Origin of the sequence: Georgenia sp. SYP-B2076 (genome assembly GCF_003991205.1) — a bacterium.
Classification (GTDB): domain Bacteria; phylum Actinomycetota; class Actinomycetes; order Actinomycetales; family Actinomycetaceae; genus Georgenia.
Genome location: NZ_RXOZ01000008.1, coordinates 1 through 56824 on the forward strand (window position 1 = coordinate 1; position 56824 = coordinate 56824).

Annotated in this window: 53 protein-coding genes and 1 riboswitch (1 of these 54 cut by a window edge); of the genes, 38 read left to right on the forward strand and 15 right to left on the reverse strand. The window is 74.0% G+C overall.

What is annotated here, in order from left to right; all coding sequences use genetic code 11:
- Positions 1-133 precede the first annotated feature (133 nt).
- The 3 genes from tsaB to EJK16_RS03945 are packed head-to-tail and all read left to right on the forward strand — an operon-like array spanning position 134 to position 2346.
- On the forward strand, positions 134-877 hold the full coding sequence (gene tsaB, locus EJK16_RS03935) for a tRNA (adenosine(37)-N6)-threonylcarbamoyltransferase complex dimerization subunit type 1 TsaB (RefSeq protein WP_127126572.1): 744 nt from the start codon (positions 134-136) through the stop codon (positions 875-877).
- A gap of 3 nt (positions 878-880) precedes the next feature.
- Positions 881-1459, forward strand: a complete 579-nt coding sequence (gene rimI, locus EJK16_RS03940) for a ribosomal protein S18-alanine N-acetyltransferase (protein WP_127126574.1) — start codon at positions 881-883, stop codon at positions 1457-1459.
- A gap of 8 nt (positions 1460-1467) precedes the next feature.
- Positions 1468-2346, forward strand: a complete 879-nt coding sequence (locus tag EJK16_RS03945; RefSeq protein WP_127126576.1) for a sulfurtransferase — start codon at positions 1468-1470, stop codon at positions 2344-2346.
- A 29-nt stretch (positions 2347-2375) separates the two neighbouring features.
- Here the strand turns inward: EJK16_RS03945 and EJK16_RS03950 are convergent, their stop codons facing one another.
- Positions 2376-3002 carry a malonic semialdehyde reductase gene (locus tag EJK16_RS03950; protein ID WP_127126578.1) on the reverse strand — a complete coding sequence of 209 codons (627 nt, stop codon included), beginning with the start codon at positions 3000-3002 and terminating at the stop codon, positions 2376-2378.
- Between the two features lie 145 nt (positions 3003-3147).
- Here EJK16_RS03950 and EJK16_RS03955 point away from each other — a divergent pair, with 145 nt between their 5' ends.
- From EJK16_RS03955 to tsaD, 4 genes are all read left to right on the forward strand, one after another.
- Complete coding sequence (locus tag EJK16_RS03955) at positions 3148-3849, forward strand: succinate dehydrogenase cytochrome b subunit (protein WP_127126580.1); 702 nt, start codon at positions 3148-3150, stop codon at positions 3847-3849.
- Between the two features lie 14 nt (positions 3850-3863).
- Positions 3864-5834, forward strand: coding sequence for a fumarate reductase/succinate dehydrogenase flavoprotein subunit (locus EJK16_RS03960; RefSeq protein WP_127126582.1), 1971 nt, complete (start codon positions 3864-3866; stop codon positions 5832-5834).
- Between the two features lie 17 nt (positions 5835-5851).
- Positions 5852-6574, forward strand: coding sequence for a succinate dehydrogenase/fumarate reductase iron-sulfur subunit (locus EJK16_RS03965; protein ID WP_370275929.1), 723 nt, complete (start codon positions 5852-5854; stop codon positions 6572-6574).
- 79 nt (positions 6575-6653) lie between these two features.
- Positions 6654-7697 carry a tRNA (adenosine(37)-N6)-threonylcarbamoyltransferase complex transferase subunit TsaD gene (gene tsaD / locus EJK16_RS03970; protein WP_127126586.1) on the forward strand — a complete coding sequence of 348 codons (1044 nt, stop codon included), beginning with the start codon at positions 6654-6656 and terminating at the stop codon, positions 7695-7697.
- Between the two features lie 91 nt (positions 7698-7788).
- On the opposite strand, the gene EJK16_RS03975 is transcribed toward tsaD, so the two are convergent.
- The 3 genes from EJK16_RS03975 to EJK16_RS03985 all read right to left on the reverse strand — a co-directional run bounded on the left by EJK16_RS03975 (position 7789) and on the right by EJK16_RS03985 (position 9979).
- Complete coding sequence (locus EJK16_RS03975) at positions 7789-8337, reverse strand: hypothetical protein (protein ID WP_127126588.1); 549 nt, start codon at positions 8335-8337, stop codon at positions 7789-7791.
- Positions 8334-8708, reverse strand: a complete 375-nt coding sequence (locus EJK16_RS03980; protein ID WP_127126590.1) for a PadR family transcriptional regulator — start codon at positions 8706-8708, stop codon at positions 8334-8336. Before EJK16_RS03980 ends, EJK16_RS03975 begins: the two co-directional genes overlap by 4 nt.
- A 140-nt stretch (positions 8709-8848) precedes the next feature.
- Positions 8849-9979, reverse strand: coding sequence for a glutamate--cysteine ligase (locus EJK16_RS03985; RefSeq protein ID WP_240645759.1), 1131 nt, complete (start codon positions 9977-9979; stop codon positions 8849-8851).
- A 187-nt stretch (positions 9980-10166) separates the two neighbouring features.
- Here EJK16_RS03985 and EJK16_RS03990 point away from each other — a divergent pair, with 187 nt between their 5' ends.
- Entirely contained in the window at positions 10167-11222 is a 1056-nt protein-coding gene (locus EJK16_RS03990) for a zinc-dependent alcohol dehydrogenase family protein (protein ID WP_127126594.1), read from the forward strand.
- On the opposite strand, the gene EJK16_RS03995 is transcribed toward EJK16_RS03990, so the two are convergent.
- Positions 11212-12438 (reverse strand): methyltransferase domain-containing protein, encoded by a 1227-nt coding sequence (locus EJK16_RS03995; RefSeq protein ID WP_127126596.1) that lies wholly within the window; start codon positions 12436-12438, stop codon positions 11212-11214. The two genes, EJK16_RS03990 and EJK16_RS03995, sit on opposite strands and share 11 nt — an antisense overlap.
- 66 nt (positions 12439-12504) lie before the next feature.
- Positions 12505-13260, reverse strand: a complete 756-nt coding sequence (locus EJK16_RS04000) for an ABC transporter permease (RefSeq protein ID WP_164737190.1) — start codon at positions 13258-13260, stop codon at positions 12505-12507.
- Between the two features lie 216 nt (positions 13261-13476).
- Here EJK16_RS04000 and groES point away from each other — a divergent pair, with 216 nt between their 5' ends.
- A complete protein-coding gene (groES, locus tag EJK16_RS04005) occupies positions 13477-13773 on the forward strand; it encodes a co-chaperone GroES (protein ID WP_123917213.1) in 297 nt (98 codons plus the stop codon).
- 162 nt (positions 13774-13935) lie between these two features.
- On the opposite strand, the gene EJK16_RS04010 is transcribed toward groES, so the two are convergent.
- A complete protein-coding gene (locus EJK16_RS04010; protein ID WP_127126600.1) occupies positions 13936-14226 on the reverse strand; it encodes a WhiB family transcriptional regulator in 291 nt (96 codons plus the stop codon).
- A 241-nt stretch (positions 14227-14467) separates the two neighbouring features.
- Here EJK16_RS04010 and EJK16_RS04015 point away from each other — a divergent pair, with 241 nt between their 5' ends.
- Together EJK16_RS04015 and guaB are read left to right on the forward strand one after the other, a co-directional pair.
- On the forward strand, positions 14468-15523 hold the full coding sequence (locus EJK16_RS04015) for a MerR family transcriptional regulator (protein ID WP_240645760.1): 1056 nt from the start codon (positions 14468-14470) through the stop codon (positions 15521-15523).
- Between the two features lie 143 nt (positions 15524-15666).
- The gene (gene guaB, locus EJK16_RS04020; RefSeq protein ID WP_127126602.1) at positions 15667-17181 is read left to right on the forward strand and encodes an IMP dehydrogenase; all 1515 of its coding nucleotides are present in this window, start codon (positions 15667-15669) and stop codon (positions 17179-17181) included.
- Between the two features lie 96 nt (positions 17182-17277).
- Here the strand turns inward: guaB and EJK16_RS04025 are convergent, their stop codons facing one another.
- Positions 17278-18057, reverse strand: a complete 780-nt coding sequence (locus EJK16_RS04025) for an exonuclease domain-containing protein (RefSeq protein WP_127126604.1) — start codon at positions 18055-18057, stop codon at positions 17278-17280.
- 204 nt (positions 18058-18261) lie between these two features.
- On the opposite strand from EJK16_RS04025, the gene EJK16_RS04030 reads away from it, so the two are divergent.
- The 5 genes from EJK16_RS04030 to EJK16_RS04050 all read left to right on the forward strand — a co-directional run bounded on the left by EJK16_RS04030 (position 18262) and on the right by EJK16_RS04050 (position 22513).
- Complete coding sequence (locus EJK16_RS04030) at positions 18262-18987, forward strand: CoA pyrophosphatase (RefSeq protein ID WP_127126606.1); 726 nt, start codon at positions 18262-18264, stop codon at positions 18985-18987.
- Between the two features lie 85 nt (positions 18988-19072).
- Positions 19073-19363: a hypothetical protein gene (locus EJK16_RS04035; RefSeq protein ID WP_127126608.1), complete on the forward strand. Its 291-nt coding sequence runs from the start codon at positions 19073-19075 to the stop codon at positions 19361-19363.
- A gap of 9 nt (positions 19364-19372) precedes the next feature.
- The gene (locus tag EJK16_RS04040) at positions 19373-20500 is read left to right on the forward strand and encodes a GuaB3 family IMP dehydrogenase-related protein (protein WP_127126610.1); all 1128 of its coding nucleotides are present in this window, start codon (positions 19373-19375) and stop codon (positions 20498-20500) included.
- Between the two features lie 192 nt (positions 20501-20692).
- Positions 20693-20959 carry an HPr family phosphocarrier protein gene (locus tag EJK16_RS04045; protein WP_127126612.1) on the forward strand — a complete coding sequence of 89 codons (267 nt, stop codon included), beginning with the start codon at positions 20693-20695 and terminating at the stop codon, positions 20957-20959.
- Between the two features lie 135 nt (positions 20960-21094).
- A complete protein-coding gene (locus EJK16_RS04050; protein WP_255411466.1) occupies positions 21095-22513 on the forward strand; it encodes an aspartate ammonia-lyase in 1419 nt (472 codons plus the stop codon).
- A 76-nt stretch (positions 22514-22589) separates the two neighbouring features.
- Here EJK16_RS04050 and EJK16_RS04055 read toward each other — a convergent pair whose 3' ends face one another.
- From EJK16_RS04055 to EJK16_RS04065, 3 genes are all read right to left on the reverse strand, one after another.
- Positions 22590-23771, reverse strand: a complete 1182-nt coding sequence (locus tag EJK16_RS04055; protein WP_127126616.1) for an acetate/propionate family kinase — start codon at positions 23769-23771, stop codon at positions 22590-22592.
- Entirely contained in the window at positions 23768-25876 is a 2109-nt protein-coding gene (gene pta / locus EJK16_RS04060; protein ID WP_127126618.1) for a phosphate acetyltransferase, read from the reverse strand. Before pta ends, EJK16_RS04055 begins: the two co-directional genes overlap by 4 nt.
- Positions 25877-26001: 125 nt before the next feature.
- Positions 26002-28506, reverse strand: a complete 2505-nt coding sequence (locus tag EJK16_RS04065) for a phosphoketolase (RefSeq protein WP_127126620.1) — start codon at positions 28504-28506, stop codon at positions 26002-26004.
- 227 nt (positions 28507-28733) lie between these two features.
- On the opposite strand from EJK16_RS04065, the gene EJK16_RS04070 reads away from it, so the two are divergent.
- From EJK16_RS04070 to EJK16_RS04110, 9 genes are all read left to right on the forward strand, one after another.
- Entirely contained in the window at positions 28734-29843 is a 1110-nt protein-coding gene (locus EJK16_RS04070; protein ID WP_240645761.1) for an SURF1 family protein, read from the forward strand.
- Between the two features lie 67 nt (positions 29844-29910).
- Positions 29911-30312 (forward strand): DUF3817 domain-containing protein, encoded by a 402-nt coding sequence (locus tag EJK16_RS04075; RefSeq protein ID WP_240645762.1) that lies wholly within the window; start codon positions 29911-29913, stop codon positions 30310-30312.
- Between the two features lie 255 nt (positions 30313-30567).
- Complete coding sequence (locus tag EJK16_RS04080; RefSeq protein WP_127126622.1) at positions 30568-31644, forward strand: OmpA family protein; 1077 nt, start codon at positions 30568-30570, stop codon at positions 31642-31644.
- Positions 31641-32255, forward strand: coding sequence for a hypothetical protein (locus tag EJK16_RS04085; RefSeq protein ID WP_127126624.1), 615 nt, complete (start codon positions 31641-31643; stop codon positions 32253-32255). The genes EJK16_RS04080 and EJK16_RS04085 overlap by 4 nt, the downstream gene beginning before the upstream one ends.
- 59 nt (positions 32256-32314) lie before the next feature.
- A complete protein-coding gene (locus tag EJK16_RS04090) occupies positions 32315-32839 on the forward strand; it encodes a hypothetical protein (RefSeq protein WP_127126626.1) in 525 nt (174 codons plus the stop codon).
- Between the two features lie 66 nt (positions 32840-32905).
- Positions 32906-34522 carry a glutamine-hydrolyzing GMP synthase gene (gene guaA / locus EJK16_RS04095; protein ID WP_127126628.1) on the forward strand — a complete coding sequence of 539 codons (1617 nt, stop codon included), beginning with the start codon at positions 32906-32908 and terminating at the stop codon, positions 34520-34522.
- 3 nt (positions 34523-34525) lie between these two features.
- Positions 34526-35794 (forward strand): glycosyltransferase family 4 protein, encoded by a 1269-nt coding sequence (locus EJK16_RS04100; protein WP_127126630.1) that lies wholly within the window; start codon positions 34526-34528, stop codon positions 35792-35794.
- A 155-nt stretch (positions 35795-35949) separates the two neighbouring features.
- Complete coding sequence (locus EJK16_RS04105) at positions 35950-36450, forward strand: aromatic ring-opening dioxygenase LigA (protein WP_127126632.1); 501 nt, start codon at positions 35950-35952, stop codon at positions 36448-36450.
- Between the two features lie 264 nt (positions 36451-36714).
- Positions 36715-37215 (forward strand): aromatic ring-opening dioxygenase LigA, encoded by a 501-nt coding sequence (locus EJK16_RS04110; RefSeq protein ID WP_127126634.1) that lies wholly within the window; start codon positions 36715-36717, stop codon positions 37213-37215.
- Between the two features lie 96 nt (positions 37216-37311).
- Here the strand turns inward: EJK16_RS04110 and EJK16_RS04115 are convergent, their stop codons facing one another.
- On the reverse strand, positions 37312-37749 hold the full coding sequence (locus tag EJK16_RS04115) for a hypothetical protein (protein ID WP_127126636.1): 438 nt from the start codon (positions 37747-37749) through the stop codon (positions 37312-37314).
- Entirely contained in the window at positions 37746-39584 is a 1839-nt protein-coding gene (locus EJK16_RS04120) for a PspC domain-containing protein (protein WP_127126638.1), read from the reverse strand. The genes EJK16_RS04115 and EJK16_RS04120 overlap by 4 nt, the downstream gene beginning before the upstream one ends.
- 136 nt (positions 39585-39720) lie before the next feature.
- Here EJK16_RS04120 and EJK16_RS04125 point away from each other — a divergent pair, with 136 nt between their 5' ends.
- The 9 genes from EJK16_RS04125 to EJK16_RS04165 all read left to right on the forward strand — a co-directional run bounded on the left by EJK16_RS04125 (position 39721) and on the right by EJK16_RS04165 (position 51505).
- Positions 39721-40947, forward strand: coding sequence for an ATP-binding protein (locus EJK16_RS04125; protein WP_240645763.1), 1227 nt, complete (start codon positions 39721-39723; stop codon positions 40945-40947).
- A complete protein-coding gene (locus EJK16_RS04130) occupies positions 40944-41642 on the forward strand; it encodes a response regulator transcription factor (protein WP_127126642.1) in 699 nt (232 codons plus the stop codon). Before EJK16_RS04125 ends, EJK16_RS04130 begins: the two co-directional genes overlap by 4 nt.
- Positions 41643-41730: 88 nt before the next feature.
- The gene (locus EJK16_RS04135; RefSeq protein ID WP_127126644.1) at positions 41731-42072 is read left to right on the forward strand and encodes a hypothetical protein; all 342 of its coding nucleotides are present in this window, start codon (positions 41731-41733) and stop codon (positions 42070-42072) included.
- 22 nt (positions 42073-42094) lie between these two features.
- Positions 42095-42577 (forward strand): DUF456 domain-containing protein, encoded by a 483-nt coding sequence (locus tag EJK16_RS04140; RefSeq protein WP_127126646.1) that lies wholly within the window; start codon positions 42095-42097, stop codon positions 42575-42577.
- A 77-nt stretch (positions 42578-42654) separates the two neighbouring features.
- On the forward strand, positions 42655-45366 hold the full coding sequence (gene pcrA / locus EJK16_RS04145) for a DNA helicase PcrA (protein ID WP_127126648.1): 2712 nt from the start codon (positions 42655-42657) through the stop codon (positions 45364-45366).
- Positions 45367-45524: 158 nt separating this feature from the next.
- Entirely contained in the window at positions 45525-47681 is a 2157-nt protein-coding gene (locus EJK16_RS04150) for an acyltransferase family protein (protein WP_127126650.1), read from the forward strand.
- Between the two features lie 63 nt (positions 47682-47744).
- Complete coding sequence (gene sucC / locus EJK16_RS04155; protein WP_127126695.1) at positions 47745-48911, forward strand: ADP-forming succinate--CoA ligase subunit beta; 1167 nt, start codon at positions 47745-47747, stop codon at positions 48909-48911.
- A gap of 16 nt (positions 48912-48927) precedes the next feature.
- The gene (gene sucD / locus EJK16_RS04160) at positions 48928-49848 is read left to right on the forward strand and encodes a succinate--CoA ligase subunit alpha (protein WP_127126652.1); all 921 of its coding nucleotides are present in this window, start codon (positions 48928-48930) and stop codon (positions 49846-49848) included.
- Positions 49849-50032: 184 nt separating this feature from the next.
- On the forward strand, positions 50033-51505 hold the full coding sequence (locus tag EJK16_RS04165; RefSeq protein ID WP_127126654.1) for a DUF6350 family protein: 1473 nt from the start codon (positions 50033-50035) through the stop codon (positions 51503-51505).
- On the opposite strand, the gene EJK16_RS04170 is transcribed toward EJK16_RS04165, so the two are convergent.
- Entirely contained in the window at positions 51493-52008 is a 516-nt protein-coding gene (locus EJK16_RS04170; protein WP_127126656.1) for a hypothetical protein, read from the reverse strand. The genes EJK16_RS04165 and EJK16_RS04170 overlap by 13 nt on opposite strands.
- Before the next feature lie 39 nt (positions 52009-52047).
- Between EJK16_RS04170 and purN the strand changes: the two genes are divergently transcribed.
- A complete protein-coding gene (gene purN / locus EJK16_RS04175) occupies positions 52048-52734 on the forward strand; it encodes a phosphoribosylglycinamide formyltransferase (protein ID WP_127126658.1) in 687 nt (228 codons plus the stop codon).
- 4 nt (positions 52735-52738) lie between these two features.
- Positions 52739-52830, forward strand: a riboswitch (ZMP/ZTP riboswitch).
- A gap of 50 nt (positions 52831-52880) precedes the next feature.
- Positions 52881-54572, forward strand: a complete 1692-nt coding sequence (purH, locus tag EJK16_RS04180) for a bifunctional phosphoribosylaminoimidazolecarboxamide formyltransferase/IMP cyclohydrolase (protein ID WP_127126660.1) — start codon at positions 52881-52883, stop codon at positions 54570-54572.
- Between the two features lie 225 nt (positions 54573-54797).
- On the opposite strand, the gene EJK16_RS04185 is transcribed toward purH, so the two are convergent.
- Entirely contained in the window at positions 54798-56189 is a 1392-nt protein-coding gene (locus tag EJK16_RS04185) for an NAD(P)/FAD-dependent oxidoreductase (protein WP_240645764.1), read from the reverse strand.
- Between the two features lie 25 nt (positions 56190-56214).
- Here EJK16_RS04185 and EJK16_RS04190 point away from each other — a divergent pair, with 25 nt between their 5' ends.
- Both EJK16_RS04190 and EJK16_RS04195 read left to right on the forward strand, forming a co-directional pair.
- Positions 56215-56496 carry a DUF3017 domain-containing protein gene (locus EJK16_RS04190; RefSeq protein ID WP_127126662.1) on the forward strand — a complete coding sequence of 94 codons (282 nt, stop codon included), beginning with the start codon at positions 56215-56217 and terminating at the stop codon, positions 56494-56496.
- 50 nt (positions 56497-56546) lie between these two features.
- Positions 56547-56824 carry the 5' portion of a hemolysin family protein gene (locus EJK16_RS04195; RefSeq protein WP_127126664.1) on the forward strand. It continues 988 nt past the right edge of the window, so 278 of the gene's 1266 nt are visible here — the first part of the coding sequence; its start codon is at positions 56547-56549; its stop codon lies beyond the right edge, outside the window.

The window sequence follows — 56824 nt, forward strand, 5'->3', positions numbered from 1 at the left end:
AGGAGGTCCACCTGGACGAGCCGGTCCCGGCGCCGGGCCCGCCGGCCCGACGGCAAGGAACGGCGGTCCGGCGCCGCCCGGCCCTGACCGGCCGGGCGGCGGGCCGCGGCCCGCCGCGCCGTACCCTGGGGGCGTGCGGATCTTGTGCATCGATACCTCCGGCGGCTCCGCCGTCGCCCTCGTGGACGCCCCCGACGGCGGCCCCACCACCCCCCTGGCGTCCGCCAGCAGCCCGGACCCGCGCCGGCACGCCGAGGCGCTGACGCCCCTGGTCCGGGAAGTCCTCGGGGCCGGGTCGGTCACCGACGTCGAGATGATCGCCGTCGGCACCGGGCCCGCCCCGTTCACGGGCCTGCGCGTCGGGCTCGTCACCGCCGCCGCGCTCGCGCGGGGGCGGGGGGTCCCCGTGCACGGCGTGTGCTCGCTCGACGTGCTCGCCCGCCAGGCGTTCGACGCCCTCGGCGGCCCGGACGGCCGCGCCGAGGTCCTCGTGGCCACGGACGCGCGCCGCCGGGAGGTCTACTGGGCCCGGTACCGGGCCCTCGGCGACGACGACGTCGAGCGCCTGGCCGGGCCCGAGGTCGGGGCCGCGGCGCAGGTGGCGGCCGCCAACGGGGTCGCGCCGGCGGCGCCGGGCGACGCGCCCGCGCAGGCCGCGCCCGACGTGGTCGTGGGCCCCGGTGCGGCGCTCTATCCCGAGCAGCTTCCCCCCACGCCCGGCCTGCCCGGGCTGCTCGACCCGGCCGTGCTCGCCCGGCTGGTGCGCGCCCGCCTCGCCCGGGCCGCGGCGGGCGAGGACGTCGACCTCGGCACCGAGCCCCGGTACCTGCGCCGCCCGGACGTCCACCTCCCCGGCGCGCCCAAGCGCGCGTCCTGACAGATGCACGACGCCGCGGCGCACGCCGGGCCGGGCGGTGAGGACTCGCGGGCCGGCTCGCGCCCGTCGGCCGGCGACGCCCGCCGGGCCCCGGCCGCCCGTCTGCGTCCCCTCACGCGGGCGGACCTCGACCGGGTCATGGAGCTCGAGCCGCAGCTCTTCGGCGCCGGCGCGTGGACCCGGGGCGTCTACGTCGACGAGCTGACGACCCCAGGCCGCACCTACGTCGCCGCCGTCGTCGACCGGCCGGACGGCACCGAGATCATGGTGGGCTACGCGGGCCTGGCCGCCGGCGACGAGGCACAGGTGATGACCGTGGGCGTGGACCCGGCGTTCCGACGCCGGGGGATCGCCACCCAGCTGCTCGAGGCGCTCCTGCGCGCGGCCCGCGCCGAGCGGGCCCGCAGCGTGCTCCTCGAGGTCCGCGCGAGCGACGCCGGTGCGCAGCGCCTCTACGCGCGCGCCGGGTTCACGCCCATCGGCGTGCGGCGCAACTACTACGCGGTCGAGCGGGAGGACGCCGTCGTCATGCGCGCCACCCTCGGTCGGCGCGGCCGCCCGGTCGGCAGCGAGATCCTCTAGGAGGAGCGATGGACCACAGGACCGCGGTGCTCGTCACCGCGGCGGCGCTCCGGCACGAGCTGGCGGGCCCGCGGCCGCCCGCGCTGCTGGACGTGCGCTGGTCGCTGGCCGAGCCCGACGGGCGCGGAGCGTACCACGCCGGGCACCTCCCGGGGGCGGGCTTCGTCGACCTGGACCGCGAGCTGGCGGCGCCGCCGTCCCCGGCGGCCGGCCGCCACCCCCTGCCGGCCCCGGCCGACCTCCAGGCCGCCGCCCGCCGCTGGGGCCTCCGCGACGGCGCCCCGGTGGTCGTCTACGACGACGCCGGCGGCACCTCCGCCGCGCGCGCCTGGTGGCTGCTGCGGTGGGCCGGGCTGACCGACGTGCGCCTCCTCGACGGCGGCCTGCCCGCCTGGCGCGCGGCAGGCTTCGACCTCGAGACGGGCGACGCGGCCCCGGCGCCGGGCGACGTCGTCCTGCCCCTGGCCGCGGGCACGGCGGCGGAGGGGCTGCCCACGACCGACGGGGACGGTGCCGCGGCGTGGCCGTCGGCCGGCGTTCTCCTGGACGCGCGCGCCCCGGAGCGGTTCCGCGGCGAGCGCGAGCCCGTGGACCCGCGCGCCGGCCACATCCCCGGTGCGCTCAGCGCACCGACCACCCAGAACCTCGCCGACGACGGACGGTTCCGGGGCGACGCCGAGCTGCGGCGCCGCTTCGCCGACCTGGGCGTCCGGGGCGGCGCGCCCGTGGCGGTGTACTGCGGCTCGGGTGTCACGGCCGCCCACGAGGTGGCCGCGCTGGCGGCCGTGGGGGTGGCTGCGACGCTCTACCCGGGCTCGTGGTCGCAGTGGTCCGCCGACCCCGCGCGTCCGGTGGCCACCGGCGGGCCGGGGCCGGGTGCGCCGTAGGGACGCCCCGCCCCGGTCGCGGCGGGAGGTCAGCGGACGACGGCGACCTGGTCGAACTCCAGGCGGCCGGCGCGAGGGAACTGGGCGCGCTCGTCCTCGGGGTCGGCAGCGTGGCCGACGTTGAGGACGGCCAGGACCCGCCAGCCGTTCTCCGCGTGGAGCGCCCCGTCGACGCCCGCGGCGTCCATGCCGGCCATCGGGCCGACCTGCAGGCCCTCGGCGCGCAGCGCCAGGATGAGATAGCCGAGCTGGATGAGCCCGTTGGTCCGCGCCAGGCCGTCGCGCAGCTCCGCGTCCGGCGCGAGCTGCTCGCGCATGCCCGCACGGAACGGGGCGAGCACCGGCATGTGCTCGTGGAAGTCCGGGTCGTAGGCGGCGACGACGGTGAGCGGCGCGGCGAGGGTCTTGGCCTGGTTGCCCGGGCTCAGGTGGGCGACGAGCGGCTCACGGCTCTCGGGGGTGCCCAGCACGGTCAGCCGGAGCGGCTGGGTGTTCATGGCGGTGGGGGCCCAGCGCAGGTGCTCGTAGGCGCGGCGGACGACGTCGACGTCCACCGGCTCCCGCGTGAAGGCGTTGGTCGTGTGCGCGTCGTCGAAGAGCAGGCCGAGGGCGGCGTCGTCGAGGCGGGCGGGCGTGGTGAGGGAGGTGATGGTCACCCTCCCTCAACGAGAAACGGCCAGGCCCGGACTCCCGTCCAGGGCTGTGAGGTGCCTCACGTCATGGTCGGTATGCGAACAAATCGCGCGAAACCGGCCGTGATGGTGGCCTAGGTGTGACCTGAGACTCGCTACCATCAGGACCATGGTCACGACCACCCCTGTGCCGACGAAGCCACGCGCCCGGAACACGACCGTCGCCCTGAAGTGGGCGATGGCGGTCTCGGGCATCCTCTTCGTCCTTTTCGTCCTGCTGCACATGTACGGCAACCTCAAGGCCTTCGCCGGCCAGGAGGCGTTCGACAGCTACGCGGCCGGCCTGCGCACCCTGCTCTATCCGTACCTCCCGCACGAGGGGTTCCTCTGGATCCAGCGGGTGGTGCTCCTCGTGGCCCTCGTGGTGCACGTCGTCGCCGCGATCACGCTGTGGCGCCGGGCCAGGGGGGCACGCAGCCGCCGCTACGTCGTGCACAAGCGCCTCGTCCAGTCCTACTCCTCGCGCACGGTGCGCTGGGGCGGCCTGATCATCCTGGCGTTCGTGATCTTCCACCTGCTGCAGTTCACCACGCTCACCATCGAGGTCGGCGGCAGCTTCGACAGCCCGTACCAGCGCCTCGTCGTGGCCTTCTCCGCGGAGCACTGGTACGTCTACCTCGCCTACCTCATCGCGATCGTCGCGCTCGCCATGCACGTGCGCCACGGGGTGTGGAGCGCGCTGCAGACGCTCGGCGCCTCCAACCGTCGTCGTCAGCGCAACATCAACGTCCTCGCCTACGTGGTGGCGGGCGCGCTGCTGGTCGGGTTCATGGCGCCCCCGACGGCCATCCTGCTCGGCTTCGTGAAGTAAGGAACGATCGAACCATGACGTCAACCGTCGAGAACGAGACCCTGATCGGTGGGCTCTACCGCGAGGGCGAGCCCGTCGCCGACACGAAGGCGCCCACCGGCCCGCTGGCCGACCGCTGGGAGCAGCGCAAGTTCAAGGCCCGGCTGGTCAACCCCGCCAACCGGCGCAAGATGAACATCATCATCGTGGGCACCGGCCTGGCGGGCTCCTCGGCCGCCGCCACCCTCGGTGAGGCCGGCTACAACGTCAGCGCGTTCTTCTACCAGGACTCCCCGCGGCGGGCGCACTCGATCGCCGCGCAGGGCGGCATCAACGCGGCGAAGAACTACAAGAACGACAACGACTCCGTGTACCGGCTCTTCTACGACACGGTCAAGGGCGGCGACTACCGCGCCCGCGAGTCCAACGTCTACCGGCTCGCCGAGGTGAGCACCAACATCATCGACCAGGCCGTGGCCCAGGGCGTGCCCTTCGCGCGCGAGTACGGCGGGCTCCTGGACAACCGCTCCTTCGGCGGCGTGCAGGTCTCGCGCACGTTCTACGCGCGCGGCCAGACCGGCCAGCAGCTGCTCATCGGCGCCTACCAGGCGCTCGAGCGCCAGGTCGCCGCGGGGACCGTGAAGACCCACTCGCGCCACGAGATGCTCGAGCTCGTCATCGTGGACGGCCGCGCCCGCGGCGTCATCGTGCGCGACATGGTCACCGGGGCGATCGAGACCCACCTGGCCGACGTCGTCGTCCTGGCCACCGGCGGGTACGGCAACGTCTTCTACCTCTCCACGAACGCCATGGGCTCCAACGTCACGGCGACGTGGCGCGCGCACCGCAAGGGCGCCTACTTCGGCAACCCCTGCTACACGCAGATCCACCCCACGTGCATCCCGGTGTCCGGCGACTACCAGTCCAAGCTGACCCTGATGAGCGAGTCGCTGCGCAACGACGGCCGCATCTGGGTGCCGAAGAAGAAGGGCGACACGCGCGGCCCGCGCGAGATCCCCGAGGACGAGCGCGACTACTACCTCGAGCGGCGCTACCCGGCGTTCGGCAACCTCGTCCCCCGGGACATCGCCTCGCGCGCCGCGAAGCAGGTGTGCGACGAGGGCTTCGGCGTCGGCCCGGGTGGGCGCGGCGTCTACCTGGACTTCGCGGAGGCCATCGGGCGCCTGGGGCGCGCGTCCGTCGAGGCCAAGTACGGCAACCTGTTCGACATGTACCAGCGCATCACGGGGGAGAACCCCTACGAGGTCCCGATGCGCATCTACCCGGCGGTCCACTACACGATGGGCGGGCTCTGGGTCGACTACGACCTGCAGTCGAACATCCCGGGCCTGTTCGTGACCGGCGAGGCGAACTTCTCCGACCACGGCGCCAACCGCCTGGGGGCCTCCGCCCTCATGCAGGGTCTGTCCGACGGGTACTTCGTGCTGCCGAACACCATCAACGACTACCTGGCCGACGCGCCCTTCGAGAAGGTGTCCTCCGACCACCCCGCGGTGGCCGAGGCCGTGGCGTCGGTGCGCGAGCGCATCAACCACTTCCTCACCGCCAACGGCTCCCGCTCGGTGGACTCCTTCCACAAGGAGCTCGGCCACCTCATGTGGGAGCACTGCGGCATGGAGCGCACCGAGGAGGGCCTGCGCGAGGGGATCGAGAAGATCCGGGCGCTGCGCGAGGAGTTCTGGCGCGACGTCAAGGTCGTCGGCGGCGGCGACGAGCTCAACCAGGCCCTCGAGCGGGCCGGCCGCGTCGCGGACTTCTTCGAGCTCGCCGAGCTGATGTGCATCGACGCCCTGCACCGCAGGGAGTCCTGCGGCGGGCACTTCCGCGCCGAGTCCCAGACGGAGGACGGCGAGGCCCTGCGCCAGGACGACGAGTTCGCCTACGTCGCGGCCTGGGAGTGGGCCGGCCCCGGCGGCGCGCCGGTGCTGCACAAGGAAGACCTCCAGTACGAGTACGTCGAGATGAAGCAGCGGAGCTACAAGTGAAGATCAGCCTCAAGGTCATGCGGCAGACCGGCGCGAGCGCCGAGCCGCGCCTGGTCAACTACGACGTGCTCGGCGTGTCCGAGGACATGTCGTTCCTGGAGATGCTCGACGTCCTCAACGAGCAGCTCACCGAGCGGGGTGAGGAGCCGGTGGCCTTCGACTCCGACTGCCGCGAGGGCATCTGCGGCATGTGCGGCATCGTCATCAACGGCGTCGCCCACGGCCCGGAGCGCACCACCACGTGCCAGCTGCACATGCGCTCCTTCAAGGACGGGGACGTCATCACCCTCGAGCCGTGGCGCTCCAGCGCGTTCCCGGTCATCAAGGACCTCGTGGTGGACCGCTCCGCGTTCGACCGCATCATCGACGCCGGCGGCTACATCTCCGTGAACACGGGCGCGGCGCCGGACGCGCACGCCACCCCGGTGCCCAAGGCCGACGCCGACCGTGCCTTCGAGGCGGCCGCGTGCATCAGCTGCGGCGCCTGCGTGGCGGCGTGCCCCAACGCCTCAGCCATGCTCTTCACCGCCGCGAAGGTCACCCACCTCGGCCTGCTGCCCCAGGGCCAGCCCGAGCGGGAGGCCCGCGTGGTCAACATGCTGGCCCAGCACGACGCCGAGGGCTTCGGCGGGTGCACCAACATCGGCGAGTGCGCCGCGGTGTGCCCCAAGGAGATCCCGCTGGACGTCATCAGCACCCTCAACGCCGACCTCGGCCGGGCCCTGGTCCACAACGCCTGAGCCCAGCCATCCGGCCGACGGCCCGTCCCGCCTACCCCGGCGGGGCGGGCCGTCCGCCTGCGCGGACTACCCTGGTCTGGTGACCGAACCCCTCATCCTCGGCATCGAGACCTCCTGCGACGAGACGGGCGCCGCCCTCGTGCGCGGCCGTGAGCTCCTCGCGGACGTGACCGCCTCCTCGATGGACGAGCACGCCCGCTTCGGCGGCATCGTCCCCGAGGTCGCCTCCCGCGCCCACCTGGAGGCGTTCGTCCCCACGATCGACGCCGCCCTCGACGCCGCCCACGTCACGCTCGACGACGTCGACGCCATCGCCGTGACCGCCGGGCCGGGCCTGGTCGGCTCCCTCACCGTCGGTGCCGCCGGGGCGAAGGCCCTCGCGCTCGCCACCGGCAAGCCGCTCTACGGCGTCAACCACGTCATCGGGCACGCCGCGGTCGACGAGCTCGTGCACGGCGCGTTCCCCGAGCGGTTCGTGGCGCTGGTCGTCTCCGGCGGGCACACCTCGCTGCTCCTGGTCACCGACATCGCCACCGACGTCGTCGAGCTCGGCCAGACCCTCGACGACGCCGCCGGCGAGGCGTTCGACAAGGTCGGGCGCCTCCTCGGCCTGCCCTACCCGGGCGGCCCCTACGTGGACAAGCTCTCGCAGACGGGCGACCGGGGTGCCATCCGCTTCCCCCGCGGCCTCTCGACGGGCAAGGACAAAGCCCGCCACCCGTACGACTTCTCCTTCTCCGGCCTGAAGACGGCGGTGGCCCGCTACGTCGAGGGCTACGAGGACCGGGGCGAGGAGGTGCCGGCGGCCGACGTCGCCGCCGGGTTCTCCGAGGCCGTGGCCGACGTGCTGACCCGCAAGGCGCTGGCCGCCTGCGAGGTGCACGGCTGCGACACCCTCGTCGTCGGCGGCGGGTTCTCCGCGAACTCCCGCCTGCGGGACCTGGCGGCCGAGCGGGCCGCCGAGCACGGCGTCACGGTGCGCATCCCGCCGATCCGCTTCTGCACCGACAACGGCGCGATGATCGCCGCGCTCGGCTCGGCCCTCGTGCGCTCGGGCGCGGCGCCCTCGTCGCTGGATCTGCCCACCGACTCGGGCATGCCGCTGCAGACCATCCGGGTCTGAGTCCCGCCACCCCTTGCCGGTGAGCGGTCATCTGCTAGCACGGCCCCAGTGACGCGGTCCCGGCTGCGCGGTCGGACGGCGGTGCGCCGGGTCAGCCGGCTCGCGGGGGACGCAGGGCCGGCACGACGCGCCACGCGCGCGCGACCACGAGGAACACCACCACGGCGATGCCCACGCCCCAGGGGAAGTCGGTGTGACCCGCCAGGGAGACCTCGGCGTCCGTGTTCACGACCGTGACGCCAAACCACAGCAGGCCCGCGCGCACGCCCTCCGGCCCGGCGTCGGCGGCGACCTGGAACAGGGCGGCGAGGAAGCCCAGGACCGCGATGCCCCAGGCGACCAGCCACCCGGCCGCCCACGCGGCGCCCACCTGCCAGCGGGGCCGGTCGCGCGGGAGCAGCGCGAGGTACTCCCGCGCGAGCGCGCGGGCATCGCCGAGCGAGGCGATCGCCTCCGCCATCGAGGCGTCGGTCGCGGCCGCGTCGAGGTCGCCGCGGAGCTGGCGCACCAAGCCCCGACGCTGCCGGGCCGGATAGGCGTCCAGCCAGAACTGGAGGTTCAGGAGGTATCTCTCCCGCCGGAGCGTGTCGCGCACCCTGCGGTGCGCGGCCGGTGGGCGGATGGTCGTGGGGGTGCTCATGGTCGGTTCTCCTCCAGGTCGCGCGGCAGGGGGGTGAGGACGACGGCGACCACATCGTTGACGGCCTGCCATGCCCGCCGCTGGGCCGAGAGGTGTCGCAGCCCCTCGGTCGTGGGGGTGTAGTACTTCCGAGCCGGGCCCTCCGAAGACCGGACCAGGTAGGAGTCGAGGTCACCGTCGCGCTCCAGCCGGGTGAGGACCGGGTAGACCGAGCCGGCGGCGATGCCCGTCAGTCCCGCGCCCTGCAAGCGGGTGACGAGCTCGTAGCCGTAGGAGTCCTGGTCCCGCAGCAGGGCGAGCACCAGGAGCGGCAGGACGCCCTTGAGTAGCTGGGGGTCACGCGCCGGGGAGGGGGCGGGCCTTGGCGCCATGGCAGCAAGGTATACCCGGTAGTGGGTAAAAACTACTAGTGCGTCGGGGAGGCGTTCCGGAGCGGGCGGGCGCTGTCAGTACTTGACGTGTCACCGCGGTGGGCTGTCAGGACTTGACGTGTCACCGCGGGGTGGGGGCGTTAGAGCGGGTGGCCTGCGCGCATCTCCGCGACCATGGACGAGACCACGTCGTCGAGGTTCCCGGTCGCGGCCACGGCGAGCTGGCGCTGGTACGAGGCGCCGCCGTCGAGGATGCGGCCGACGTCGGCCAGCTCGGCGGCGCATCCGAGGCGCTCCGCGACGGGCGCGAGCTCGACGAGCATCCGGGCGACGGTGTCGGAGACCAGCTCCTCCTCGCCGGCGTCGTCGACGATGAGGATGGCGTCCATGCCGTAGCGCGCGGAGCGCCACTTGTTCTCCATGACGAACCAGCGCGGCACGGACGGCAGGGTCTCCCCGGCGTCGAGCATGCTCGAGTAGTGCTCGACGAGGCAGTGGGTCAGGGCCGAGACCGCCAGCACCTCCTCGAGGTTGGTGGCGGCGTCGCACACCCGCACCTCGATGGTGCCCAGCCCGGGGGAGGGGCGGATGTCCCACCGCAGCTCGCTGAAGGTGTCGATCACGCCGGTCCGGGTCATGTCGTCGACGTAGCGCTCCAGCTCCTCCCACCGCTCGAACTGGTAGGGCACGCCGGCCGTGGGCAGCTGCTGGAACATCATGGCGCGGTTGGAGGCGTAGCCGGTGTCCTCCCCGCCCCAGAACGGCGACGAGGCGGCCAGGGACTGCAGGTGCGCGAACCGGGTCATGAGTGCCCGGAGGATGGGCAGCACCTTGGCCCGGTCCTCGATGCCCACGTGCACGTGGACGCCGTAGAGCAGCATCTGACGGCCCCACCACCGGGTGCGGTCGATGAGGGTGGCGTAGCGCTCCTTGTTCGTCACCTTCTGGTAGGTGGGCCGGGCGAAGGGGTGCGTGCCCGCGCTGGCCAGCTCGATCCGCAGCGCGTCGGTGACCGGGCGCAGCTCGTCGACCGCCCGTTGCAGGTCCGCGCCCGCCGCCCCCACGGTGCGGCACACGCCCGAGACGACCTCGACCGTGTTGAGGAGGAGCTCCGGGTGGATGTGGGGGTGCGCGGACCCGTCGGCCGGCGCCACGTGCTCGAGCACGGTCGCCGCGGCCTGGCGGAGGTCGCCGGAGTCGGCGTCGACGAGCTGGAGCTCCCACTCGATGCCGACCGACGACCGCTGCGAACGAGTAAAGGGAAGAAGCACGTCCCTAGTCTGCCGCCTCCGGGGCCGGGTCGCGGCGCGCGCCGCCGGCCGGGCTGGGCGGCGCCGCAGCGGGGACGAAGGTCCTCCGGCGGGCGGGTGTGACGCGGGACACTGCTGGAAGGTGCAGCGGTGCACCGGGCGCCCGGCCGAGCCGCGCCGGGGCCACAGCGACAGGGAGGTCGTTGCCATGAAGGCTCTCGTGTACCACGGGCCCGGGGAGAAGGCGTGGGAGGACGTGCCCGACCCGACGATCACGGCGCCCACGGACGTCATCGTGCGCATGGACACGACCACGATCTGCGGCACCGACCTGCACATCCTGGGGGGCGACGTCCCGGCCGTCACGCCGGGGCGGATCCTCGGCCACGAGGGGGTCGGGACGGTCACCGAGGTCGGTGCCGCCGTGTCCACGGTGGCGGTCGGCGACCGGGTGATCCTCTCCTGCATCAGCGCGTGCGGCCGGTGCTCGTACTGCCACCGGGGGCTGTACGCGCACTGCCTCGCGGACGAGGGCGCGAGCGGGATCGGCTGGATCCTCGGCCACCTCATCGACGGCACTCAGGCCGAGCTCGTCCGCGTGCCGTTCGCGGACAACTCGCTGTACAAGGTGCCCGAGAGGGTCAGCGACGAGGCCGCCGTCATGCTCTCCGACATCCTGCCGACGGGCTTCGAGATCGGCGTGCGCTACGGCAGGGTCAAGCCGGGCGACGTCGTGGCCGTGGTCGGCGCCGGCCCGGTCGGGCTCGCCGCGATGATGACGGCCGGCCTCTACGGGGCCGCGCGGGTCATCGCGCTGGACCTGGACGACAACCGCGTCGAGCAGGCCCGGGCCTTCGGGGCGACCGACGGCGTCAACAGCGGCGATGCCGACTGGGCCGAGCAGGTCATGGGCATGACCGACGGCCTCGGCGTCGACGTCGCCATCGAGGCCGTGGGGATCCCCGCCACGTTCGACGCCTGCACCGCGATCGTGCGTCCCGGCGGGACCGTCGCCAACGTCGGGGTGCACGGCAAGCCGGTCGAGCTCGCGCTCCAGGACCTGTGGATCAAGGACATCGCCATCACCATGGGCCTGGTGAGCACCTCGACGACCGAGATGCTGCTCAGGCTCGTCGCCCAGCACAAGCTCGCCGCCGAGCAGTTCGCCACCCACCGCTTCGGCTTCGACCAGGTGCTGGAGGCCTACGACACGTTCGGCCGGGCGGCGGAGACGAAGGCCCTCAAGGTCGTCATCAGCCGCTGACCGGCTCGACGACGAGCACGCTCTGGTGCCCGGCGAGCCGGGTGAGCACGATCGTGGTGCTCACCCGGCCCCGGAGCCCGAGCTGGCGCCGCAGCTGCTCGGGCTCGACGGCGGTGCCCCGCTTCTTGATGGTCAGGGCGCCGACGTCCCGCGCGCGCAGGTACGCCCGGAGCCGCTTGAGGCCGAAGGGGAAGTGGTCCAGGATTCGGTACGCCGTCGCGAACGGCGTGGGCGCGAGGGCGTCCGCGGTGAGGTAGGCGATGTCCGGGCTGACCAGGCCCGCGCCGAGGATCTCCGCCGTGCGGGCCACGAGCCCGGCGCGGATGACGGCGCCGTCCGGCTCGTAGAGGTACGCGCCGACGTCGCGCACCTCGCCGGCCCGCGCGGGCGCCGCGGCCGTGCCGCCCGCGGTGCCCAGGGCCGCGTCGGACTCGAGCAGGACGTGCGTGGACCCCTCGGCAAGGACGAGCGCGGAGCGCCCGGGGCCCTCGGGCGCCAGAGGCCCGAACCACAGCCCGGCCTCGACGACGTCGCCGCCCACGCTGACCCACTGCGCGTGGGCGTCGTGCGGCAGCGCCCCGTACGGGATGCCGGGCGCGACCTTCATGCCCAGGGCGGGGACGGTGGCGCGCAGCGCGAGTAGGGCGTCCAGGGGCGGGGAGTACGCGGCGGGGTCGAAGATGCGCCGGCCGCCGCCGGTCCGGCGCGCGGGGTCGGCGAAGACGGCGTCGACGCCGGCCGCCGCCAGGTCCAGGGTGAGGGCGTCGCCGTGACGGACGGAGGCGGTGGGGAACCGGCGCAGGTTCGCCGTCGCCAGCGCCGCCGTCGCCTCGTCGGCCTCGACGGCCAGGACCGGCACGCCCAGCGCGGACAGCGCCATGGCGTCGCCGCCGAGCCCGCAGCCCAGGTCCGCCACCAGGCGGCTGCCCGCGTCGGCGTAGCGGCGGGCGTGGTGGGCCGCCACGCCCAGGCGGGTGGCCTGCTCGAGGCCGGCGGGCGTGAACAGCATGCCGGCGGCGAGGTCGCCGAACTTCGCGACGGCGCGGGCGCGCAGCCGCGACTGGGTCAGCGCGGCGGCGATGAGGTCCGGGTCCAGCCCACGCGCCCGCAGCTCGGTCGACAGGTGCAGCACCGCGTCCTCGGAGTACGGCGGCAGCTGGGCGAGCAGCTCCTCGCCCTCGGGGGCGAGAAGCTTGGTCAGGGAGGCGGCGTCCACCGCTCGATCCTGCCACCCGCGCCGCGCCGGGCCGCCGCGGGGCGCAGGCCGCCCGGACCGTCGGGCTCAGTCCGCCCTGATCGTCGGGCGCAGGCGGCCCAGCGGGCGGGCGAGCAGCCGCACCGTGAGCGCCGCGGCCACCGCCTGCGCGGCGAGCATGCCGACCAGGACGAGCAGCTGGAGCTGGGCGGCCTGCAGCGGCGCGGCGCCGCCGAGCAGCATGCCGACGAAGGCCCCCGGCAGGGTCACGAGGCCGGCGCTCCTCGTCTGGTCGACGATCGGCACGAGGGCCCGCGCGACGGCGCGCCGCCCCAGGGGCGCGACCGCCTGCTCCGGCGGCGCGCCCAGGGCGAGCCATCCCTCGACCTCGGACCAGGTGCCGGCGACGTCGTCGTGCAGGCGCCCGCCGGAGAGGGAGGCCGCCGTCATCGCGCCGCCGATCACCTGGGCGGCGTAGGGCAGGACGGCCTGCGGCGCGCGCACGAGGGCGCCGCTGGTCAGCGCCACCGCGGTCACCGTGGCGGCGCCCGCGGCGACGGCGACGGCCAGCGCGGGCGCCACCGCCCATCCCAGGCCCACCCGGCGGGTCGCGGTCGCCGTCGCGACGACGAGCATGACGGCCAGGTAGGGGACGAGCGCGCCGGGGTGGGAGAAGATCCAGCCGATCAGCGCGGCGACGGCGACGAGCTGGACGGCCGCGCGCGCCACCGCGACGAGGGCGTCCGCCCGTGCCCTCGCCCCGGCCCAGGCCAGCGCGCCGACGGCGACGAGCACCAGGGCGGCGACGGCGAGGAGGAGGGGGAGGACGTCTTCCGAGATCACTGGGGCAGTGTCCTCCCTGACGGGCGCGCCGGGCACGTTGGCACTCACCTTGACCGAGTGCTAACTCGGGCCTAGATTTGGACCAGGCGCGGCCCTTCGGGGTCGCGGCGGCGCACCGGATCCTCTCGTGCTCGACCCCCGCGACGGCGGGCGCGTCTGGGGAAGGCGGCGCATTCCCTCATCTGTCCCATCACTCATGCGAAGGGGAGGTCCGTAGTGTCGGTCTCCATCAAGCCGCTCGAGGACCGCATTGTCGTGCAGACGCTCGAGGCAGAGCAGACCACGGCATCCGGTCTGGTCATCCCGGACACCGCCAAGGAGAAGCCCCAGGAGGGCACCGTCCTTGCGGTGGGCCCGGGCCGTGTCGACGACAACGGCAACCGCGTTCCGCTCGACGTCGCCGTCGGCGACGTCGTCATCTACAGCAAGTACGGCGGCACCGAGGTGAAGTACGCGGGCGAGGACTACCTCATCCTCTCCGCGCGCGACATCCTCGCGATCGTCGAGAAGTGACCAGCTTCTAGCTGACGAACGAAGCCCCGGACCTCCTTGGGAGGTCCGGGGCTTCGTCATTCCCCTGCGGCGGCGTCGTCGGTGCGGGGAGAGGACGTATGGCTCGTGCGGGTGGGTGGCCGGCGCGGGAGTCTGGGCGCGTGGCCTCGGGTGCGGCGACGGTCAGGAGGCGCGGCGCTGCGTGCGGGTCAGGATTGCCTGGCGGTCGTCCTCGCTCAGGCCGCCCCACACCCCGTAGGGCTCGCGCACCGCCAGTGCGTGCGCCCGGCACTGCTGGACCACCGGGCACGTCGCGCAGACCGCCTTGGCGGCCTCGTCGCGGCGGCGCCGCGTGCCGCCCCGCTCACCCTCCGGGTGGAAGAAGAGGTCGGGGTCCGCGTCCCGGCATGCGCCTTCGTACTGCCATTCCCACAGCTCCATCACCGGTCCGGGAAGCCTCGAGAGCTCAGCCATCGTCCATCCTTCCGTCGTGCCTGCTGTTGACGGTGCTGACACCGTCCGGGAGCGATGCCGTCATCCCTCCCGGGCGGCGTTCGCGCATTGCCGCCTGCACACCGTAGCAATCGATGCACAACTTGTTCAAGACCCTTGCGCAAGCAGTTCAAGGGGCTTTGGTCCCGGCATTGGGGCGTGGCTGAGTGGCGTCAGGCTTTCGATCGCGTCAAGATCGATTCATGACGACGGAGCGCGTGCGGTGAGCGGATCGACGTCGTCGGAGGGCCGTCCGGCGGCCGCGGGGGACCGGCCGGTGACGGACGACCCCGCCACGGAGGCCCGGTCGGCCGCCCGGCCCCGCGCGGTGCAGGGTGGCGCCACCGGTGCGCCGCTGACCGTCGCGGCCGTCGCGGCGCGGCTGGGGGTCGCCGCGTCGACCCTGCGCACCTGGGACCGCCGGTACGGCCTGGGCCCCTCCTCCCACGAGGCGGGCAGCCACCGGCGCTACACGCCGGCCGACGTCGCCCGCCTGGAACGGATGCGCCACCTGACCCTCCAGGGTGTCGCGCCCTCCGACGCCGCCCAGGCGGCCGTCGCCCCCGTCGGCGCCGAGGTGCCGCGGGCGTGGGCCGGGGGCGCCGGCGGTGCGCCCCACGAGGGCGCCGAGCACCCCGAGCGTCTGCTGGTCGACCCGCTCTCCCTGGCGGCGGCGGCCATGGAGCCCGACGAGCCGCGGGTGCACCGCATGCTCGACCAGGAGGTGCGTGACGTCGGGATCGTGCGCACGTGGACGAAGCTGGCGAAGCCGGCCCTGACGATGCTCGCCCAGCGGGAGCGGTCGGACCGGCCGGGGGTGGACCCCGAGGCCGTCATCACCGCCGCCGTGCTGCTCACGGTGCGCGAGGCCAGCGCCGCGGCCGAGCACGCCGGTGAGCACGGCGTGCACGTCGTCCCGGCGGGCGCGGCCGCGGGCGCGCACAACGTGCTGCTGTGCGCCGGCGCGGACCAGCGCCTGCGCGCTCACGTGATCGCCGGCGGCCTCGCGGAGCACGGCGTGCGCGGGCGCGTGCTGCGCCTCGACGGCGGGGACCCGGACCAGGTGCTGCGGACGCTGTCCGAGCGGCGGGCCAGCGTGCTCGCCGTCCTCGGCGACCCGCCCGGCACGGAGGAGCTGGTGCGCGCCGTCTCCGAACGGGGCGACGTCGAGATCTTCCTGCTCGGCGGCGGCGTCCCCGACCTGTGGCTGCCCCGGGTGCGGCGCGTGCGGACGGCACCGGCCGCCGTCGAGGAGATCGCGGGGATGTTCGAGGAGTGACGCGCTGTGGCGCGGCCACCGGGCGGGTTGTGGCACGAGTCACTGGGTGGGTTGTGGCACGCGCCACCGGCCGGGTTGTGGCACGCGCCACGGGGTCTGAAACGCTATATCCCGGGCCCGTCGGGCGCACGTACTATCGCCGTGTGACCGAGACGAACGCACCCGCCGACCCGTTCGGCCTTGTGGGCCTGACCTACGATGACGTCCTGCTTCTCCCCGGCGCGACCGACGTGATCCCCTCCGAGGTGGACACCAGCAGCCGCCTCACCCGCGAGATCAGCCTCAAGGTCCCGCTGATCTCCGCCGCCATGGACACCGTGACCGAGGCGCGCATGGCCATCGCCATGGCCCGGGAGGGCGGCATCGGCATCCTCCACCGCAACCTCTCGATCGCGGAGCAGGCGCAGCAGGTCACCGTCGTCAAGCGGTCCGAGTCCGGCATGATCACCGACCCCGTCACCGTGCGGCCGGAGGCGACCCTCGCCGAGCTCGACGAGCTGTGCGGCAAGTACCGCGTCTCGGGCCTGCCCGTGGTCGACCCCGCCGGCGTGCTGCTGGGCATCATCACCAACCGCGACTTGCGCTTCATCCCCGCCGGCGAGTTCACGACCCGCACCGTGCGCGAGTCCATGACCCCGATGCCGCTCATCACCGGCCCGGTCGGCATCAGCTCCGACGACGCCGCCGCCCTGCTCGCCAAGCACAAGATCGAGAAGCTGCCCCTGGTCGACGGCGGCGGGAAGCTCCGCGGGCTCATCACCGTCAAGGACTTCGTCAAGTCCGAGCAGTTCCCCGACGCCACCAAGGACGGCGAGGGACGTCTCATGGTCGGCGCCGCCATCGGCTACTGGGGCGACGCGTGGGAGCGGGCCACGACGCTCGCCGAGGCCGGCGCGGATGTGCTCGTCGCGGACACCGCGAACGGCGAGGCGCGCCTCCTGCTCGAGATGATCGCGAAGATGAAGAAGGACAAGGCCTTCGCCGGGATCCAGATCATCGGCGGGAACGTGGCCACGCGCGAGGGCGCCCAGGCCCTTGTCGACGCCGGGGCCGACGCCGTCAAGGTCGGCGTCGGACCGGGCTCCATCTGCACCACCCGCGTCGTGGCGGGCGTCGGCGTTCCCCAGGTCACCGCGGTCCACCTGGCGTCTCAGGCGTGCAAGCCCGCCGGGGTCCCGGTGATCGCCGACGGCGGCCTGCAGTACTCCGGCGACATCGCCAAGGCCCTGGTCGCCGGCGCGGACACCGTCATGCTCGGGTCCCTGCTCGCCGGCTGCGCGGAGTCACCCGGTGAGCTGGTCTTCGTCAACGGCAAGCAGTACAAGCACTACCGCGGCATGGGCTCGCTCGGGGCGATGGCCTCGCGCGGCCGCGTCTCCTACTCCAAGGACCGCTACTTCCAGGCCGACGTCGACACCGACGACAAGATCATCCCCGAGGGCATCGAGGGGCAGGTGCCCTACCGCGGACCGCTGTCCGCCGTGTCCTACCAGCTCACGGGTGGCCTCCACCAGTCGATGTTCTACGTCGGTGCCCGCACCATCCCGCAACTCCAGCAGCGCGGGCGGTTCGTGCGCATCACCCCGGCCGGGCTCAAGGAGTCCCACCCCCACGACGTCCAGATGACCGCCGAGGCGCCGAACTACTACCGCCACTGAGCACCGCGCCGCCGCGCCCTCACGGGTGCGTCGACGCACCGGGGCGCGACGGCCCGAACGCCGCCCGGCCGCGCTCGCGGCCGGGCGGATCGTGTCTCAGCGAGGCGCGGCGCCGGCGGACGCGCCGACCGGCGCGGCGAGCTCCGCGGCCAGCCCCTGGGCCAGCTTCTCGACGAGTGGCATGGGCCAGCCGAGCACGGCGCCGGGCCCGGTGTAGCCCTGGGTGCGCCGCCAGGCGTTGAAGCCCTCGGCCCACTGGCGGTGCTTGGTGACCTGCCAGCTGTGCACCTCCTGGAGGGACTGGCTCGCCACCTCCGGGTAGCGGTGGGCGATGCCGGCGAGGACATCGAGCGTGGCGACGACGTCCACCTCGGCGGTGTGGAGGTTCTCCTGCTCCGGAACCGCGTAGTGCACGCACAGGTCCTGGAGCTTGCGCTTGCCGCGCCGGTAGCGGTCCAGCCCCCGGTCGAGCACGAGCGGGTCGAGGACCGGCATGCAGTCGCGGCCGAGGCGCTCCGCCAGGAGCGGCAGGCCGTGACGGTCGAGCTCGTTCTCCAGGATGGCCAGGTCGAACGCGGCGTTGAACGCGACCACCGGCACGCCGGCGCGCTGCGCCTCCGCGATGAGGGCGGCGATCTCCTCGAGCGCCTGCGGCGGCGGCACGCCGTCCGCGCGGGCGCGCTCGGTGCTGATCCCGTGGATGGCGCTCGCGCCCTCCGGGATCTCGACGCCTGGATCGATCAGCCAGGTGCGTGTGCGCGTGCCCGCCGCGTCGCGGCGGACCAGCGCCGCGGTGACGATCCGGTCGGTGGTGACGTCCACCCCGGTGGTCTCGGTGTCAAACCCTAGGAACGGTCCGGTCGACCAGCTGCTCATGGGTACCTCCTTCGAATGATCTGCACTGTGCCAGCGGCCACCGACATCGCCCGGGAGGCGGCCGGGCGTGCCCGGGTGAGCCCGCGCACGCCGGCCGCGCCGTCGGCCGCCCGGGCACGTCGGCGTCCGCCGGGCCACGCGGGTGCCCGCCCGGCCGCGCCGGCGGCCCGCGCGCAGCCGCGGGCGGGCCCTACCCTGGGGGGCGTGAACACCGTCAACCCGTCGGCCGGGCCGGGCCCGGCCGCGGTCCACGGCGCGCGCGACGCTCTGGACCGGCTCGCCCACCGGGCGCGCGCCGGGACGGTCCGCCCGCTCGCCGGCGTCCACGCCTTCGACCCCGCCGTCGCCGCCGGCTACCGGGCCGCGGCGGTGATGATCCTGTTCGCGCCCACCCCCGCGGCCGGGAAGCCTGCCCCCGAGCCCGGCGTCGACGTCTTCCTCGTGCAGCGCTCGCCGCACCTGCGCGACCACCCGGGGCAGATCGCCCTGCCCGGCGGGCGGATCGAGGAGACCGACGCGGGGGAGGCCGCCGGGGCCCTGCGCGAGACGCACGAGGAGATCGGCCTGGACCCCTCGCGCATCGAGGTGCTCGCCAAGCTGCCCCCGGTCCTCGTGCCGGTGAGCCGGTTCGTCGTCACGCCGGTGCTGGGGTGGACCGACGACGCGGACAAGGCCACCGACGTCGAGCCCGGCGAGGTGCTGCACACGATCCGGGTGCCGGTGGGGGCGCTGCTCGACCCGGCCACCCGCGCCGCGGTGACCATCGTCGGGCGGCGCAGCGCCGGGTTCCGCGTCCCCACCGGCTGGGTGTGGGGCTTCACCGGGAACCTGCTCGACCACGTCTTCACCGAGCTGGGATGGACACGGCCGTGGGACACCACCCGCGAGGTGCCCATGCGCCTCGACCGGGGGCTCGTCATCCCGGCGTGAGCAGGCCGGGCCGTCCCGGATGCGGGCCTGAAGGCGCGGTGCGACGCTCGGGAGGACCCACCCGCCGCATCGTCAGGAGCGCTTCATGTCCGACCTGACCGCCAAGACGGTCGCCTTCGTCACCTCGCAGAAGGACATCGAGGAGGCGGAGCTCACCGGCCCGTGGAAGGCCCTGCGCGACGCCGGCGCCCGCACCGTGCTCATCGCCCCCGAGGCCGGCGAGGTCGCCACCGTCATCAGCGACGACCATCGACGCCCTCAGCTGAGCACGGCGGCGGGGCGCGGCCCGGGGCAGGGCCGCGCCCGCCGCGGTGCTCCTCCGCGGCGCGGGTCCAGGAGGCGGCCCGACCCGCGGAGCGTCGTACCCGGACGGTAGCCTCGGACGGTGACCAACGAGATCGAGATCGGCCGTGGAAAGAGCGCCCGCCGCGCGTACAGCTTCGACGACATCGCCGTCGTCCCGTCCCGGCGCACCCGGGACCCGGAGGACGTCTCGGTGAGCTGGCAGATCGACGCGTACCACGTCGACCTGCCGGTGCTCGCAGCGCCGATGGACTCGGTGATGAGCCCCGCCACCGCCATCGCGCTCGGCCGGCTCGGCGGCATCGGCGTTCTCGACCTGGAGGGGCTGTGGACCCGGTACGAGGACCCGGAGCCGCTGCTCGCGGAGATCGTGGGCCTGCCTGTCGAGCGGACCACGGCGCGCATGCAGGAGATCTACTCGGAGCCCATCAAGCCCGAGCTCATCACGGCGCGCCTGCGGGAGATCCGCGCCGCCGGCGTCACCGTCGCCGGCAGCCTGTCCCCGCAGCGCACCCAGGAGCACTGGCGCACCGTCGTCGAGGCCGGCGTCGACCTGTTCATCATCCGCGGCACGACCGTCTCCGCCGAGCACGTCTCCTCCCGCGCCGAGCCCCTGAACCTCAAGCGCTTCATCTACGAGCTGGACGTGCCGGTCATCGTCGGCGGCGCGGCGACCTACACCGCCGCCCTGCACCTGATGCGCACCGGCGCAGCCGGCGTGCTCGTGGGCTTCGGTGGCGGCGCGGCGCACACCACCCGGCGCTCCCTCGGCATCCACGCGCCCATGGCGACCGCCGTCGCCGACGTCGCCGCCGCGCGCCGCGACTACATGGACGAGTCCGGCGGCCGGTACGTCCACGTCATCGCGGACGGCGGGGTCGGCCGCTCCGGCGACCTCGTCAAGGCCATCGCCTGCGGCGCGGACGCCGTCATGCTCGGCGCCGCGCTGGCCCGCGCCACCGAGGCGCCCGGCCACGGCTGGCACTGGGGCTCCGAGGCCCACCACCCCGAGCTGCCCCGCGGCGAGCGGGTCCAGGTCGGCACCGTGGGCACCATGGCCGAGATCCTCCACGGGCCCAGCCGGACGGCGGACGGCACGCTCAACCTCATCGGCGCCCTGCGCCGGACGATGGCCACCACGGGCTACTCCGACGCCAAGGAGTTCCAGCGCGTGGAGGTCGTCGTCTCCCCGTACGACCCCCTGAAGTAGGGCCCGCCGCCGCGCCCCGGCCGCCACGCAGCCGCCGCCCACCGGCGCGGCGAGTGCGTGGCGCCCGGGCCGCTGCTGCGCCCGGCGACACCCTCCGCGGAGATGCCGCCCTGGTCCGGGCCGGTCGATAGGCTCGCACGGAAGGCACGTTCGGACGATGTCCGTTCGTATCCCTGCTCCGGAAGGATCGCCATGGCTCAGCGCAGTGCCGTCGTCGCCTCGAAGGTCGGGCTCCACGCCCGGCCCGCCGCCCTCTTCGTCAGGGCAGTGCTCGACTCCGGCGTCCCGGTGACGCTCTCGCGGGGCGGCTCGGAGCCGGTGGACGCCGGCAGCATCCTCGCCGTCATGGCCCTCGGCGCCCAGCACGGCGACGAGGTGGTCCTCGCCGCCGAGGGCGCGGGCGCGGAGCAGGTCCTCGACGACCTCGCGGCGCTGGTCCAGACCGACCTCGACGCCTGAGCCGCCCGCCGTCCAGCTGGCGGGACATCCCCGTCCCGACCCGCCGGTGAAATGGATCACGGCGGCGCCGGTGGGCCAGGATGGGTGGCAGAAGGCGCCGGTCCGCGCCGACCACCTCGAGAGTATGGAGCAGCAGTGACGCAGCAGCATGCCGCCGACAGCGCGGAGGACTTCCGCATCGAGCACGACACCATGGGCGAGGTGAGGGTGCCGCGCGAGGCCCTGTACTCGGCGCAGACCCAGCGTGCCGTCGAGAACTTCCCGATCTCCGGGCGTGGCCTGTCCTCCCACCACATCGCCGCGCTGGGGCAGGTCAAGCGCGCCGCCGCGCTGGCCAACGCGGAGCTGGGTGTGCTGCCCGAGGACGTCGCCCGGGCGATCGTGGGCGCCGCCGAGGAGGTCATCGCCGGCCGGCACGACGGGCAGTTCCCGATCGACGTGTTCCAGACCGGTTCGGGCACCTCCTCCAACATGAACACCAACGAGGTCGTGGCGAACCTGGCCTCCACGCGGCTCGGCCGCCCGGTCCACCCCAACGACCACGTCAATGCCTCGCAGTCCTCCAACGACGTCTTCCCCTCCTCGATCCACATCGCGGCCGCGCAGGCCGTGGTGGAGGAGCTGGTCCCCGGCCTGGAGGTGCTCGCCACCTCGCTGGAGGCCAAGGCGGAGGAGTTCAAGGACGTCGTCAAGTCCGGCCGCACCCACCTCATGGACGCCACGCCCATCACGCTGGGCCAGGAGTTCTCCGGCTACGCCACCCAGATCCGCTACGGGATCGACCGCGTGAACGCGACCCTGCCGCGGCTCGCGGAGCTGCCCCTGGGCGGGACCGCCGTCGGCACGGGGATCAACACCCCGCCCGGGTTCTCCCGCCGAGTCATCGAGCTCGTGGCCGAGAACACCGGCCTGCCGCTCGTCGAGGCGAGGAACCACTTCGAGGCCCAGGCCGCCCAGGACTCCCTCGTGGAGACCTCCGGCGCGCTGCGTACCGTCGCGGTCTCCCTCACCAAGATCGCCAACGACCTGCGCTGGATGGGCTCCGGGCCGCGCACCGGCCTCGGCGAGATCTCCCTGCCCGACCTGCAGCCCGGCTCCTCGATCATGCCCGGCAAGGTCAACCCGGTCGTCCCCGAGGCCACGGTCATGGTGGCGGCCCAGGTGATCGGCAACGACGCGGCGATCGCGTTCGCGGGCGCGCAGGGCAACTTCGACCTGCTCGTCATGCTGCCGGTCATGGCCCGCAACCTGCTCGAGTCCATCACCCTGGTCGGCAACGTCTCCCGGATCCTCGCGACCAAGACCGTCGACGGCCTGGTGGCCAACGTCGAGCGGTGCCTCGAGCTGGCGGAGTCCTCCCCGTCGATCGTCACGCCGCTCAACCGGATCATCGGGTACGAGGCGGCCGCGAAGATCGCCAAGCACTCGGTGAAGAAGGGCATCACCGTGCGGGCGGCCGTGGAGGACCTCGGCTACGTCGAGCGCGGCGAGGTCACACCCGAGCAGCTCGACGCCGCCCTGGACGTCCGCAGCATGACGGGCCAGCAGGGCTGACGCACCCCCAGAGGCGTGAGCGGTCAAGTACTCGCACGTGCGAGTACTTGACCGCTCACGGGCCAGAGGGGGTGGGTCAGATCAGCGACATCGCCTGGCGGGCGATGGCGAGCTCCTCGTTGGTCGGGATCACCATGACGGTCACCTTGGCGCCGTCGGGGGAGATGACCGTCGGCTCCTTCTTGCGCCCGGCGTTGCGCTCCGGGTCGATCTCGACGCCCAGGAACTCGAGCCCCGCCACGGCTTCGGCGCGCACGATGTCGTCGTTCTCGCCGACGCCGGCGGTGAAGCTGAGGACGTCCAGCCCGCCCATCACGGCGGCGTAGGAGCCGATGTACTTGCGCAGACGGTAGGTGTAGACGTCGAGCCCCACGCGCGCCCCGGTGTCGCCCTCGGCGATGAGGCGGTGGACCTCGCGCAGGTCGTTCTCGCCGGTCAGGCCCTTGAGGCCGGAGCGCTTGTTGAACAGGTCGTCGATCTCGTCGACGCTCATCCCGGCGTTCCGCTTGAGGTGGAAGACGACGGCGGGGTCGATGTCGCCCGTGCGGGTGCCCATGACTAGGCCCTCCAGCGGCGTCAGCCCCATCGAGGTGTCCACGGCCTTGCCGCCGACGACGGCGGAGGCGGACGCCCCGTTGCCGAGGTGGAGCACGATCTGCTTGAGGCTGTCGCGGCCGAGCACCTCGGCGGCCTTGGCCGAGACGTACTGGTGCGAGGTGCCGTGGGCGCCGTAGCGGCGCACCGAGTACTTCTCGGCCACCTCGCGGTCCAGCGCGTAGGTCGCGGCGGCGTCGGGCAGGGTCTGGAAGAACGCGGTATCGAAGACGACGACGTGGGGGACGTCGGGCAGCAGCTCGCGGCCCACCCGGATGCCCGTGAGGTTCGCGGGGTTGTGCAGGGGGGCGAGCGGGGCGAGGCGCTCGATGGTGGCGACGACGTCGTCGGTGACCAGGGCGGGCCCGGCGAACTCCTTGCCGCCCTGGACCACGCGGTGCCCCACCGCCACGATGCCGGCCTCGGAGAGCGCGGGGCCGACCTCCTCGAAGAGGGCGAGGACCTGACGCAGGCCGTCGCCGTGGTCGGCGACCCGGTCGTGGCGCTCCGTCTTGGTGCTCCCGGCCTTGTGCTCGATGTGCCCGGCGTCCTCGCCGATGCGCTCGACCAGGCCCGAGGCGAGGGCCGTGCCGGCGTCGGGGTCGACCAGCTGGTACTTGATCGAGGACGAGCCGGAGTTGATGACCAGGACGGTGGCGCTCATACGTTGATCTCCTTCTTGTTCACGGCCTGTGCGGCCTGCGCGGCCTTGTCGGCCTGGGCCTGGACGGCCGTGATGGCGACGGTGTTGACGATGTCCTGCACCAGCGCGCCGCGCGAGAGGTCGTTGACGGGCTTGTTCAGGCCCTGGAGCACGGGGCCCACCGCGACGGCGCCGGCCGAGCGCTGCACGGCCTTGTAGGTGTTGTTGCCGGTGTTGAGGTCGGGGAAGACGAAGACGGTGGCGCGCCCCGCCACCTCGGAGTCGGGCATCTTGGTGCGGGCCACCGAGGCGTCGACGGCGGCGTCGTACTGGATCGGGCCCTCGACGAAGAGGTCCGGGCGGCGCTCCTTGACCAGCTCCGTGGCGGAGCGGACCTTGTCCACGTCCGCGCCCGAGCCCGACTGGCCGGTGGAGTAGGAGAGCATGGCCACGCGCGGGGCGACGTCGAACTGGGCCGCGGTCGCGGCGGAGGAGATGGCGATGTCCGCCAGCTGCTCCGCGGTGGGGTCCGGGTTGACGGCGCAGTCGCCGTAGACGAGGACCCGGTCGGCGAGGCACATGAGGAAGACCGAGGACACGATCGACGTGTCCGGCTTGGTCTTGATGATCTCGAACGACGGCTTGATGGTGTGCGCCGTGGTGTGGGTGGCCCCGGAGACCATGCCGTCGGCCTGACCGAGGTGGACCATCATCGTGCCGAAGTAGGAGACGTCCCGCACGATCTCGCGGGCACGCTCGACCGTCATGCCCTTGTGGGCGCGCAGGCGGGCGTACTCCTCGGCGAACGTCTGGACCAGCTCCGAGGTGGCCGGGTCGATGATCGTGGCCGCATCGAGGTCCAGCCCGAGCTCGGCGGCGCGGGCGCGCACCTGGGTCTCGTTGCCCAGCAGGATCAGGTCGGCGACCTGTCGGGAGAGGAGGGTGGAGGCGGCGCGCATGATGCGGTCGTCGCCGCCCTCGGGCAGCACGATGCGCTGGCGGTCGGCGCGGGCACGCTCGAGCAGCGTCGACTCGAACATCAGCGGCGTGACGACCTCGCTGCGGGGGACGTCGAGGATCCGCATGAGGGACTCGGCGTCGAGGTTCTGCTCGAAGACGCCCAGCGCGGTGTCGATCTTGCGCTGGGTGCCCCGCGCGAGGATGCCGCGGGTGGAGGCGACGATCTGGGCCGACTCGTAGGTGTCATGCGGGGTGGAGATGATCGGGAGGCGCTGCCCCAGGCCCTCGACCATCTTCGTCACCTGCGGCGAGGGGCGGTAGCCGCCGTTGAGGACGATCGCCGACAGCGACGGGAAGGTCTCCGACGCGTGCGCGGTGACGAGGGTGACGAGCACCTCGGGACGGTCGCCCGCGGCGATGGCCAGCTGGCCGTCCCGCAAGCGTTCGAGGACGTGCTCGGTGCTCATGCCGGCCACGAGCATGTGCTCGGCCTCACGGCTGAGGAGCTCCTCGTCGCCGAGGATGAGCTCGCCGTCCAGGGCGGCCATGAGGTCGGCGACGACGGGCGCCGACAGGAGCGGGACCTCCGGCAGCGCCCAGGCGGGCAGGCCGGACGCGGCCAGCGCCTCCCGGACCTGGCCGAGCTCCTCGGGCCGGCACCGGTTGGCCAGGACGCCGACGGTCGTGGCGTGGTTCGCGGCGATCTCGGCGACGGCGAGCTCGGCGACCTGCGCGACCTCGGCGGATGTGTGGTGAAGCGCGCCGACCACCAGGAGGACGGGGGCGCCGAGGTTGGCGGCGACCCGGGCGTTGAAGGACAGCTCGGTCGGGCCGGTGACGTCGGTGTAGTCGGACCCGACGATGACGACGACCTCGCAGTCGCGCTCCACGGCGCGGTACTTGTCGACGATGGTGCTCAGGGCGGCCTCGGGGTCGGCGTGGACCTCGTCGTAGGTCACGCCGATGGACTCGTCGTAGCTCCGCTCGACGCTGGCGCGGCCCGTGAGCAGGTTGACGATCGCGTCGTCGCCCGTGGTGCTGCGGGTGACGGGCCGGAAGACCCCCACCTTCTCCACCCGCCGCGTGAAGAGGTCCACGAGACCCAGCGCGACCGTGGACTTGCCCGTGTACCCCTCGGGAGAGGCGATGTAGATGCTCCGCGCCACTGTCGTGGTCCCTCTCTGTGTGCGGGCGCCCCTGCTGGGTGCCCGGCGTGTTCGTGCGGGGGCCGGTGGGTCTGCTGACCCACCGGCCCCCGGCTCAAGCCGTCCGTGCCGTGGTGCGGGTGGGGCTACTCGTTGTCCCCGCCGGTGAACACGGTGGCGTTGGGGCCGCCGCGCTCAGTGCCGGTCTCGCCGACGTCCGGCCACACCCACTCGGCCACGACGGGGATGTCCTCGCCGAACTCGCGGGTGTACTGGCGGGCCTCGAGGCGGAGGTCCACCATCTTCTGGCGCAGCGGGCCGTACTTCGCGGCCAGCCCCGGCACCCGGTCGATGACGTCCATGACCAGGTGGTAGCGGTCGAGGTCGTTGAGCATCACCATGTCGAAGGGCGTGGTGGTGGTGCCCTCCTCCTTGAAGCCGCGCACGTGGATGTTGCCGTGGCCGTGGCGGCGGTAGGTGAGTCGGTGGATCAGCCACGGGTAGCCGTGGTAGGCAAACACGACCGGCTTGTCGGCGGTGAAGATCGTGTCGAAGGTGCGGTCGCTCAGGCCGTGCGGGTGCTCCTTCTCGTCCTGCAGGCGCATGAGGTCGACGACGTTGACCACGCGGACCTTCAGGTCCGGGATGTGCTGGCGCAGCAGGTCCGCCGCGGCCAGCGTCTCCAGGGTGGGGACGTCACCGGCGCAGCCGAGGACGACGTCGGGCGCCTCGCCCTCGACCTCCGTGCCGGCCCACTCCCAGATGCCCAGGCCGCGGGCGCAGTGCTTCGTCGCGTCCTCCATGCTCAGGAAGTTCGGGGCGGGCTGCTTCCCGGCCACGACCACGTTGACGTACTGCTTGGAGCGCAGCACGTGGTCGTACGTCGAGAGCAGGGTGTTCGTGTCCGGCGGCAGGTAGACCCGGATGATGTCGGCCTTCTTGTTGACCACGTGGTCGATGAAGCCCGGGTCCTGGTGCGAGAACCCGTTGTGGTCCTGGCGCCACACGTGCGAGGACAGCAGGTAGTTCAGCGACGCGATGGGGCGGCGCCACGGGATGTCGTCCGTGACCTTCAGCCACTTCGCGTGCTGGTTGAACATCGAGTCGATGATGTGGATGAACGCCTCGTAGGAGCTCATCAGTCCGTGGCGACCGGTGAGGAGGTACCCCTCGAGCCAGCCCTGGCACTGGTGCTCCGAGAGCATCTCCATGACGCGGCCGGCGCGGGAGAGGTGGTCGTCGACGTCCGTGGGCAGGTACTCGGCGTTCCACTGCTTGGCGGTGACGTCGTAGACGTCCTGCAGGCGGTTCGACGCCGTCTCGTCGGGGCCGAAGATGCGGAAGTTGTCCGGGTTGAGGCGGATGACCTCGGTGAGGTACTTGCCCAGGACGCGGGTGGCCTCGGTCATCGGGGCGCCGGGGGCCTCGACGTCGACGGCGAAGTCGCGCCAGTCGGGCAGGCGCAGGTCCTTGAGCACCAGGCCGCCGTTGGTGACCGGGTTGGCGCTCATGCGCAGGTACCCGGCGGGGGCGAGCGAGGCGATCTCGGGCCGGAGCCGGCCGTTCTCGTCGAAGAGCTCGTCGGGGCGGTAGCTCTGGAGCCACGTCTCGAGGTCCTTGAGGTGCTCGTCGGTGTCACGGGCGCTGGCCAGCGGCACCTGGTGCGAGCGCCACGAGTCCTCGGTGCGCTTGCCGTCGATCTCCTTGGGGCCGGTCCAGCCCTTGGGGGTCTTGAAGACGATCATGGGCCACTGCGGGCGCTCCATCTCGTCCTCGGGCGTGGCGGCCGCCTTGGCCTTGATGTCGGCGATCTCGTCGAGGACCACGTCGAGCAGCTCGGCGAAGCGGCGGTGGAAGGCCGCCGGGTCCTCGCCCTCGAAGCCACCGGTGAAGAAGTGGGGCTTGTGGCCGTAGCCGCGCATGAGGTCCGCCAGCTCCTCCTCGGGGATGCGGGCCAGCACGGTGGGGTTGGCGATCTTGTACCCGTTGAGGTGGAGAACGGGCAGGACGACGCCGTCCTTGGCGGGGTTGACGAACTTGTTGGAGTGCCACGAGGTCGCCAGCGGGCCGGTCTCGGCCTCGCCGTCGCCGACCACGGCGAAGACCAGCAGGTCGGGGTTGTCGAACGCGGCGCCGTAGGCGTGGGACAGGGCGTAGCCGAGCTCGCCGCCCTCGTGGATGGAGCCGGGGGTCTCCGGCGCCACGTGCGAGGGGATGCCGCCCGGGAAGGAGAACTGCTTGAACAGCCGGCCGAGCCCCTCCTCGTCCTGGGTGATGGCGGGGTAGGTCTCGGTGTACGTGCCCTCGAGGTAGGTGTTCGCGACCAGGCCGGGACCGCCGTGGCCCGGGCCGGTGACGTACATGGCCGAGACCTCGCGCTCCTGGATGACGCGGTTCATGTGCGCGTACAGGAAGTTCAGGCCCGGGGTGGTACCCCAGTGGCCGAGCAGGCGGCGCTTGACGTCGTCGCGGTCGAGAGGCGTGCGCAGCAGCGGGTTCTTGAGCAGGTAGATCTGCCCGACGGAGAGGTAGTTGGCCGCGCGCCACCAGGCGTCGACACGCTGGAGCGTGGCGGAGTCGAGTTCTCCGCTGGCGCTCTCGGCGCGGTGCCGCCACGCGGTGGAGGGCGCGGCGCTGGTCGTAGTACTCATCCGGATCTCCTCGGTTGGTCTTCCCCGCGACGGAACGGTCCCCGGCGCCGTGGCCGAGCGAGCGGCGGGGCGCCGGCGGACCCGTCGAGGGTGGTTCCGACGGAGCAAGTCTCCTCCAAACGGGCCTGGGTGCGCCCTTCGGCGGCACCCCAATCCCCCTTTCCGGGAGGTTTAGTGGCTGATCCCACAGGGGACGGACCACACGCGCGGACACGTAACCTGGGCCCGTGGACCTAGACCCCGCCGCCGCGGCCGCACGGGCCCCCGCGGCCGCCGGCAACGCCCCGGTGCGCGGTTCCGCCGCGGGCGGCCGCACCGACACGGACGGTTCGACGCCGGGCGCGGCGCCCGCCGTCGCCCCGCCGGCGGGCGCGGGGCCCGGCGGTGGCGCCGGCATGGACGGAGGCGGTGCCGACGGCGGTGCCGGTTCCGGCGGTGCGCCCGGTGACGGCGCCCCTCGAGGTGCCGGCGGGGACGGGCGGTGGCGGGACCGGGTGACCGGGACGCGCGCGGACTACCTCCGCGCGGCGGTGACGCCGCGGATGCTCGGCCTCTTCGTCCTGCTGCTGGCCGCTGCGCTCGTGTGCGTCCGGCTCGGGGCGTGGCAGCTGGACCGGGCCACCAGCCGCGGCGCCGAGGCCGCGGAGACCGCGCACGCCGCGCGCCTCGCCCGTGACCCGGTGCCGCTCGAGGACGTGCTGCGGGCGCAGACCTCCTTCACCGCGGACGAGCTCGCCGTGCCGGTCGAGGTCACCGGCGCCTACCGCCCCGGCCAGCAGGTGCTGGTCCCGGACCGGGCCGTGGACGGCGAGGATGCCGCGCTCGTCGTGACGGGCCTGTGGGTGAGCCGGGGACGCGACGCCGGAGCGATGATTCCCGTGGTGCGCGGCTGGGTGCCGTCGGCGTCGATCAGCACCGAGGGCGGGGCGGCCGAGCCGGCGGATGCCGCCACGGCCGCGCTGCTCGCCGTGCCGACCGGCGAGCAGACCGTCACGGGGTACCTCGGCGGCTCGGAGGCCGCCGTGTCCGAGCGGTACCCGTCCGGGATGGTCGGGGCGATCAGCTCCGCGGAGCTGGCGAACCTGTGGGGCGGCCCCACCTACGGCGGGTACCTGGTGGCGTTCACCGAGGCCCCGGACGGCACCCGCTCCGCCACCTCGCCGACGGGCCTCCCGCACGCGCCGCCCCCGACGATGGCCGAGGAGACGGGGCTGAACATCCAGAACCTGGCCTACGCCGCCGAGTGGGTCATCTTCGGTGGCTTCGCGCTGTTCGTCTGGTGGCGGATGGTCCGCGACGACGTGGCCTACCGCCGCGAGGACGTCGGCGTGGCCTGAGCGCCGGCCGTGCGTGCCTCCGCGGCGCGGATGAGAGACTGGGCGCCAGCCGATCGAAGGGATCATCGTGACCAGCCCTGACCTACCCCGGACCGACCAGGGGCCCGCCGCCGCGGCGTTGGAGCGCAAGGCGCGCAGCGCGTTCAGCGCCTACCGGGCGATGGCCTTCGTCACCGGCACGATGCTGCTGATCCTGTGCCTGGAGATGGTCCTCAAGTACGGCTTCAACGGCGGCGAGCCCGTGCTGGGCACCTGGGTGGCCATCGTCCACGGCTGGATCTATGTGATCTACGCCGTCACCGTCTTCAACCTCTGGTCGTCGATGCGGTGGGGCTTCGGCCGCATGGTGGCCCTCATCGCCGGCGGTGTGGTGCCGTTCCTCTCCTTCATCATGGAGACCCGCGCCAAGCGCTGGTTCCAGGCCGACCTGCCCGCCATGGTCGCCCGCACGGCCGCGCGCGCCCGCTGACCGCCCGCTGACGCCGCGCGCGCTGACGAAGGACACGCGAAGACCGAGCGCGGACCACCAGGCCGGGGCCCGGCCCACCGCCGGCCCCCGACGCGCGGCAGGGACGACCCGGGCCGCAGGTCGGGGGCGCGCAGCATGGCGCCGCCTGCGGATGACGTCCTCGACCCGGGCGTGGTCCGTTGATAACGTGCAGCGGACGACGCATGCCCGAATAATCTCCGTGGGTCTGCAGCACACCTGCCGGAGAGGACAGAGATGACAGCTCGACCACGACACCGCCGCATGGTCGGTGCGGTGGGCGCGACGGCCGCCTGCGCGCTGGTGCTGGCGGCCTCGGCCGCGGCTGCCACCGAGGAGCCCACCGCGGAGCTGGGGTCGGAGGAGCTCCCCGTCGAGGGGACCTTCCGGTACCCGGACTTCTGGCTCAGCTCAGGCACCGAGATCGTCGGTGCCGTGCACGCGGTACGCCGGGTCGAAGGGGGCACCGCCGTCTACTACTCGGTCGGCGTCGACGAGGGCGCGGCCGACGCCTTCAACGGCGGGATGGCGTTCGAGCCCGCGCCCAGTGACTACGAGCTGGTCGAGGCCGCGAACATCAGCCTGGTCGACACCGGCGAGCTCACCGCGTACCGCCCGCTCCACGGCGAGGTGGAGATGACCTCGAGCACCATCGGGATGGAAGCCCCCGCGGGCCAGCTCGTCACGGTCTTCGCGATGTTCCCCGAGCTGCCCGAGACCACGACCACCGTGGACCTACGCATGGAGTGGGGCGTCACCGTCGCCGATGTCCCGGTCGGCGAAGGGGCCCTGGAGCCCGCGGTGGACGAGCCGTTCACGGTGTTCGGCAAGGGGTGGCCGGAGCTCCCGACGGCGGATGAGCTGGCCACCGCCGACCCGGCGGCCGTCACGTTCGACCTGATCTCCCGCGCGGAGGACCTCAAGGGGACGGCGGCCGTGGCGGAGACCCCCGACCAGGTGGAGGTGACCTTCGACGCCAACGTGCTCTTCGCCGTCGAGTCGGCTGAGGTCTCGGGCGAGGCTCGCGGCCGCGTCCGGGAGATCGCGGAGGACATCGCCGCCCGCGGCGCCGGGGAGATCACGGTGACGGGGCACTCGGACTCCGTCAAGGGAACCGTCGACAACCAGACGTTGTCCACGCAGCGCGCCCAGGCGGTCGCCGACATGCTGTCGCCGGTCGTGGCGGGCAGCGACGTGACGCTCGTCGTGGCAGGCAAGGGCCCCGACGAGCCCGTCGCCGACAACGGCACCGAGGAGGGCCGCGCCAAGAACCGGCGGGTCACGGTCGCCTATCGGGTGGAGGGGCAGAAATGACGACCGGGCGACGAGCGGCTTGCGTCGCGGCCGCGGTGCTGGTGCTGGCGGGGTGCACGAACGCCGGCCGCGAGCCGACCGCCCCCGAACCGGGTGGCCCCTCCGGCGCGAGCGCCGAGCCGGGCAAGACCACCGAGGACGTCGCCGCGGCCGTCTTCGGCTCGGTGGCCGACGTGGAACCGCTCGCCGAGGCTGACGGTGTGGTCACGGACGGGCCGCGGCGGACGCCGGTGCGCGTCGCCGTCGAGACGGTCGACGCCTCGCCCGAGAGCACCCTGGTCACCTTCACGCTCTACGGCACCCAGCAGGAGGAGGAGCCGCTCCCGCTCGACGCCTTCAACTCGACCCGCATGCTGATGATGGACGTCCGGGACGTGTCCATCGTCGACCAGGACGCCCAGGTCCGGTACGCGCCCTATCTCGGCTACGAGGAGGGCGAGACCCTCGCCGACGCGGGCTTCTGCATGTGCTCGACGGCACCGAAGACGGTCAACCTGGACGGCATCACGCTCTACGCCACCTACCCGCCGCTCGCCGAGAGCTCGCGGTCCATCACCCTGGACATCCCCGGCTTCGATCCCATCGAGGGGCTGCCGGTCAGCCGGTCTTGAGCGACGCTCACCCGGGCGGGCGGCTCTTTCGCACGAAGGACGGTAGGCAGGAGATGCCGATGAAGCTCCCGACCCGCAGAGGGGTACGGCGCGCTGCCGCGCTCGTCGCGGCCGGCGTGCTCCTGACCGCGTGCTCGGGCACGGGAACGCCCGAGGGATGGATGCGGCTGGAGCGGGGCTGGCTCGCGGTCGACGCCCCCGAGGAGCTGATCGAGGTTCCCGAGGAGCAGGCCGGCGCCTACGACCTGGTGCTGCAGGACACCAGGGAGAGCCCCGACGTCCAGCTCGCCGCGGCGACCGAGTACGGGACGGCGTCGGCGCGCTCCACCCTGACCGTGGTGCGCCTCGAGTCGCCCTTCGGCCGGCTCGACGAGGGCGATGAGTTCTCCGAGGTCGAGACGGACGGCGACCGGGAGCTGTGGCGCTGGGACTTCACCTACGAGGACGGCGCGTACCAGGGCGTGGGCTGGGCGGCGCACGACTCCGAGACGGAACGCACCGTCGTGGTGGCGCTGACGGGCAAGGACCTGGCGGACCAGACGGTCCAACAGGTCGAGCAGAGCATCGAGGTCCGGACCGGCTGAGCGCGCGTGGCGCACGGCACGCGGACCCCGCGGCGGCGGCGCGCACCGGCGCACTATCCTGGCCCGGTGAGCACCCCCGACAAGCCGCTCGCCGCGGCGCCTGACGAGACCGCGCCCGCACGCACCGAACGCCCCGTCCTGGTGGTGGACTACGGCGCCCAGTACGCCCAGCTCATCGCCCGACGGGTCCGCGAGGCGAACGTCTACTCCGAGATCGTCCCGCACACCATGAGCGTGGACGACATGCTGGCCAAGGACCCGGCCGGCATCATCCTCTCCGGCGGTCCCGCGTCGGTGTACGCCGAGGACGCCCCGGTCACCGACCCCGCGCTGTTCGAGGCCGGCGTCCCGGTCCTGGGAATCTGCTACGGCTTCCAGTCCATGGCGCGCGCCCTGGGCGGGACGGTCGCGAACACCGGCTCGCGCGAGTACGGCTCCACGGTGGTCCAGCTCGCGGCCGCCGGCGAGCTCCTCGCCGGCTCGCCCACCCAGCAGACCGTCTGGATGAGCCACGGCGACGCCGTCCAGGCCGCGCCCCAGGGGTTCGAGGTGCTCGCCACCTCCACCGGGTCCCCGGTCGCCGCCTTCGAGGACCGCGAGCGGCGCCTCTACGGCATGCAGTGGCACCCGGAGGTCAAGCACTCCGTCCTCGGGCAGGAGGCCCTCGAGCACTTCCTCTACGACGGCGCGAACCTGGCGCCGACCTGGACGCCCGGCAACGTCATCGCCGAGCAGGTCGAGGCCATCCGCGCGACGGTCGGCACCGACCGCGTCATCTGCGGCCTGTCCGGCGGCGTCGACTCCTCGGTGGCCGCCGCGCTCGTCCAGAAGGCCGTCGGCGACCAGCTCACCTGCGTGTTCGTCGACCACGGGCTGCTGCGCGAGGGCGAGGCCGAGGCGGTCGAGGAGGAGTTCGTCGCCGCCACGGGCGTGAAGCTCAAGGTCGTCGACGCGTCCGAGCGGTTCCTTGCCGCGCTGGCCGGGGTCACCGACCCGGAGACCAAGCGCAAGATCATCGGCCGCGAGTTCATCCGCGTGTTCGAGCAGGCGGCGCGGGAGGTCGTGGAGGAGGCGGGCGAGGCCGGCACCGAGGTGAAGTACCTCGTCCAGGGGACGCTGTACCCCGACGTCGTCGAGTCCGGCGGCGGCGAGGGCGCGGCCAACATCAAGTCCCACCACAACGTCGGCGGGCTGCCCGACGACCTGCAGTTCACGCTCATCGAGCCCCTGCGGGCCCTGTTCAAGGACGAGGTCCGCGCCGTCGGGCTCGAGCTGGGCGTGCCCGAGACGATCGTGTGGCGCCAGCCCTTCCCGGGCCCGGGCCTGGGCATCCGCATCATCGGCGAGGTGACCGCCGAGCGGCTGGCGATCCTGCGCGCGGCCGACGCGATCGCCCGCGAGGAGCTGACCAGGGCGGGGCTGGACCGGGACATCTGGCAGTGCCCAGTCGTGCTCCTCGCCGACGTGCGCTCCGTCGGCGTGCAGGGGGACGGGCGCACCTACGGGCACCCCGTCGTGCTGCGCCCGGTCTCCTCAGAGGACGCGATGACCGCCGACTGGTCCCGCGTGCCCTACGACGTGCTCGCCACGATCTCGACCCGCATCACCAACTCCGTGCCCGAAGTCAACCGCGTGGTCCTGGACGTGACGAGCAAGCCGCCGGGCACCATCGAGTGGGAGTGAGACGTGCGCGTCGCGCACGTCTCTGACTGCTACCCGCCACGCGTCGGCGGGATCGAGACCCAGGTCCACGATCTCGCCGTCGAACAGGTCAGGGCGGGGCTGGACGTGCACGTTCTCACGGCCACGGCCGCCTCGGCGGTCGCGGTGGGCCGCCGGAGCAGGTCGCCCGCCCCGCTGGAGCCGGGCGGCCCCACGGTGCACCGCCTCGCCACGGCGCTCACCCTGGGCGTGCCCGTCCATCCCCTCGAGGACGTCCTGCTGCGCCGGGCGCTGCGCGAGCTGCGCCCCGACGTCGTCCACGTCCACGCGGGGGTGCTGTCGCCGTTCGCGTACGCCGGTGCCCGCGCCGCCCGGCGCCTGGGCCTGCCCCTGGCGATCACGTGGCACTGCATGCTCGACGGCGTGGTGCCGCTCTACCGCGTCGGCGCCCGGCTGACCGGCTGGGACCGGGCGCCGATGGCCGTCTCGGCGGTCTCCACGGTCGCCGGCCGCCGCGTGGCGGAGGTCCTAGGGCGCCCGCCGGGCGACGTCCTCGTGCTGACCAACGGCCTGGACGTCGCCGCGTGGGCGCCCCCGCGCACGTCCGGTGCGCCGGCACCGGGCACCCCCGACCCGCGGACCCCGCCGCTTCCGCCGTCGGGCGCGCTGCGGGTGGTCGCGACCCAGCGCCTGGCTCCGCGCAAGCGGGCGGTGCCGCTCGTCCGCGTGGTCGCGGCGGTGCACGAACGGCTGGGGCACGACGGCGCCGGCCGGCCCCGCGTGCACCTGAGCCTCGTCGGCTCGGGCCCCGCGGAGGCCTCGGTGCGCGCCGAGGTGGACAGGCTCCGCCTGACCGACGTCGTCGAGGTCGTGGGCCGAGTCCCTCGCGAGCAGCTCGCCGCGCGGTACGCGGGGGAGCACGTCTTCGTGGCCCCGGCGCGGCTGGAGGCGTTCGGGATCGCCGCGCTGGAGGCGCGCGCGGCGGGGCTGGCGGTGGTGGCCGGGCGCGGGACCGGCGTGAGCGAGTTCGTCACCGACGAGGTCGACGGACTCCTCGCCCGGGACCGCCCCGACGGGCTGGACGATGCCGCCTCCGACGCGGCCCTCGCAGACGCGCTCGTCCGGCTGGCGCAGGAGGACGGTCTCCTGGGCCGGATCCTGGCGCACAACCGCGCGACACCTCCCGCCGCCGACTGGGCCGACGTGCTCGCGGCGGCGCAGCGGCTGTACGTCCGCGCCGGCGATCGGTCCGCCGGGCCGTGGCCGCAGAGCGGGCCGTCAGACCTCGCCTAGGACCTTTGTCGCGATGGGCCCGAAATGTCTGGCCTAGTTTTCTTGGTGTAGCACGACGGACGGCGGAAAAGCGCCGGACCAGAAGGCAGGAGGGGCCGGCTCGACGTGAGCCAGCGCCGCACCGAGACCGAGAGTCCTGGAAGGACACAATCATCATGAAGAGCGCCCCCGCCAAGATCACGGGAATCATCGCCATCATTGCCGGCATCGTTTTCATCGTCGCCGGTGGGGTCACCTGGGGCATGATCTCCAGCCAGCTCAGCGACCAGAAGATCACGGTCTCGGAGGACTCGCCGATGCTGCCCGGGGACACGGTCGACGGCCCGTTCTCGGCCTACGCCCAGGCGGGGATCATCAACACCCACGCGCTGAAGGCCACCGAGGGCAAGACCTACGCGGAGCTGGGGGCCGCCGTCAACGCGGCCAAGGAGTCCGGTGACACCGCCGCCGCCGAGGAGCTGCAGACCCAGCGCAACACGGTCATGAACGCCTCGTTCCTGCGGGCCTCGCTGTTCACCTCGGTCGTCGCCTACGGCGTCGCCGCCCTGGTCATGGGCCTGGGTGTCGTCCTCATCCTCGTCGGCTGGGCCTTCAACTCCCTGAGCGCTGCGGCCCCGATGGTCGTGGCCCCCACCCGCGAGCGGGTCAACGCCTGAGGGCACCACGTCCGCCCAGGGGCGGACCCTGACACCACGGACGCCGTGGGCGAGCGCTCGCCCACGGCGTCCGTGACGCGCGGGGCAGGAATATGAGCGAGTTGCCCGCATCACTTCCGACATGGGACCTTCGTCGCGTTGACGCAGAATTGTCCGTTATAGGTTGTTCTCGTTGACACGCGATCCGGGCAGGCCGCCCGGGACGCAGGAGAGCCGGCTCGACGTGAGCCAGCGCCGCACCGAGACCGACAGAAGGACGAAACCATGAGAAGCGCCCCCGCCAAGATCACGGGAGTCATCGCCATCATCGCCGGAATCATTTTCATCGTCGCCGGTGGCGTCACCTGGGGCATGATCTCCAGCCAGCTCGCCGACCAGAAGATCACGGTCTCGGAGGACTCGCCGATGCTGCCCGGGGACACGGTCGACGGCCCGTTCTCGGCCTACGCCCAGGCGGGGATCATCAACACCCACGCGCTGAAGGCCACCGAGGGCAAGACCTACGCGGAGCTGGGGGCCGCCGTCAACGCGGCCAAGGAGTCCGGTGACACCGCCGCCGCCGAGGAGCTGCAGACCCAGCGCAACACGGTCATGAACGCCTCGTTCCTGCGGGCCTCGCTGTTCACCTCGGTCGTCGCCTACGGCGTCGCCGCCCTGGTCATGGGCCTGGGTGTCGTCCTCATCCTCGTCGGCTGGGCCTTCAGCTCCCTGAGCAAGGCGGCCCCCCAGGTCGCCGGTGAGGCACGCGAGCGCGTCCTGGCCTGACGGCCCCCGGGACCCGGTCCCCGAACGCACACATCACCCGGCGCCGTGGGCGAGGTTCTCGCCCACGGCGCCGCGTGGTGTGTGGTGCCCGGGCGCCTACCCGCCGGTGCCCGCGCCGGGGCCTCGGTCCCGGCGCGATCGCTGCAGGAGCGGCACGAGCAGCAGGGTCACGGCGGCGAGGAGCAGCACGACGATCACCGCGAGCTGCAGGTCGAGGCGGAAACCCAGGGCCACGGCGACGGCGGCCGCCCCGCACAGCGCCAGAACCAGGCCCAGGACGAGGGTGCCCGACCGCGGGCCCCGTGAGGTGGTGGCGGGAGCCGGGGGCGCCCCGGTGGAGGCCGACCAGACCGTCGACCCGGCGGGGGAGCCGACGGAGCCGCGGCTCTCATCAGCCCCCGCGGTGGTCCTCGGGAGGGACGTCGTGTCCGGCTCCGGGCCCCGGGCGGGGAACGACTCGGTCTCCGCCTCGGTCCTCGCGGGCGTCGCCGGGGGGACGGGGCGTCCCAGGGGCTCGGTCTCGTGCTCGTTCATCGCTGCTCCTCGTTGCTCGTGCCCACGGTGACCTGGCCGGCCCCACCGACGTCGGCGGGAAGCGCCGCCCCGGTGGCCTGCTCGCCCGCGGTCACGGGGTCGTCCTCGACCACATAGATCCGGCCGGCACCGGAGTTCGCCACGACGACGACGTCGGCGCCGTCGCGCTGGGCGGCGGGGGACTGCAGCGTCGTGTCGATGCCGAGCCCGTTGCCCCAGGTGGTGTGCACGCGGCTGCCCGTGTCCTCCGCCGTCGGGGTCCCGCCGTCGGAGAAGGCGCCGGACCAGCCGGGCTGGGTGCGGGACTCGACGATGCCCGCCCCCACGGAGGCCTCCACGCGGAGGGCCGTGTCGGCGGGGACCCTGATCGTGACGTCCCCGGCGCCGACGTCCACCGGGATGGTGACGGACCCGGTGCCGATCGGAAGGTCGGCGAGGTTGATCTCGAGGTTCCCCGCGGCCAGCTCGTAGCCGCGTGCGGCCGCCGCTGCGGTGCTGGGCGAGACGGAGAGGTCACCGACCCCCGCGCGGCGGGACAGGTCGATGCCGGCGGGGACCGCGGTGGCGGCCATCGTGCCGGGAACCACGACGAGCGCGAGGAGCACACCGAGGACGGCGAGGACGCCACCCCGGCGGCCGCGGGCTCCGGAGATCAGCACGCCCAGACCCAGGAGCGCGAGGACCGCGCCGCCGATCATGAGCGGCAGCAGCCAGCCGACCGCGATGTTGCCCGTCCGGTCGAGGAGCAGCAGGGCGGCGACGGCGGCGAGGCACAGCGCCAGCACGACGGCTACCACGCTCTGGCCCGGTCCCGGCGTGACGGGGCGCGGGGGCACCGGCGGCGGGGTCGGTCGGGGGGCGACCGGCCCACCCGTGCCCGACCAGGGCGGCGCGGCCCCGGGAGCCGCGGGCGCGGACCATGCCGGCGCGGGGCCGGCGGAACCGTGCCAGGGTCCGGCGGTCGACGGGGCGGGGCCGGCGGTCGACGCGGCGGGGCCGCCAGCCGGAGTCACGGAGGGCGCCGCGGCGGACCATGTCGGCGTGCCGGAGGGCGCCGCGGCGGGCCACGTGGGGGAGCCGGACGGCGTCACCGGTTGGCGCGGGGGCCGGGGGCCACGGTTGCGGGCGAGGGCGTAGACGCCGACGACGATCACGGCGATGCTCGCGAGACTGACGAGCGACCAGAAGTAGCCGTCGCTGCCTGACCAGGTGCCCCACCACGTGCCCGGCCGGGAGATCCCGATGACGACGAAGGCGAGGGCGCCGGCCAGCGCCGCGTCGACGTTCCCGCGCAGCGCCTCCTGAAGGTGGATGCGCCCGTCGGACTCCTCCGGCAGCAGGGCCCAGGCGACGCCGTAGAGCAGCATGCCGAGACCGCCGAAGAGGGTCATCACGACGAGGATGCCACGCACGAGCAGGGGGTCGACGTCGAGCCGGCGTGCCACGCCCGCGGCGACGCCGCCGATCCACCGGTCCTCGCCCCGCCAGACGCCGGTGCGGCGAAGGGAGTCGAAGAACCCGCTGCTCGCGGGCGTCGCCTGCCAAGCGGGCGGGGGCCCCGGCGGTCCGTACTGTCCCGCCCCGTACGAGGTGGAACCGTACTGTCCCGGGCCGGACGGCGCGGGGCCGTACTGGCCGGGCCCGGGTGGGCCGTACCGGCCGGGACCGTACTGGCCGGAATGCTCGTAGGTGCTCTGACCGGCGCCGGGCTGCTGGCCCTGCGTCCCTGGAGCCTGCTGGCTCTGCGAACCGGCTGGGCCGGAGTCGTCCTGGCCGGTGCCCCGGGGGCCGGGGCCCGCCGGGTCGGCGCCCGAAGGCATGTCTGTCGTGTTCATGGCTCCAGCCAACCGCCCCGGGGGATCCGCCGACCATCGGGGACCACCCTGGTCCGACCCTGATCTTCGCCCCGCCCGACCCTGGATCACGGCGCGCGCCTGGGGTGGCGGCGCTCTGACGTGTGACGATGGGGCCGTGACCACGCCTGCCCCGACGAGCCGCCGGCTCCCGCTGCGCCGGCCCCGCCAGGGGCGGGTGCTCGGTGGCGTCTCCGCCGGGCTCGCGGCGCACCTGGGCTGGACCGTGGCCGCGGTGCGCTGGGCGTTCGTGCTCACCACCCTCGTCGCGGGCGCCGGCGCGGCGATGTACGTCTGGCTCTGGCTCCTGGTGCCGTCCGGTGACCCGCGCGACGCCGCACCGCCCGCGCGGGCCCGGCTGGCTCCGCGCCTGAAGGTGTGGCAGCTCTCGGCGACGGCGCGGGACCTGACCATCGCCGTCGTGCTGCTCGCCGTCGCGGGCCTGCTGCTGCTGGGGCGCACCCATACCGCGCAGCCCGCCACGTGGCTGGTTCCCGTCCTCATCGTCGCGGCCGGGGCGGCGCTGGCCTGGGGGCAGCTCGCCGAGGTCGCGCGCACCGGGGGTCCGGACGGGTCGCGCAGGCGCGGCGCGGTGGTGGTGCGCGTGGCGGCCGGGGTGGCGCTCGCCGTCCTCGGTTCGCTGCTCCTCGTCGGGCGCAGCGAGGGGCTCGGCGTCCTGCTGCGCGGCGCGGCCGCCGGGCTCGCCATCGTCGCGGGCATCGCCGTCGTGCTCGCCCCCCTGCTGCTGCGCCTGGTGCGCGAGCTCGGCGCGGAGCGGGAGGCCCGGGCCCGCGAGGCCGAGCGCGCCGACATCGCCGCCCACCTGCACGACTCCGTGCTGCAGACCCTGTCCATGATCCGTGCGCGCGCCGGGGGCAACGAGGACGTCGCCCGTCTCGCCCGCGCGCAGGAGCGCGAGCTGCGCGAGTGGCTCTACACCGACCGGCCCGCGCCGGGGACGTCCATCGCCGACGACGTGCGCCAGGCGGCCGCGGAGGTCGAGGACCGCCACGGGGTGGCGATCGAGGTGGTCACCGCCGGCGACGCCGTGCCCGACGACGCGACGCCCGCGCTCGTCGCCGCGACGCGCGAGGCGCTCGCCAACGCCGTCGTCCACGGCCGACCGCCGGTCAGCGTGTACGTCGAAGTGGGGCCCGAGCAGGTGGAGGTCTTCGTCCGCGACCGGGGTGACGGCTTCGACGTCGCCGCCATCCCCGAGGACCGCCACGGCGTGCGGGAGTCGATCATCGGGCGCATGAACCGCCACGGCGGGAGCGCGGACGTCCGCGCCCGGCCTGCCGGCACCGAGGTGCATCTGGCCATGCCACGGAAGGGGCAGCAGTGAGTGAGGAAGCTAGCACCACGGCGGAGGGCGGCGCGCGCCGGATCCGCGTGCTCATCGTCGACGACCACGCGCTGGTGCGCGCGGGCGTGCGGGCCGAGCTGGCCACCCATGCCCCGGACATCGACGTCGTGGGGGAGGCCGACGACGTCGAGGGCGCTGTGGCCGCCGCCCACGCGCTGCGCCCCGACGTCGTCCTGCTCGACGTCCACCTGCCCGGCGGGCACGGGGGCGGCGGCGCCGAGGTGGTCGCGGCGTGCGCGGACCTGCTCGCCGGGACCCGGTTCCTGGCGCTGTCGGTCTCGGACGCCAGCGAGGACGTCGTCGCGGTGATCCGTGCCGGCGCACGCGGCTATGTGACCAAGGCGATCAGCGCGCAGGAGCTGGCGGAGGCGGTGCGCCGGGTGGCCGCCGGCGACGCCGCGTTCTCGCCCCGCCTTGCCGGCTTCGTCCTGGACGCCTTCGGCACGGCCGCCGCGGACGTCGCGGTGCACGACGACGAGCTGGACCGTCTCACCGCCCGGGAGCGGGAGGTCATGCGGCTCATCGCCCGCGGGTACACCTACAAGGAGGTCGCCGCGGAGCTGTTCATCTCCATCAAGACGGTGGAGACCCACGTCTCCGCCGTCCTGCGCAAGCTCCAGCTCTCCTCCCGCCACGAGCTGACGCGCTGGGCGGCCGCCCGCCGGCTGCTGTGACCCGCGCCGGCGGCGGTGTGACGAGGCTCTCGCCGCCCGGCGGCCCGCTTGGCGACGACGTGTCAGAAACTTTCCTAGGGTGGCGGTTATGGACATCGTCAGCGGCATCTTCCTCGTCATCCACATGATCGGCTGGGCGATCGTGCTCGGCGGCACGCTGACCCACCTGCGGCCGCCGCGCATCGCGAAGGGCGTCACCCACGGCGCGCTGACCGCCCTCGTCGCCGGCCTGGTGCTGACCGGCCTGGCCGAGATGGGCGACGGCGACGTGAACCACGTCAAGATCGCGGTCAAGCTCGTCGTCACCCTGGTGATCACGTTCCTGGCGTTCCGCGGCTCCCGCCAGGAGGAGAGGGCCACCACGGCCCTGGTCGGCTCCGTCGCCGGCCTGACCGTCCTGAACATCGCCATCGCCGTACTCTGGCGCTGACCGCTACCCGGAGGGCACCTCAGTGGAACCGATCGGTGAGCTCCTCGTCGGCCTCGTCATCCTCGTCGGCCTCGTCGGCGCCGTGGTCCAGCTCTACCCGGGTGGCCTCGTCGTCCTGGCGGCCGTCGCTGTGTGGGGCGTGGTCGCCGGGGGCGTCGTCGGATGGACGGTGCTCGTCGTCGCGGCCCTCGCCGTGCTGGGCGCGGGCGTGGCCAAGTACCTCCTGGCGGGGCGCTACCTCACCCGGGCCGGGGTCCCCGGACGCACCCTGCTCGTCGGCGGCGTGCTCGGCGTCGTCGGGTTCTTCGTCATCCCGGTCGTGGGCCTGCCCATCGGCTTCGTGGCCGGCGTGTACCTCGCCGAGATGGCCCGCCGCCGCAACCAGGGCGAGGCCTGGCGCGCCACCGTGGCTGCCCTCAAGGCCACGGGCCTGACCGTCCTCATCGAGCTGGCCGGGGCGCTCGTCGCCACCGGCGCCTGGGTTGTCGGCCTCCTCCTGACCTGAGGCGTCGCTCACGGCCGGCCCCGTCCCTGTGGGCCGCGTGCCCGGGTGTCGGTGGGCCCGCTTACGCTTGTGACGAGATGACTTCACTGTTTGACAACCTGCCCCTGCCCGGCCTGTCCTCCCTGGACCTGCCGCCGCTGCCCGCTGCCCTCGCCCCGCGGGACGACCCCGACGAGTACCGGGCGGGCCCGCCACCCGGGGCGGAGCTCGGTGCCGTGCGCCGCGGCGCCGCGGCGCCGCTGGCCTCCCAGGCCGTGCTGACCGCCGGCGCGCCGGGCCCGGACGCCGCGCAGTCCGAGGATCCGGTGGCGCGCGCCCGCCGACGCGCGGGCCTGGAGACCTCGGCTCGCCCGGGGCGCCCCGAGCTGGACCCCGCGATGCTGGTGGAGGGGCTCAACCCGCAGCAGCGCGCCGCCGTCGTCCACACCGGCGGGCCGCTGCTGATCGTGGCCGGCGCCGGCTCGGGCAAGACCCGGGTGCTCACCCACCGCATCGCGTACCTGCTCGCCACGGGCAGGGCCCGGCCGGGCGAGGTGCTGGCGATCACGTTCACGAACAAGGCGGCGGCCGAGATGCGCGAGCGCGTCTCGGCGCTCGTTGGCCCGGCGGGGGCCCGGATGTGGGTGTCCACCTTCCACTCGGCGTGCGTCCGCATCTTGCGCAAGGAGCACGACGTGCTCGGGCTGCGCTCGAGCTTCTCGATCTACGACGCCGCAGACTCCCAGCGGCTGATGACCCTCGTGTGCCGCCAGCTGGACCTCGACCCCAAGCGGTTCCCGCCCAAGGCGTTCTCGCGCAAGGTCTCCGACCTGAAGAACGAGCTCGTCGACCCGGAGGACTACGCCGCAACCGTCGCCGACTCCGGCGAGTTCGACAGGTCGCTCGCCGAGGCCTACACCATGTACAACCAGCGCCTGCGTCAGGCCCACGCGCTCGACTTCGACGACCTCATCATGACGACCGTCAACCTGCTGCAGGCCTTCCCGGCCGTGGCGGAGCACTACCGCCGCCGGTTCCGCCACGTCCTGGTCGACGAGTACCAGGACACGAACCACGCCCAGTACGTGCTCATCCGCGAGCTCGCCGGGGTGGACCGGCCGGACGACCCGGCCGGGGACGGTGCCGGGCCGCGGGCGCTGCCGCCTGCGGAGCTGACGGTGGTCGGCGACGCCGACCAGTCCATCTACGCCTTCCGCGGGGCCACGATCCGCAACATCCTCGAGTTCGAGGAGGACTACCCGAGCGCCACCACGATCCTGCTGGAGCAGAACTACCGCTCCACGCAGAACATCCTCACCGCGGCCAACGCCGTGATCTCCCGCAACGCCGGACGCCGGGCCAAGAACCTGTGGACGGACTCGGGCGCCGGCGCCCTGATCGTGGGCTACGTGGCGGACTCCGAGCACGAGGAGGCCCGGTTCATCGCCGAGGAGATCGACCGGCTCGGCGACGAGGTGGGCACCCGCCCGGGTGACGTGGCGATCTTCTACCGGACCAACGCCCAGTCCCGGGCGCTGGAGGAGGTGCTGGTGCGCACCGGCATCCCGTACAAGGTCGTCGGCGGCACCCGGTTCTACGAGCGCAAGGAGATCAAGGACGCCGTCGCGTACCTGCGCGCGGTAGCCAACCCCGACGACGGCGTGAACCTGCGCCGCATCCTCAACGTGCCCAAGCGCGGGCTCGGGGACCGGGCGGAGGCCATGCTGGCCGCGCACGCCGAGCGGGAGCGCGTCTCCTTCGGGCAGGCCATCGCCGACGCCGCCGCCGGGCCCGGCGCGCAGCGCGACGGTGCCCCGGTGCCCGAGGTCATCGGACTGGCCACCCGCGCGCGCACCCAGGTGACGGCCTTCCACGAGCTCATGACCGGGCTGCGGGACATGGCCGGCGACGGCGCCACCCCCGCCGAGGTCCTCGACGCCGCCCTCGACCGGTCCGGGTACCTCGCGGAGCTGCGGGCGAGCGAGGACCCGCAGGACGCCACGCGCGTGGAGAACCTCGCGGAGCTGCACGCCGTGGCGGCCGAGTTCTCCGAGCAGGATCCCGAGGGCGACCTCGGCGACTTCCTCGAGCGGGTCTCCCTCGTGGCGGACTCCGACCAGATCCCCGACGCCGCCGGCGCCGACCAGGGGCAGGTCACCCTCATGACCGTGCACACCGCCAAGGGCCTGGAGTTCCCGGTCGTGTTCGTCACGGGCCTCGAGGACGGCACGTTCCCGCACCAGCGGTCCCTCAGCGAGGAGGACGAGCTCTCCGAGGAGCGCCGCCTCGCCTACGTCGCGCTGACGCGGGCGCGCGAGCGGCTCTACCTCTCCCGCGCCGCGGTGCGCACCGCCTGGGGGATGCCCCAGCAGTTCCCCGCATCCCGCTTCCTCGACGACATCCCCACCGAGCTCGTGGACTGGCGGCGCGCCGAGTCCTCCATGGAGACCCTGCGCGGGAGCGCCGGCTACGGGTCCGGCGGCTACGGCTCCGGCGGCTACGGCTCCGGGGGCCGGCGAGGCGGCGACGGGACCTCGCGCGGCGGTTCGGGGGCGCGCAGCGGCCCCGTGCGCACCGGCAGGCTCGGTTCCACCACGGACACGACGCCGAGCTTCGGGCCGGGCGCGCCCCGACCGGCCGGTGACATCCCCGGCCTGGACATCGGGGACAAGGTCACCCACGACAGCTATGGCGTGGGCACCGTCATCGGGCTGGAGGGCTCGGGCTCGTCCGCGGTGGCGAAGATCGACTTCGGTGGCGGGCAGACCAAGCGCCTGCTCCTCCGGTACTCGCCGGTCACGAAGCTCTAGCGGCGCGGGCCGGCCCCGCGCGGACTCCGTGCGGGGCCGGCAACCCGCCGTCGGCGTGCGGACCGGCAACCCGCCGCCCCGCGCGGCGTCCCGGCTCGTGTGGGTGCGCGCGCCTAACCTCGACCTGCACGGCACCTTCCGGCCCCGGGGAGGCACAGATGACCACGCAGGCGCTGCAGGAACGTGCGCCGCGTGCGCGCCCCGCCGGCGAAGACGGCCGCATCGAGGGACTGGACGGGCTGCGCGCCCTCGCCGTCGCCGCGGTGCTCGTGTACCACCTTCGCCCCGCGTCGTTGCCCGGCGGGTTCCTGGGCGTGGACATCTTCTTCGTCGTCTCCGGCTTCCTCATCACCACCCTGCTGCTGCGGGAGCTGCGCACGAAGCACCGTGTCGACCTGCCGCGGTTCTGGTTGCGGCGCGCCCGGCGGCTCCTGCCGGCGCTCGTCGGCGTCGTCCTGGTCAGCATCCCGTCCGCGTGGGCGGTCAACACCGACCTGCTCGTGAGCATCGGCCGGCAGGCCCTCGGGGCGCTCACCTTCTCCAGCAACTGGCTGGAGATCGCGGCCGGCTCCAGCTACTTCACCGCCACGGCCCCGCAGCTGTTCGTGAACTTCTGGTCGCTGGCGGTGGAGGAGCAGTTCTACCTCCTCTGGCCGATCCTCCTCGTCGCCCTTGTCGCGGCGACGTCGTCGGCGCGACAGCGCGTCCGGCTCGCCCTCGGGGCGGCCGCCGCCTCGGCCGGGCTCATGGCCGTGCTCCACACCCCGGGCCAGGACGCGACCCGCGTCTACTACGGGACCGACACCCACGCCTTCGGGCTCCTGCTGGGGGTGGCGCTCGCGTTCGCCTGGGCCGCGCCGGGCGGGGTCCTGCGCTCGCGGGGGTGGCGGCGGTGGCGGGCACGGACGGCCCTCGTCGCCCTCGCGGGGCTGGCGGCGCTCATGCTCACCCTGCGCCAGTCCAGCGCCTTCACCTTCCGCGGCGGCATCCTGCTCGCCTCGGTGCTCGCGATCGTGCTCGTCGCCGCGTTGCTGGGACCGCCCGGCCCCTTCCAGCGCCTGATGCGCCTGGCACCGCTGGAGTGGGTCGGGCAGCGCTCCTACGGGATCTACCTGTGGCACTGGCCGGTGCTGGTGATCCTCGCGGAGCTCCTGCCCACCGCGCACGACTCGCCGGCGCACTGGGCCCTGCGCGGGCTCGCGCTGGCGCTCACGCTCGCCATCGCGGCGGCGTCGTACCGGCTGCTCGAGCAGCCGGTACGCTCCCACGGCTTCCGGGGGGCCTGGCGGGCGTTCCGCGCCTCCCTGCGGAGCGCCGTCCCGCTCCGCCGCGTCCTCGCCCGCACGGTCGCCGGCGGGACGGGCGTCGCCGTCGTCGCCGCGCTCGTCGCCGTCGCGGTCGCGCCGGAGCGCACCCAGACCCAGAAGCAGATCGAGGCGGCCCAGCGGGCGGTCGACGCCTCGGCGGCCCAGGCGGGCAGAGTTGAGCTCCCCGCCGACGCGGACTTCACCATGCCCACGGGCGCGGAGATCACGGGCTTCGGCGACTCGATCGTCGTCACCAGCGCGGACGGCCTCGAGGCCCGCTTCCCGGGGATCATGCTCGACGCGCGCTCGATCCGGCGATGGTCCGACGGCGAGGCGGCCGTGGAGGGCCGCCTCGAGGAGGGCACGGTGCGCCGCGCCGTCTTCCTGGACTTCGGCACCAACGCCGGGGTGCGCGACAAGGCCCTCGTGCGCCGGGTGCTCGACTCCCTGGGGCCACGCCGGATGGTGGTGGTCGTCAACCTCTACGGCGGCAGCTACTGGATCCCCCAGGCGAACACGGCGCTCGACGCCGTCGTCGAGGACTACCCCAACGCCATCGTCGCGGACTGGCACTCGGCGGTCTCCGAGCGGCCCGAGCTGCTGCAGGCCGACGGCATCCATCCCGGCATCGAGGGGGCGCACCTCTACGCCAGGGTCGTCGCCGAGGCCTTCGCGGAGCTGTCGGAGCGCCTCACCGGTGTGCCGGTCCAGCTGCCCGGCGAGACGGCCGACGATCCGGCGTCCGGGACCGCGACGAACGCCCCGACGGACGGCTCAGTACCGGCGGACGGCTCCGTCCCGACGGACGGCCGGGCGGCCGGGCGGATGACGATCCCCCAGGCGGGGCCGCGGCCGACGACCCCTCGGACGCGCCCGCAAACGGCGGTGCCCTGCGGAAACCCGAGCCCGCCGGGCGCCCGAACGGATGACCCGGCGCGTCACCCCAGGTCGGTTCACGCGCCGTCCCGCACCGTGGGAAGGTGTGAGACCCACGCCACGGCGCGATAGGCTCTCGACCGAGATGTCTCGATGTCGAGGTATCTGGAGACTTCAACGGAAGGACGCAGCGGGGTGGACCTCTTCGAGTACCAGGCTCGTGACGTATTCGAGAAGCACGGCGTGCCCGTGCTCCGCGGGATCGTGGCGACAACACCCGCCGAGGCGCGGGCCGCGGCCGAGCAGCTCGGTGGTGGCACCGTCGTCGTCAAGGCGCAGGTGAAGACCGGTGGACGTGGCAAGGCGGGCGGCGTCAAGCTCGCCCACAGCCCCGAGGAGGCGGAGACCCACGCCTCCGCGATCCTTGGCATGGACATCAAGGGGCACACCGTGCACCGGGTGATGATCGCCGAGGGCGCCAAGATCGCCGAGGAGTACTACTTCTCGGTGCTCCTGGACCGCTCGAACCGCAGCTACCTCGCGATGGCCTCCGTCGAGGGCGGCATGGAGATCGAGGAGCTCGCGGTCGAGCGGCCCGAGGCGCTCGCCCGCGTCGCCGTCGACCCGGTCGTGGGCATCGACGCGGCCAAGGCCGCCGAGATCGTCGCCCAGGCGGGCTTCGCACCGGAGGTGGCCGACGAGGTCGCCGCCGTGATCGAGAAGCTGTGGACGGTCTACAAGGAGGAGGACGCGACCCTGGTCGAGGTCAACCCCCTCGTGCGTACCGAGGGCGGCGCCATCGTCGCGCTGGACGGGAAGGTCACGCTCGACGAGAACGCCGGGTTCCGCCACGCCGACCATGCCGAGCTCGAGGACAAGGCCGCCGCGGACCCGCTCGAGGCCAAGGCCAAGGCCGCCGGCCTGAACTACGTCAAGCTCGACGGCGAGGTCGGCATCATCGGCAACGGCGCGGGGCTGGTCATGAGCACCCTCGACGTCGTCGCCTACGCGGGCGAGCAGCACGGCGTGCGCCCCGCGAACTTCCTCGACATCGGCGGCGGCGCCGACGCCAACATCATGGCCAGCGGCCTGGACGTCATCCTCGGCGACCCGCAGGTCAAGAGCGTCTTCGTCAACGTCTTCGGCGGCATCACCGCCTGCGACCAGGTGGCCAGCGGCATCGTGCAGGCCCTGGACATCCTGGGCGACAAGGAGAGCAAGCCGCTCGTGGTGCGCCTGGACGGCAACAACGTCGTCGAGGGCCGGCGCATCCTCAACGAGGCCAACCACCCGCTCGTGACCCTGGTCGACACGATGGACGAGGCGGCCGCCAAGGCCGCCGAGCTCGCGGCCGCGAAGTAAGGACGGAACAGCAACAATGTCGATCTTCCTCAACGAGAGCTCCAAGGTCATCGTCCAGGGCATGACCGGGGCCGAAGGGCAGAAGCACACCCGCCGCATGCTCGGCTCGGGCACCCAGATCGTGGGCGGCGTCAACCCCCGCAAGGCCGGCACCACGGTCGACTTCGACGTCACGCCGATCGGCCCGGGCGCCGAGTCCCGCACCGCCGGCACCGTCTCGGTGCCGGTCTACGGCTCCGTCGTCGAGGCGCGGGAGGCCACCGGCGCCGACGTCTCGGTGATCTTCGTGCCCCCGGCCCACGCCAAGGGCGCGGTCGTCGAGGCCGTGGACGCGGGCATCCCGCTCGTCGTCATCATCACCGAGGGCATCCCGGTGGCGGACTCCGCCGAGTTCTTCACGTACGCGCAGTCCAAGGGCGTGCGCCTCATCGGCCCGAACTGCCCCGGCATCATCACGCCCGGGCAGTCGAACGTCGGCATCACCCCGGCGGACATCACCGGCCCCGGCAAGATCGGCCTGGTCTCCAAGTCCGGCACGCTGACCTACCAGATGATGTTCGAGCTGAGCGACATCGGGTTCACCACGGCCATCGGCATCGGCGGCGACCCGGTCATCGGCACCACGCACATCGACGCGCTGCAGGCCTTCCAGGACGACCCGGACACCGAGCTGATCGTGATGATCGGCGAGATCGGCGGCGACGCCGAGGAGCGTGCGGCGGACTTCATCAAGGCCAACGTGACCAAGCCGGTCGTTGGCTACGTCGCCGGGTTCACCGCCCCCGAGGGCAAGACGATGGGCCACGCGGGCGCCATCGTGTCGGGCTCGTCCGGGACCGCGGAGGCCAAGAAGGTCGCCCTCGAGGCGGCCGGGGTCAAGGTCGGCAAGACGCCGTCGGAGACCGCGCGCCTCGCGCGCGAGCTGCTGGGCGCCTGACCCCGCCCCGCACGGCGGCCGCATCGCGGTAGCCCCGAACAGGCCCCGCCCGGAGTTCCCCCGCGGAACTCCGGGGCGGGGCCTGTTCGCTGCCCGCCCCGGCCGGGACCGGTGAAGATCACCCGGGCCGACACGCCGCCCGGGCAACGCCCCGCCGACGCCGTCAGGCCGGACGATGGAGGGGATGCCCACCACGACCGAGCGCAAGGCGCCGCACGTCATCGAAGCTTCGACGTCGCAGCGGCGCCGCCGCATGCCCGAGGGCTGGATGCGCGGCCTCGTCGGGGGCGTCGAGTCGGCCGCGATCGGGCTGGTGACCGTGGTGGTGCCCGCCATCGCGACCTACGTGGCCACGGCCGCCGCGCCGGCCCTCGGTGACGCGTCGTGGCAGGCGGCGGCCGCCACCGGCACGTCGTTCTGGCTGCTCGGGCACGGCGGCACGATGGTCGTCGGCGGGGGAGCGGTCTCGGTGGTCCCGCTCGGGCTGGCCCTGCTCGGGGTGGCCCTGGCCTACGGCGCGACCCGGCGCATGCGGCTGGGGTCCGTCGGGGCCGCGGCCTTCGTGCCCGTGGGGTACCTCCTCGTGGTCCTGGTCGCCGCGGCCGCGTCGCCGCTGCCGACGAACCTGGCCGCGGCGGCGGCCGGCGGCCTGGCCGTCAGCACGCTCGGCGCCGCCCTGGCCCTGCGGCGCGGTCGCGTCCCCGCACCGCCCGGGTGGACACACCGGCTCCAGAAGGTCCCGGGCGCGGTCACCGACGGGCTGCTCGGCACGCTGTGGGCGCTCACCGGGCTCGCCGCGGTCGCGGTGGTGCTCGGCGCGCTCGCGGCGGTGGCCGGCTGGGACCGGATCCTCATGATCCAGGACGGCTACGCGCCCGACGTGGTCAGTGCGGTCGTGATGGTGCTCGCGCAGGTCGTGTACCTGCCCACCGCGCTCGTGTGGGCGCTCGCGTTCGCGGCCGGGCCGGGGTTCGCCGTCGGCGCCGGCACGCACTTCTCGGCCGCCGCCGTGACCACGGCGCCCCTGCCGGCGATCCCCCTGCTCGGCGCGCTGCCCTCGCCCGGGGCGTCGGCGCTGAGCTGGATCGTGCTGGCGCCCGTGGCGGTCGGCGTCGGGGTGGGGCTCTGGCTGGGCCGCCGCCGGCGCCAGGAGTCGTTGGCCTGGGCGGCGGCCGGTGCGCTGGTCGTGGGCGCCGGGGCGGCGCTCGTCACGGGTGCGCTCGCGCTGGCGGCGTCCGGCGGGATCGGCCCGGGGCGCATGTCCGTCGTCGGCCCGGAGCCCGCGGCCGTGGCCGGGATGCTGCTCGCGGAGGTCGGTGGCGGGGCGCTCGTCGTCGTCGTCGCGCTGCACCCGCGCACCTGGGAGCTCCTGGGTGCGGGCGCGCGGACGGCACGTGGACGCGCCGTCGGCGCCGTGCGGCGTGGGGGCGGGCGCGCGGCCGCGCCGTCGCACACGGATCCGCCGTCGCGCACGGAAGAGGCCCCGCACCCCGCACGGTCAGGCCCCACGGACCCGCGCAACGCCGGCGACGGCGGCCGCACCGGTGGCCGCACCGGCGACGGAGGCCGCACCGGCGACGGCGGCCATGCCGGCCGCGGCACGCCCGGGTGGGGCGGCACGAAGCTGTCCGACTGGACGCGCCCTCAGGACGCCTGACGTTCGACGACCTGCTGCATCTGACGGAGCCGGTCGTCGAGGGACCGCTCCAGCCGGGAGGTGCACGCGTCGCGGCCCTGCTCGGTGATCGCCGCCTGCGCGCACTCCGTGTACGCGCCGTACTCGCGCCACAGCACCGCCTGGCTCAGCGTCGCCATCCCCATGACGGCGGCCACCACGAGGCCGACGGCCAGCACGGTCGTCATGGCGCCGCGGATGCGGGCGGTCCGGACCTTCACCAGGGCGACGATCCCGAGCGCCAGGGCGGCCAGGCACAGCACCCCGGAGAGCAGCGGCCAGGGCCAGGGGAGGGTGAGGAGTCCGAGGGCCATCGCCACCAGCAGGAGCAGCCCGAAGCGGCGCACCGAGCGCAGCGCGTCCCGCTGCGCCGCGTCGGGACGCCCCGTGCCCGGACCGTCGGGACCGGGCGCTCCCGGCGCCGGTCGGGGCGTCCTCGTCGCGCCTGGGCGCGGTTGCGGCGGGCGGACCTGAGGGTTGGGCATGGTCCCATCATCGCCCACCAGGCGGTTACGCTCGCGCAGGTGAGCACTCCCTCGCCCCTTCCCCCCGACTCCGGTCCCGCGCCCGCCCCGAGGTCGCACCGACCGCGCCATCGCCCCGCCAGGCTGGTCGTGCTGGTCTCGGGTGGCGGCTCGAACCTCGCGGCACTGCTCGACGCGGCGCGCGACCCGGGCTACGGGGCCGAGGTCGTCGCCGTCGGCGCTGACCGTGAGGGCACCGGGGGCGTGGCCATGGCCCAGGCCGCGGGGCTGCCCACCTTCGTCGAGCGCGTGGGCGACCACGCCGACCGCGCGGACTGGGACGCGGCCCTGACGGAGCGGGTCGCGGCTCACGACCCCGACCTGGTCGTCTCCGCCGGGTTCCTCAAGCTGTGCGGACCGCGCTTCCTCGAGCGCTTCGACGGGCGGTACATCAACACCCACAACGCCCTGCTCCCCGCCTTCCCGGGCATCCACGGCCCGCGCGACGCCCTCGCGCACGGCGTCAAGCTCGCCGGCGCGACGCTGTTCTTCGTCGACGCCGGCATCGACTCGGGCGCGATCCTCGCGCAGGTCGCCGTCCCGGTCCTCGAGGACGACGACGAGGCGGCACTGACGGAGCGGATCAAGGTCGCCGAGCGGGCCCAGCTCGTCGAGCAGGTGGGGCGCCTCGCCCGCGAGGGCTGGGTCCTCGACGGCAGGCGGGTGCGCCTCGGAGCCAGGCGCTAAGATCGACCCCGGCCGTGACTGGCGAGGAAGGTGGCGTTAACCACCGGGGAGCGGCCGGCAGTCCCCTGCAGAGCACCGCGCGCCTGGGTGCCTGGGTCGGTGCCCGCACGGCACCCGTCACCCGTCTCTCGACCCAGGAGCACGCCATGAGCGCCATGTCCCAGCCAGAAGCCATCCAGCCCGTGGGGGACCAGGTCCCGCTGCGCCGCGCCCTCGTCTCGGTCTATGACAAGACCGGCCTGGAGGAGCTCGCCACCGCGCTGCACGCCGCCGGCGTCCAGATCGTGTCCACCGGCTCCACCGCCAAGACGATCGCCGCGGCCGGCGTCCCGGTCACGCCCGTCGAGGACGTGACCGGCTTCCCCGAGTGCCTCGACGGCCGCGTCAAGACCCTGCACCCGCGCGTGCACGCCGGCGTCCTCGCCGACCGCCGCAAGGCGAGCCACCGCGAGGAGCTCGCGGAGCTCGGCGTGGCGCCGTTCGACCTCGTCGTCGTCAACCTCTACCCGTTCACCCAGACCGTCGCCTCCGGCGCCGGGGTGGACGAGTGCGTCGAGCAGATCGACATCGGCGGCCCCACCATGGTGCGTGCCGCCGCGAAGAACCATCCCTCCGTCGCCGTGATCGTGGACCCGGCGCGCTACGACGACGTCGTCGCCGCGGCGACCGGCGGCGGCTTCACCCTCGCGCAGCGCCGGCGCCTCGCCGTGGCCGCGTTCGAGCACACCGCCGCCTACGACGTGGCCGTGGCGTCCTGGATGAGCGGGGTCTTCGACGAGGACGCCGAGGGGGCCGGCGACGTCGCGCCGCTGCCCGGGTTCACCGGCGGGGCGTGGCGGCGTCGCGCGGCGCTGCGCTACGGGGAGAACCCGCACCAGCGCGCCGCGCTCTACACGGCGGACGACGCCACCACCGGCATCGCTGGCGCCGAGCAGCTGCACGGCAAGGCCATGAGCTACAACAACTACGTCGACGCCGACGCCGCCGTGCGCGCCGCCTACGACCACGCGGGCCCCACCGTCGCCATCATCAAGCACGCCAACCCCTGCGGGATCGCGACGGGCGCGGACGTCGCGGAGGCCCACCGCAAGGCCCACGCCTGCGACCCGGTCTCCGCGTACGGCGGCGTCGTCGCCTCGAACCGACCGGTGACCGCCGCCATGGCGGAGCAGCTGGCGCCGGTGTTCACCGAGGTCGTGTGCGCGCCCGCGTTCGAGCCGGCGGCCCTCGAGATCCTCGAGCGCAAGAAGAACGTGCGGCTGCTCGTGGTCGACCCCGGCGAGCGTGGCGGCGTGGACCTGCGGCCGATCTCCGGCGGGGTGCTCGCCCAGGACCGCGACGCCGTCGACGCCCCTGGCGACACCCCGGACGGCTGGACCCTCGCGGCCGGACCGGCGGCGGACGAGCAGACCCTGGCCGACCTCACCTTCGCGTGGCGGGCGGTGCGCGCCGTGCGCTCCAACGCCATCCTCCTGGCAGACGACGGCGCGAGCGTCGGCGTCGGCATGGGCCAGGTCAACCGGGTGGACTCCTGCCGCCTCGCCGTCGAGCGGGCGAACACCCTCGGCGCACCGGTGGCCAGCGACGTCGAGGGCGCCGGTGGCGCCGCGAACGCCGACGACGCCGCGCGTGCCGCTGCCCCGGAGCGCGCCCGCGGGGCCGTGGCCGCGTCGGACGCCTTCTTCCCCTTCGCCGACGGCCTCCAGGTCCTCACCGACGCCGGGGTCCGCGCCGTCGTGCACCCGGGCGGGTCGATCCGGGACGAGGAGGTCATCGCGGCGGCGAACGCCGCCGGCATCACGATGTACCTGACGGGGACGCGCCACTTCGCGCACTGAGGCCCCGAGGCACTGGGCGAGCGGGCGTGGGACGCGCGCCGCACTTCACGGCCGCGTTCGCGCCGCGCTCAAGCCGCGACGTGCGAAACACCCGTCAGCCCTCGCCGAGTGGCACGAAACGGCTGGTGCTGGGACCGGGTCGTAACGTGTCGCTCGGCGGGTGGGGTGGGGGGGGGGCGAGTCCTAGGGTGCCCGTCCGGTGACGAGGCAGGGGAGCGCTCGCCCTCAGGCGACCGCCTTGCGCAACGGGACCTGGACGTCCCTGGCCCGGCCCACGTCGAGGACCGGGCGGGCGCCTGCGGCGAGCAGCCTGCGCAGGGCGCCGACGTCGCGCGGACGGTCCACGGTGAAGCCGGCGGTGAGCCGGCCCACGTCGCCGCCCGCGGAGGGCTCGACGAACAGCACCGTCCACGGCTCGCCGCCGTCGGCCCGGACCACGGGCCGGGCGGACGGGGACGGCCGCCCAACGAACATCAGCTCCCGGCCGAACTGCGTGGAGAAGACATAGGGCGCGGCGGGCGCCGGCACGTCGCCGCCCAGCAGACCGGCGACCAGCGCGGCGGGGTGGGAGAGCGCCGCGTCCCAGTGCCCGCCCGAGACCAGGCCGAGGCCGGGAACCTCCATGTCCGCGCAGTCGCCCACCGCCAGCACGGACGACGGGGCGCCCATCACACGTCCACCGGTGTCGACGCGCAGCGCGCCACGCGGCGTCAGGGGCATCGACCCGCCGAGCCAGCCGGTCGCCGGCCGCACCCCCACCGCGGCGAGGACGACGTCGGCCCGCAGCTCCTCCAGCCGACCGCCGTCGCGTGCCACGCCGCCGCCGGACAGCCGACCGGCGTCCCAGCCGGGCGCCACGCGGCCGTCGCCGCGCGACTCCTCGAGCGGGCCCGCGTCCGCGCCCGTGGCCACGACGACCACGCCCTCGCGCACCTCCGTGACCGTCGCACCGCAGCGCAGGTCCACGCCGGCTTCGGCGTACCAGGGGGCGGTGCGCGCGCCGACCTCCGGCCCGACCTGGCGGTACAGGGGCGTGGGGAGGGCCTCGACGACCGTGACGTCGCAGCCGTGGGCCGCGGCGAGCCCGACGACCTCGGCGCCGATCCACCCGGCCCCGACCACCACCAGGCGCGCGCCGGCCAGCAGGCGGGCGCGCAGCCGGGCGGCGTCCTCGGCGCCGTGCAGGACGCCCGCGCCGGACCAGCCCGCGGGCAGGACGGCGTGCGAGCCCGTGGCCAGGACGACGGCGTCGGCGCGCAGCTCCTCGGCGGCGGCCGCCCCGGCCGGTGCCAGGGTGAGGGTCGCGCCGTCGTCGTCCGCGTCCAGGCGCGCGGCCCGCCGCCCGAGCAGGACGCGGTCGGCCAGCGACCCGAGCTCCCCGTACCCGTCGTCGGCCAGCCACGCCGGCCCCGTGCGGGTGAAGAGCTCCTTCGACAGCGGGGGGCGGTCGTAGGGGGCGAGCGACTCCTCGCCGACCACCGTCACCTCCCCGTCGAAACCCTGGGCCCGCAGCTCGGCGGCGGTGCGCAGCCCGGCCAGGCCGGCTCCCACGACGACGACGGAGCGGGGGAGGGCGGGGCGGTCCCCGGACGTGGCAGCGATGGGCAGGTCGGGCACGGTGCCACGGTAGTCTCGGCGCATCATGCCCAGCACCAAAGCCCTCCGCGTCACGTTCATGACCGCCCTCCTGCTCGCGGTCGCCGGGGCGTGCGTGCTCGGGTTCGCCGTCAGCGGCCGGGCCGCCACGACGGCGTTCGCGGCCCTGCTCGCGGTGTGCGCGCTGCTGCGGGGCGTCGCGCCGGAGACCGTGGTGCCGGGGGCCCGGTCGAGGGCGTTCGACGTCGCGTTCCTGCTGGTGCTCGCGCTCGCGCTGGGCTACCTCGCGCCGTGGGGCGACGCGACGCTGCCCGTGGACAGCCAGTGAGATCCCTCACGGGCCGGTGAGCGCGGTCGTGACCGTGTGATCATGGGGTGATGAGCGAGCTCGTCATGAACGTCGTCCTTGTGCTGCTGTTCGTGCTCATCGGCGGTGTGTTCGCGGCGTCGGAGATGGCGCTCGTCTCCCTGCGTGACAGCCAGGTCAAGGCGCTCGCCGCCCACGGGAAGGCCGGCGCCCGCGTCGCCAAGCTGACGGGCGACTCCAACCGGTTCCTCTCCGCCGTCCAGGTGGGCGTGACGCTCGCCGGGTTCTTCTCGGCCTCCTTCGGCGCCTCGCAGATCGCGCCGATGATCGCCCCGGTGCTCCAGCGGTG

Excerpts from the sequence above, each read along its gene's own strand:
- EJK16_RS03975 (WP_127126588.1), bottom strand. The coding sequence starts at position 8,337 with ATGAGCACCCCCACGACCATCCGCCCACCGGCCGCGCACCGCAGGGTG.
- EJK16_RS04135 (WP_127126644.1), top strand. The coding sequence starts at position 41,731 with ATGGACATCGTCAGCGGCATCTTCCTCGTCATCCACATGATCGGCTGG.
- EJK16_RS04010 (WP_127126600.1), bottom strand. The coding sequence starts at position 14,226 with ATGGCTGAGCTCTCGAGGCTTCCCGGACCGGTGATGGAGCTGTGGGAA.
- sucD (WP_127126652.1), top strand. The coding sequence starts at position 48,928 with ATGTCGATCTTCCTCAACGAGAGCTCCAAGGTCATCGTCCAGGGCATG.
- EJK16_RS04190 (WP_127126662.1), top strand. The coding sequence starts at position 56,215 with ATGCCCAGCACCAAAGCCCTCCGCGTCACGTTCATGACCGCCCTCCTG.
- rimI (WP_127126574.1), top strand. The coding sequence starts at position 881 with ATGCACGACGCCGCGGCGCACGCCGGGCCGGGCGGTGAGGACTCGCGG.
- EJK16_RS04035 (WP_127126608.1), top strand. The coding sequence starts at position 19,073 with ATGTCCGACCTGACCGCCAAGACGGTCGCCTTCGTCACCTCGCAGAAG.
- EJK16_RS04105 (WP_127126632.1), top strand. The coding sequence starts at position 35,950 with ATGAAGAGCGCCCCCGCCAAGATCACGGGAATCATCGCCATCATTGCC.
- EJK16_RS04025 (WP_127126604.1), bottom strand. The coding sequence starts at position 18,057 with ATGAGCAGCTGGTCGACCGGACCGTTCCTAGGGTTTGACACCGAGACC.
- EJK16_RS03960 (WP_127126582.1), top strand. The coding sequence starts at position 3,864 with ATGACGTCAACCGTCGAGAACGAGACCCTGATCGGTGGGCTCTACCGC.
- EJK16_RS04120 (WP_127126638.1), bottom strand. The coding sequence starts at position 39,584 with ATGAACACGACAGACATGCCTTCGGGCGCCGACCCGGCGGGCCCCGGC.
- EJK16_RS03945 (WP_127126576.1), top strand. The coding sequence starts at position 1,468 with ATGGACCACAGGACCGCGGTGCTCGTCACCGCGGCGGCGCTCCGGCAC.
- EJK16_RS04080 (WP_127126622.1), top strand. The coding sequence starts at position 30,568 with ATGACAGCTCGACCACGACACCGCCGCATGGTCGGTGCGGTGGGCGCG.
- EJK16_RS03955 (WP_127126580.1), top strand. The coding sequence starts at position 3,148 with ATGGTCACGACCACCCCTGTGCCGACGAAGCCACGCGCCCGGAACACG.
- EJK16_RS04085 (WP_127126624.1), top strand. The coding sequence starts at position 31,641 with ATGACGACCGGGCGACGAGCGGCTTGCGTCGCGGCCGCGGTGCTGGTG.
- EJK16_RS03980 (WP_127126590.1), bottom strand. The coding sequence starts at position 8,708 with ATGGCGCCAAGGCCCGCCCCCTCCCCGGCGCGTGACCCCCAGCTACTC.
- EJK16_RS04115 (WP_127126636.1), bottom strand. The coding sequence starts at position 37,749 with ATGAACGAGCACGAGACCGAGCCCCTGGGACGCCCCGTCCCCCCGGCG.
- purH (WP_127126660.1), top strand. The coding sequence starts at position 52,881 with ATGAGCGCCATGTCCCAGCCAGAAGCCATCCAGCCCGTGGGGGACCAG.
- pcrA (WP_127126648.1), top strand. The coding sequence starts at position 42,655 with ATGACTTCACTGTTTGACAACCTGCCCCTGCCCGGCCTGTCCTCCCTG.
- EJK16_RS04150 (WP_127126650.1), top strand. The coding sequence starts at position 45,525 with ATGACCACGCAGGCGCTGCAGGAACGTGCGCCGCGTGCGCGCCCCGCC.
- EJK16_RS04055 (WP_127126616.1), bottom strand. The coding sequence starts at position 23,771 with ATGAGCGCCACCGTCCTGGTCATCAACTCCGGCTCGTCCTCGATCAAG.
- EJK16_RS04065 (WP_127126620.1), bottom strand. The coding sequence starts at position 28,506 with ATGAGTACTACGACCAGCGCCGCGCCCTCCACCGCGTGGCGGCACCGC.
- EJK16_RS03965 (WP_370275929.1), top strand. The coding sequence starts at position 5,852 with ATGCGGCAGACCGGCGCGAGCGCCGAGCCGCGCCTGGTCAACTACGAC.
- EJK16_RS04110 (WP_127126634.1), top strand. The coding sequence starts at position 36,715 with ATGAGAAGCGCCCCCGCCAAGATCACGGGAGTCATCGCCATCATCGCC.
- EJK16_RS04045 (WP_127126612.1), top strand. The coding sequence starts at position 20,693 with ATGGCTCAGCGCAGTGCCGTCGTCGCCTCGAAGGTCGGGCTCCACGCC.
- EJK16_RS04170 (WP_127126656.1), bottom strand. The coding sequence starts at position 52,008 with ATGCCCAACCCTCAGGTCCGCCCGCCGCAACCGCGCCCAGGCGCGACG.
- EJK16_RS04165 (WP_127126654.1), top strand. The coding sequence starts at position 50,033 with ATGCCCACCACGACCGAGCGCAAGGCGCCGCACGTCATCGAAGCTTCG.
- EJK16_RS03990 (WP_127126594.1), top strand. The coding sequence starts at position 10,167 with ATGAAGGCTCTCGTGTACCACGGGCCCGGGGAGAAGGCGTGGGAGGAC.
- EJK16_RS04090 (WP_127126626.1), top strand. The coding sequence starts at position 32,315 with ATGAAGCTCCCGACCCGCAGAGGGGTACGGCGCGCTGCCGCGCTCGTC.